Source organism: Herbaspirillum sp. 1173 (genome assembly GCF_031455335.1).
In the GTDB taxonomy this organism is placed as follows: Bacteria; Pseudomonadota; Gammaproteobacteria; order Burkholderiales; family Burkholderiaceae_D; genus Herbaspirillum; species Herbaspirillum huttiense.
Map to the genome: position 1 here is coordinate 225,847 of NZ_JAVDSP010000005.1, position 56,798 is coordinate 282,644.

The 56,798-nt window shown below is 64.3% G+C and carries 52 protein-coding genes and 1 pseudogene (2 of these 53 only partly in view); 19 read left to right on the forward strand and 34 right to left on the reverse strand.

Annotated elements, in window-relative coordinates:
- Window positions 1-527, reverse strand: the 5' end (the start) of a protein-coding gene (locus tag J2X56_RS17780; RefSeq protein ID WP_310161353.1) for an MFS transporter. The gene continues 730 nt to the left of window position 1, outside the view; only the first 527 of its 1,257 coding nucleotides appear in the window; its start codon is at window positions 525-527; its stop codon lies beyond the left edge, outside the window.
- Window positions 528-975: 448 nt separating this feature from the next.
- Here J2X56_RS17780 and J2X56_RS17785 point away from each other — a divergent pair, with 448 nt between their 5' ends.
- Window positions 976-1,698 (forward strand): FadR/GntR family transcriptional regulator, encoded by a 723-nt coding sequence (locus tag J2X56_RS17785; RefSeq protein WP_310161356.1) that lies wholly within the window; start codon window positions 976-978, stop codon window positions 1,696-1,698.
- 64 nt (window positions 1,699-1,762) lie between these two features.
- Here J2X56_RS17785 and J2X56_RS17790 read toward each other — a convergent pair whose 3' ends face one another.
- The 5 genes and pseudogenes from J2X56_RS17790 to J2X56_RS17810 all read right to left on the reverse strand — a co-directional run bounded on the left by J2X56_RS17790 (window position 1,763) and on the right by J2X56_RS17810 (window position 5,981).
- The gene (locus tag J2X56_RS17790; protein ID WP_310161358.1) at window positions 1,763-2,566 is read right to left on the reverse strand and encodes a transporter substrate-binding domain-containing protein; all 804 of its coding nucleotides are present in this window, start codon (window positions 2,564-2,566) and stop codon (window positions 1,763-1,765) included.
- A gap of 51 nt (window positions 2,567-2,617) precedes the next feature.
- Window positions 2,618-3,412 carry an amino acid ABC transporter ATP-binding protein gene (locus J2X56_RS17795; RefSeq protein WP_204726806.1) on the reverse strand — a complete coding sequence of 265 codons (795 nt, stop codon included), beginning with the start codon at window positions 3,410-3,412 and terminating at the stop codon, window positions 2,618-2,620.
- A complete protein-coding gene (locus tag J2X56_RS17800) occupies window positions 3,396-4,049 on the reverse strand; it encodes an amino acid ABC transporter permease (protein WP_310161585.1) in 654 nt (217 codons plus the stop codon). Before J2X56_RS17800 ends, J2X56_RS17795 begins: the two co-directional genes overlap by 17 nt.
- A 128-nt stretch (window positions 4,050-4,177) precedes the next feature.
- A pseudogene (locus J2X56_RS17805) lies at window positions 4,178-4,879 on the reverse strand (amino acid ABC transporter permease); the annotation flags it as partial.
- A 247-nt stretch (window positions 4,880-5,126) separates the two neighbouring features.
- Window positions 5,127-5,981 carry an NAD(P)-dependent oxidoreductase gene (locus tag J2X56_RS17810; protein WP_121041165.1) on the reverse strand — a complete coding sequence of 285 codons (855 nt, stop codon included), beginning with the start codon at window positions 5,979-5,981 and terminating at the stop codon, window positions 5,127-5,129.
- 217 nt (window positions 5,982-6,198) lie between these two features.
- Here J2X56_RS17810 and J2X56_RS17815 point away from each other — a divergent pair, with 217 nt between their 5' ends.
- Window positions 6,199-6,378, forward strand: a complete 180-nt coding sequence (locus J2X56_RS17815; RefSeq protein ID WP_310161362.1) for a hypothetical protein — start codon at window positions 6,199-6,201, stop codon at window positions 6,376-6,378.
- Window positions 6,379-6,393: 15 nt separating this feature from the next.
- On the opposite strand, the gene J2X56_RS17820 is transcribed toward J2X56_RS17815, so the two are convergent.
- The 3 genes from J2X56_RS17820 to J2X56_RS17830 are packed head-to-tail and all read right to left on the reverse strand — an operon-like array spanning window position 6,394 to window position 12,352.
- A complete protein-coding gene (locus tag J2X56_RS17820; protein WP_310161364.1) occupies window positions 6,394-7,896 on the reverse strand; it encodes an efflux transporter outer membrane subunit in 1,503 nt (500 codons plus the stop codon).
- Window positions 7,896-11,051, reverse strand: coding sequence for an efflux RND transporter permease subunit (locus J2X56_RS17825; RefSeq protein ID WP_121041169.1), 3,156 nt, complete (start codon window positions 11,049-11,051; stop codon window positions 7,896-7,898). The genes J2X56_RS17820 and J2X56_RS17825 overlap by 1 nt, the downstream gene beginning before the upstream one ends.
- Window positions 11,052-11,062: 11 nt before the next feature.
- Complete coding sequence (locus J2X56_RS17830; protein ID WP_310161368.1) at window positions 11,063-12,352, reverse strand: efflux RND transporter periplasmic adaptor subunit; 1,290 nt, start codon at window positions 12,350-12,352, stop codon at window positions 11,063-11,065.
- Between the two features lie 223 nt (window positions 12,353-12,575).
- On the opposite strand from J2X56_RS17830, the gene J2X56_RS17835 reads away from it, so the two are divergent.
- On the forward strand, window positions 12,576-14,030 hold the full coding sequence (locus J2X56_RS17835; RefSeq protein WP_204726801.1) for an ATP-binding protein: 1,455 nt from the start codon (window positions 12,576-12,578) through the stop codon (window positions 14,028-14,030).
- Entirely contained in the window at window positions 14,027-14,770 is a 744-nt protein-coding gene (locus J2X56_RS17840; protein ID WP_121041173.1) for a response regulator, read from the forward strand. The genes J2X56_RS17835 and J2X56_RS17840 overlap by 4 nt, the downstream gene beginning before the upstream one ends.
- A 127-nt stretch (window positions 14,771-14,897) precedes the next feature.
- Here the strand turns inward: J2X56_RS17840 and J2X56_RS17845 are convergent, their stop codons facing one another.
- The 4 genes from J2X56_RS17845 to J2X56_RS17860 all read right to left on the reverse strand — a co-directional run bounded on the left by J2X56_RS17845 (window position 14,898) and on the right by J2X56_RS17860 (window position 22,518).
- On the reverse strand, window positions 14,898-16,448 hold the full coding sequence (locus tag J2X56_RS17845) for a methyl-accepting chemotaxis protein (RefSeq protein ID WP_310161372.1): 1,551 nt from the start codon (window positions 16,446-16,448) through the stop codon (window positions 14,898-14,900).
- Window positions 16,449-16,627: 179 nt separating this feature from the next.
- Window positions 16,628-18,106, reverse strand: coding sequence for an efflux transporter outer membrane subunit (locus tag J2X56_RS17850; RefSeq protein ID WP_209569514.1), 1,479 nt, complete (start codon window positions 18,104-18,106; stop codon window positions 16,628-16,630).
- Window positions 18,103-19,326: an efflux RND transporter periplasmic adaptor subunit gene (locus J2X56_RS17855; protein ID WP_310161375.1), complete on the reverse strand. Its 1,224-nt coding sequence runs from the start codon at window positions 19,324-19,326 to the stop codon at window positions 18,103-18,105. The genes J2X56_RS17850 and J2X56_RS17855 overlap by 4 nt, the downstream gene beginning before the upstream one ends.
- Window positions 19,327-19,329: 3 nt before the next feature.
- Window positions 19,330-22,518, reverse strand: coding sequence for an efflux RND transporter permease subunit (locus tag J2X56_RS17860; RefSeq protein WP_310161378.1), 3,189 nt, complete (start codon window positions 22,516-22,518; stop codon window positions 19,330-19,332).
- A gap of 410 nt (window positions 22,519-22,928) precedes the next feature.
- Here J2X56_RS17860 and J2X56_RS17865 point away from each other — a divergent pair, with 410 nt between their 5' ends.
- Window positions 22,929-23,807 carry an oxygenase MpaB family protein gene (locus J2X56_RS17865; RefSeq protein WP_310161588.1) on the forward strand — a complete coding sequence of 293 codons (879 nt, stop codon included), beginning with the start codon at window positions 22,929-22,931 and terminating at the stop codon, window positions 23,805-23,807.
- A gap of 7 nt (window positions 23,808-23,814) precedes the next feature.
- Here J2X56_RS17865 and J2X56_RS17870 read toward each other — a convergent pair whose 3' ends face one another.
- The 5 genes from J2X56_RS17870 to J2X56_RS17890 form a co-directional block, all read right to left on the reverse strand.
- The gene (locus tag J2X56_RS17870; RefSeq protein ID WP_310161381.1) at window positions 23,815-24,717 is read right to left on the reverse strand and encodes a hypothetical protein; all 903 of its coding nucleotides are present in this window, start codon (window positions 24,715-24,717) and stop codon (window positions 23,815-23,817) included.
- The gene (locus tag J2X56_RS17875) at window positions 24,714-25,643 is read right to left on the reverse strand and encodes a hypothetical protein (protein WP_310161384.1); all 930 of its coding nucleotides are present in this window, start codon (window positions 25,641-25,643) and stop codon (window positions 24,714-24,716) included. Before J2X56_RS17875 ends, J2X56_RS17870 begins: the two co-directional genes overlap by 4 nt.
- A 64-nt stretch (window positions 25,644-25,707) precedes the next feature.
- Entirely contained in the window at window positions 25,708-26,085 is a 378-nt protein-coding gene (locus tag J2X56_RS17880; protein ID WP_199725052.1) for a cytochrome c family protein, read from the reverse strand.
- A gap of 31 nt (window positions 26,086-26,116) precedes the next feature.
- A complete protein-coding gene (locus tag J2X56_RS17885) occupies window positions 26,117-26,908 on the reverse strand; it encodes a DUF2145 domain-containing protein (RefSeq protein WP_134134171.1) in 792 nt (263 codons plus the stop codon).
- Window positions 26,909-26,929: 21 nt separating this feature from the next.
- Entirely contained in the window at window positions 26,930-27,340 is a 411-nt protein-coding gene (locus tag J2X56_RS17890) for a hypothetical protein (RefSeq protein WP_134134172.1), read from the reverse strand.
- 205 nt (window positions 27,341-27,545) lie between these two features.
- Between J2X56_RS17890 and J2X56_RS17895 the strand changes: the two genes are divergently transcribed.
- Complete coding sequence (locus tag J2X56_RS17895) at window positions 27,546-28,289, forward strand: helix-turn-helix transcriptional regulator (protein WP_121041189.1); 744 nt, start codon at window positions 27,546-27,548, stop codon at window positions 28,287-28,289.
- A gap of 5 nt (window positions 28,290-28,294) precedes the next feature.
- Here J2X56_RS17895 and J2X56_RS17900 read toward each other — a convergent pair whose 3' ends face one another.
- From J2X56_RS17900 to J2X56_RS17915, 4 genes are all read right to left on the reverse strand, one after another.
- Entirely contained in the window at window positions 28,295-29,524 is a 1,230-nt protein-coding gene (locus J2X56_RS17900) for an MFS transporter (protein ID WP_134134173.1), read from the reverse strand.
- Entirely contained in the window at window positions 29,521-29,868 is a 348-nt protein-coding gene (locus J2X56_RS17905; RefSeq protein ID WP_034335429.1) for a DMT family protein, read from the reverse strand. Before J2X56_RS17905 ends, J2X56_RS17900 begins: the two co-directional genes overlap by 4 nt.
- A gap of 78 nt (window positions 29,869-29,946) precedes the next feature.
- Window positions 29,947-30,681, reverse strand: coding sequence for a hypothetical protein (locus J2X56_RS17910; protein WP_121041193.1), 735 nt, complete (start codon window positions 30,679-30,681; stop codon window positions 29,947-29,949).
- 159 nt (window positions 30,682-30,840) lie between these two features.
- Entirely contained in the window at window positions 30,841-31,740 is a 900-nt protein-coding gene (locus J2X56_RS17915; RefSeq protein WP_121041195.1) for a LysR family transcriptional regulator, read from the reverse strand.
- An 89-nt stretch (window positions 31,741-31,829) separates the two neighbouring features.
- Here J2X56_RS17915 and speG point away from each other — a divergent pair, with 89 nt between their 5' ends.
- Together speG and J2X56_RS17925 are read left to right on the forward strand one after the other, a co-directional pair.
- Entirely contained in the window at window positions 31,830-32,420 is a 591-nt protein-coding gene (gene speG, locus J2X56_RS17920; RefSeq protein WP_204726792.1) for a spermidine N1-acetyltransferase, read from the forward strand.
- Between the two features lie 68 nt (window positions 32,421-32,488).
- The gene (locus J2X56_RS17925; protein WP_121041199.1) at window positions 32,489-32,821 is read left to right on the forward strand and encodes a multidrug efflux SMR transporter; all 333 of its coding nucleotides are present in this window, start codon (window positions 32,489-32,491) and stop codon (window positions 32,819-32,821) included.
- 16 nt (window positions 32,822-32,837) lie between these two features.
- Here the strand turns inward: J2X56_RS17925 and J2X56_RS17930 are convergent, their stop codons facing one another.
- The gene (locus tag J2X56_RS17930) at window positions 32,838-33,779 is read right to left on the reverse strand and encodes a GlxA family transcriptional regulator (RefSeq protein ID WP_039783025.1); all 942 of its coding nucleotides are present in this window, start codon (window positions 33,777-33,779) and stop codon (window positions 32,838-32,840) included.
- Window positions 33,780-33,888: 109 nt separating this feature from the next.
- Between J2X56_RS17930 and J2X56_RS17935 the strand changes: the two genes are divergently transcribed.
- From J2X56_RS17935 to J2X56_RS17945, 3 genes are all read left to right on the forward strand, one after another.
- On the forward strand, window positions 33,889-34,707 hold the full coding sequence (locus J2X56_RS17935; RefSeq protein ID WP_310161397.1) for an SDR family oxidoreductase: 819 nt from the start codon (window positions 33,889-33,891) through the stop codon (window positions 34,705-34,707).
- Between the two features lie 116 nt (window positions 34,708-34,823).
- Complete coding sequence (locus J2X56_RS17940; protein ID WP_134134176.1) at window positions 34,824-35,582, forward strand: SDR family oxidoreductase; 759 nt, start codon at window positions 34,824-34,826, stop codon at window positions 35,580-35,582.
- A 58-nt stretch (window positions 35,583-35,640) separates the two neighbouring features.
- Window positions 35,641-36,858 carry an MFS transporter gene (locus tag J2X56_RS17945; protein WP_121041205.1) on the forward strand — a complete coding sequence of 406 codons (1,218 nt, stop codon included), beginning with the start codon at window positions 35,641-35,643 and terminating at the stop codon, window positions 36,856-36,858.
- Here the strand turns inward: J2X56_RS17945 and J2X56_RS17950 are convergent.
- A complete protein-coding gene (locus J2X56_RS17950) occupies window positions 36,855-38,204 on the reverse strand; it encodes a sigma-54 dependent transcriptional regulator (RefSeq protein WP_310161403.1) in 1,350 nt (449 codons plus the stop codon). The genes J2X56_RS17945 and J2X56_RS17950 overlap by 4 nt on opposite strands.
- Entirely contained in the window at window positions 38,189-39,631 is a 1,443-nt protein-coding gene (locus J2X56_RS17955; RefSeq protein ID WP_310161405.1) for an ATP-binding protein, read from the reverse strand. Before J2X56_RS17955 ends, J2X56_RS17950 begins: the two co-directional genes overlap by 16 nt.
- Window positions 39,632-39,738: 107 nt before the next feature.
- Here J2X56_RS17955 and J2X56_RS17960 point away from each other — a divergent pair, with 107 nt between their 5' ends.
- On the forward strand, window positions 39,739-41,253 hold the full coding sequence (locus tag J2X56_RS17960) for a diguanylate cyclase (RefSeq protein WP_310161408.1): 1,515 nt from the start codon (window positions 39,739-39,741) through the stop codon (window positions 41,251-41,253).
- Window positions 41,254-41,353: 100 nt separating this feature from the next.
- Here J2X56_RS17960 and J2X56_RS17965 read toward each other — a convergent pair whose 3' ends face one another.
- Both J2X56_RS17965 and J2X56_RS17970 read right to left on the reverse strand, forming a co-directional pair.
- A complete protein-coding gene (locus J2X56_RS17965; protein ID WP_034340601.1) occupies window positions 41,354-42,004 on the reverse strand; it encodes a 3-oxoacid CoA-transferase subunit B in 651 nt (216 codons plus the stop codon).
- Window positions 42,005-42,017: 13 nt separating this feature from the next.
- Window positions 42,018-42,713 (reverse strand): CoA transferase subunit A, encoded by a 696-nt coding sequence (locus tag J2X56_RS17970; protein WP_013236556.1) that lies wholly within the window; start codon window positions 42,711-42,713, stop codon window positions 42,018-42,020.
- A 269-nt stretch (window positions 42,714-42,982) separates the two neighbouring features.
- Here J2X56_RS17970 and J2X56_RS17975 point away from each other — a divergent pair, with 269 nt between their 5' ends.
- Window positions 42,983-43,543, forward strand: coding sequence for a PAS and helix-turn-helix domain-containing protein (locus J2X56_RS17975; RefSeq protein ID WP_034340603.1), 561 nt, complete (start codon window positions 42,983-42,985; stop codon window positions 43,541-43,543).
- A gap of 10 nt (window positions 43,544-43,553) precedes the next feature.
- On the opposite strand, the gene J2X56_RS17980 is transcribed toward J2X56_RS17975, so the two are convergent.
- Window positions 43,554-44,492 (reverse strand): LysR family transcriptional regulator, encoded by a 939-nt coding sequence (locus J2X56_RS17980; protein ID WP_039783005.1) that lies wholly within the window; start codon window positions 44,490-44,492, stop codon window positions 43,554-43,556.
- Between the two features lie 125 nt (window positions 44,493-44,617).
- Here J2X56_RS17980 and J2X56_RS17985 point away from each other — a divergent pair, with 125 nt between their 5' ends.
- From J2X56_RS17985 to J2X56_RS18000, 4 genes are all read left to right on the forward strand, one after another.
- On the forward strand, window positions 44,618-45,514 hold the full coding sequence (locus J2X56_RS17985; RefSeq protein ID WP_121041209.1) for an MBL fold metallo-hydrolase: 897 nt from the start codon (window positions 44,618-44,620) through the stop codon (window positions 45,512-45,514).
- A gap of 58 nt (window positions 45,515-45,572) precedes the next feature.
- Window positions 45,573-46,184, forward strand: a complete 612-nt coding sequence (locus J2X56_RS17990; protein WP_134134181.1) for an NAD(P)-dependent oxidoreductase — start codon at window positions 45,573-45,575, stop codon at window positions 46,182-46,184.
- Between the two features lie 76 nt (window positions 46,185-46,260).
- Window positions 46,261-46,992: a DsbA family protein gene (locus J2X56_RS17995; protein WP_134134182.1), complete on the forward strand. Its 732-nt coding sequence runs from the start codon at window positions 46,261-46,263 to the stop codon at window positions 46,990-46,992.
- 490 nt (window positions 46,993-47,482) lie between these two features.
- On the forward strand, window positions 47,483-49,051 hold the full coding sequence (locus J2X56_RS18000; RefSeq protein ID WP_134134184.1) for a methyl-accepting chemotaxis protein: 1,569 nt from the start codon (window positions 47,483-47,485) through the stop codon (window positions 49,049-49,051).
- A gap of 72 nt (window positions 49,052-49,123) precedes the next feature.
- On the opposite strand, the gene J2X56_RS18005 is transcribed toward J2X56_RS18000, so the two are convergent.
- The 5 genes from J2X56_RS18005 to J2X56_RS18025 all read right to left on the reverse strand — a co-directional run bounded on the left by J2X56_RS18005 (window position 49,124) and on the right by J2X56_RS18025 (window position 53,358).
- Complete coding sequence (locus J2X56_RS18005; protein WP_134134185.1) at window positions 49,124-49,669, reverse strand: hypothetical protein; 546 nt, start codon at window positions 49,667-49,669, stop codon at window positions 49,124-49,126.
- A 20-nt stretch (window positions 49,670-49,689) separates the two neighbouring features.
- Complete coding sequence (locus J2X56_RS18010) at window positions 49,690-50,337, reverse strand: HAD family phosphatase (protein ID WP_204726781.1); 648 nt, start codon at window positions 50,335-50,337, stop codon at window positions 49,690-49,692.
- 35 nt (window positions 50,338-50,372) lie between these two features.
- Window positions 50,373-50,789 (reverse strand): hypothetical protein, encoded by a 417-nt coding sequence (locus J2X56_RS18015; protein WP_310161418.1) that lies wholly within the window; start codon window positions 50,787-50,789, stop codon window positions 50,373-50,375.
- Between the two features lie 112 nt (window positions 50,790-50,901).
- Complete coding sequence (locus J2X56_RS18020; RefSeq protein WP_310161420.1) at window positions 50,902-52,422, reverse strand: GNAT family N-acetyltransferase; 1,521 nt, start codon at window positions 52,420-52,422, stop codon at window positions 50,902-50,904.
- Window positions 52,423-53,358: a LysR family transcriptional regulator gene (locus tag J2X56_RS18025; protein WP_199725053.1), complete on the reverse strand. Its 936-nt coding sequence runs from the start codon at window positions 53,356-53,358 to the stop codon at window positions 52,423-52,425.
- Window positions 53,359-53,451: 93 nt separating this feature from the next.
- Between J2X56_RS18025 and J2X56_RS18030 the strand changes: the two genes are divergently transcribed.
- Entirely contained in the window at window positions 53,452-54,384 is a 933-nt protein-coding gene (locus J2X56_RS18030) for a DMT family transporter (protein ID WP_209569541.1), read from the forward strand.
- Between the two features lie 6 nt (window positions 54,385-54,390).
- Here J2X56_RS18030 and J2X56_RS18035 read toward each other — a convergent pair whose 3' ends face one another.
- A complete protein-coding gene (locus J2X56_RS18035; RefSeq protein WP_121041224.1) occupies window positions 54,391-55,809 on the reverse strand; it encodes a PLP-dependent aminotransferase family protein in 1,419 nt (472 codons plus the stop codon).
- A 336-nt stretch (window positions 55,810-56,145) separates the two neighbouring features.
- On the opposite strand from J2X56_RS18035, the gene J2X56_RS18040 reads away from it, so the two are divergent.
- On the forward strand, window positions 56,146-56,798 hold the beginning of the coding sequence (locus tag J2X56_RS18040) for an aspartate aminotransferase family protein (protein WP_121041226.1). Its footprint extends 676 nt past the window's final position; 653 of the gene's 1,329 nt are visible here — the first part of the coding sequence; it begins with the start codon at window positions 56,146-56,148; the stop codon falls past the right edge of the window.

Below are 56,798 nucleotides of genomic sequence, written 5' to 3' on the forward strand. Positions count from 1 at the left end.
AACACGCCCAGCACGCCCACCACCACGAAGGACATCTTCCAGCCGCCGTGCAGGATGGTCCACACCACCAGGGGCGGTGCGCACAGCGCGCCAATCGAGGAACCGATATTGAACCAGCCGATGGCCACCGACCGTTCCTTGGCCGGGAACCACTCGGTGGAAGCCTTCACGCCACCGGGAATGCCGGCCGCTTCAGTCATGCCCAGCAGCGCGCGGAAGAAGGCCAGGCTCTGCCAGCCGGTCGCCAGTGCAGCCGCCGCGCACACCAGCGACCAGGCCAGGGCGAAGATGCCGAAGCCGATCTTGGTGCCCACCGCGTCGAGAACGTAGCCGGCCACCGGCTGCATGACCGCATAGCAGATCTGCCACGCCACCACGATGTAGGAGTACTGCTGGGTACTCATGTCCAGCTCTTTCATCATGGTCGGGGCGGCCACCGACAGCGTGTTGCGGGCCAGGTAATTGACGATCAGGGCCAGGGTGACCAGCGTCACCATGTACCAGCGGATTCCTCTTACGTACTTCATGGCGTCTCCAAAATGGATAGTTCTTCAAAGGGCAGGCAATGCGCGGCCCGTCGCCCCAGGGTCTGGTTGTGCGCCCGCTCTCGCGGTGGATGGCGCACAGCCGTCATCCCCCGGCGGCACAGGGCCGCCTGGGCTCAGGCAGATCGGGAATGCATGCCTGTCTCCAGATGAAGTTTTCTTATCTTTTTTATCATTTTATTTATACGATGTCGTATAAGTTGAGCTGCGATTAGTCGGACTAATTCTTCATGCAGGTGGACAACTCTAATGATCGCGGCTCCGGAAGTCAACCGAATTAAATGCAGATTCCTTCATGGAAACGGCTTTGCAGGCCGATTTCAGGGGGATGAGGTGAATCTTCCCGCGCGCCGGGCAGCCCAGGCTTGCGCCCCGGCGCAGAACCCTTCATAGTGACCGCAGACGAACTTCCCGGCAGCAGTCATCGTACATGTCAGCATTCCACCCGCCCTCCCCCGATTCTTCACATCGCGGCCAACTCAGCCGGTCCGAACACATCTGCAAGCAGATCATCGCGTCCATCCTGCGCGGGGAACTGGGCGAGAACCGCAAGCTGCCCACCGAAGTGGAACTGGCGCAGCGCTACGAGGCTTCCCGCACGACGGTACGGGAAGCGCTCTCGCGCCTGCGTTCGGAAGGTATCGTGGTCTCGCGCCGGGGCTCGGGCAACTATGTGCAGCGGCTGCCGGTCCTGCAAAGCAGCGCGCCGGCGCAGATTGCCAGCATTCCTGACGTGGAGCGCTATTACGCGTTTCGCGCGTGTGTGGAAGTGGGTGCGGCAGGCATTGCGGCCACGGCCCGCGAGGACGAGGACATCGCCCTGATGCGCCATTGCCTGCAAGCGCTGCGGCGCGCGCAGCTGCAAGGCCAGACCGGCGTGGAGGAAGATCTGGCGCTGCACATGGCCATTGCCCGGGCCACCCGCAATCCCTTCTTCATCTCCACCATCGAACATGCGCTGGGCCCGATCCGCCAGTGCATGGAACTGGCGCAGAACCTGGGTTCACCGCAGGAGAGCGAGCGCATCCAGGTCATCGACGAGGAACATCAGGCCATCATCGATGCCATCGCCCAAGGCTCGGCGCAAGACGCCGAGGCGGCCATGCGTGCCCACATCGGGCATGCGCGCCAGCGCATTTTCGAAGGCCGCTGAACGCTGCGCATGACGCAACAACGCCGGGCCATGCTGCACCCGGCGTGGCTGGAACAGATACGGCTTATGCGGGATTCTGCACGGCAGCCGGCAGATCGCGGCCGTGATGTTTCTTGTAGATGGCATTGAGCTTGCCATTCTTCTGGTTGGTCTTGACCCAGTTGTCGATCCATTCCTTCAGGCGTGGCTGGTTCTTGTTGATGGCGATGCCCAGGTCAAAGGCCTTCTGTTCAAATTTCATTTCCAGATTCTTGCCCGTCGCCTTCTTCTGCATCTCCTGCAGGTTGGAAGGCGTGCTGGAAAAGACTTCCACCTGGCCGGTGACCATCGAGGTGATGAGGGTGGCGTCATCCTCGTAGCGCATGATCTCCGCGCCCTTGGCGTTCTGCGTGGTCAGCGTATCGTTGGGCGTGGCGCGGGTGACGCCGATGCGCTTGCCGTTGAGGTCGGCATAATCCTTGATGGCCATGCTTTTGGGCGCGCCAATGATGAGGCTGATGACCGCATAGGGCGTGGAAAAATCGATGACCTTCAGGCGCTCCGGCGTGATCGACAGCGAGCCCACCACGATATCGGCGCGATTGGATTGCAGGGTCGGCACCCGCGCGGCATTGGCCACCTGGATCAGGTCGAGCTGCACGCCCAGGTCCTGCGCCAGCAGGCGCGCGGCATCGACGTCGGAGCCGGCCGGCTGCAGCTTGTCGTCGCTGTAGCCGAACAGCGGCGTGCTGGACGTGGTGGCGATGCGGATCTTGCCGGCCTTCTTGATATCGTCGAGCTGGTCGGCGTGCGCGGCATGGGTAGCGAGGCCCAGGATCAGGGCCGCAATGGCCGGGCGTGCAAGGTGGCGTAATGGGCTTAGTTTCATTTTGTGTCTCCGTTATTTTATGAATGGTCAGGTCAGGCAACAGCGTTTGCGCTACAGGTCGGCAGCCAGGAAGGCTTGCAGTTCGGGGGTGTGCGGATGGTCCAGCATGTCGCCGGGACCGACTTCCCACACTCTGCCCTGGTGCATGTAGATGATGCGGTCGGCCACCCGCTTGGCGAAGTTCATCTCGTGCGTCACCAGCAGCATGGTCATGCCATTGGCGGCCAGGTCTTCCATCACGCGCAGTACTTCGCCGGTCAGTTGCGGGTCCAGTGCCGAGGTCACTTCATCGAACAGCATCACCTTGGGCGACATCGCCAGCGAGCGCGCAATGGCCACGCGCTGCTGCTGGCCGCCCGAGAGCTGCTCGGGATAGGCATTGGCCTTTTCATCGAGCCCCACCTGCGCCAGCGCGGCCAGGGCCACGCGGCGCGCCTCGGCCTTGTCCTGCTGCTTGACGTGGCGCAGCGCCAGCATGACGTTTTCCAGCACGTTGAGATGCGGGAACAGGTTGTAGCTCTGGAACACGATGCCCACCTCGCGCCGCAGCTGGTGCAGGTCGACCTGCGGATCATCGACACGGATGCCGGCCACTTCGATGCTGCCGGAGTCAATGGTCTCCAGCCGGTCGATACAGCGCAGCGCGGTGGACTTGCCGGAACCGGAGGCGCCGATGATGGCGATCATCTCGCCGCGCGCGACTTCAAAGGACACGCCTTTCAAGACCTGGTTGTCACCGAAACTCTTGTAGACCTGGTCCAGCCGGACGATGACCGGCTGCGCTTCCTGGGACGCCGCCACGGCGCGCAGATGCGGTGCGGATTCGGGTTTAGCGATGGCTGACATTGAGCTTTCTCTCCATGGATGCGCTCCAGCGCGATAAGGGATAGCAGAGCAGGAAGTAGAAGGACCCCACCAGCAGGAACACCAGGAAGGGCTGGAAGATGGAGTTGTTGATGATCTGACCGGCCCGCGTCAGTTCGACGAAACCGATGACCGACGCCAGCGAGGTCATCTTGATCAGCTGCACCAGGAAGCCGATGGTCGGCGGCAGCGACAGCCGCGTGGCCTGCGGGATGATGACCAGGCGCAGCGTCTGCCAGCGTGTCAGCGAAAGGCACTCCGATGCTTCCCACTGCGGGCGCGGCATGGCCTCCACGCAACCGCGCCAGATGTCGCCCAGATACGCGCTGGCATAGATCATCATCGCCAGCCCCGCTGCCACCAGTGCCGGCAGCACCAGCCCATACACCGACAAGCCGAAATAGACGATGAAGAGCAGGATCAGCAAGGGTATGCCCTGCACGCATTCGATGAAGAGGATGGCAGGCCGCCGCAGCCAGGCGCGTGGCGAGATGCGCGCCAGCATCACCAGGAATCCGCCGATGCCACCGAGCACGAAAGCCAGTAGCGACAAGACCAGTGTCCAGCCGATCGACTGCACCATGAACAAGAAATAAGTCCAGCTGAAGTTGCCCATGATGATGTGCTCCCTTCGATGCGCAGCGCGGCTGCGGTGTTGACCGCCACCGGCCGCGAGGCAGCATGTACATACGGCACATGGGCCAGCGGTGCCATCGCTGCCGGATCGCTGGCGGGCAAGCGCGACACCGGACTGCGCCTGCCCTGTGCAGCCGCGCGGCGCAAGGTGCGGCGGCGTTTGAAAATAGTTTCACCGATGGAATAAGCCACCAGCTTGACCAGCACGGCCAGCACCAGGTACAGGGCAGCCACCACGAGATAGGTTTCCAGTGAACGGAAGGTATCGGACTGCACGGTATTGGCGATGGCCGTCAACTCCTCGGCGGAAATCTGCGAGGCCATCGCCGAGGCCTGCATCATCAGCAGGAACTGGCTGGTCAGCGCCGGATAGACGCGCTCGATGGCCGGCTGCAGCATCACGTGCCAGCGGATGCGCCAGACCGACAGGCCCAGGCATTCGGCGGCTTCGATCTGTCCGCGCGGCACCGAATCAATGCCGGCGCGAATGATCTCGGCGGCATAGGCGGCGATGTTGATGATCATGGCCAGCACCGCTGCCGCGAAGGTCGGCATGCGGATACCAAGACTGGCCAGGCCGAAATAGAGCAGGAAGATCTGCACCAGGAACGGGGTATTGCGCACCACCTCGATGTAGCCGCTGCAGGTGCGGGCCACAACGCGATTGGGGCTATTCTTGGCGAAGGCGACGAAGATGCCGATGGCCACGCCGACGATGACGGCCAGCGTCGTCATCTTCAGCGTCAGCCAGGCACCGTGCAGGAACACGGGCCAGTAGGGCGCCAGTGGCGTGAAGTCGAGAGAGAAGTTCATGGGCTGCCGGGTCCGTCAAGGTTTCAGGGAACCGGACATCGGTGCGGCGCGGGCGCGATCCTGCTGCGTGCGAGCGGCCCGGTGTGCCGGGTGCTGCCTTGCTGCGATTCAGGTCAAGCTGTTGCGTGCGGTGCTGCCATGCCGCGCGCTGAAGAATGGCGTGGCGCGCGGAAAATGCAATGAACTGCGGCGATGAACTACGACGGAATGCCGCGATGAAACGAGAAAACGCTGTGGATAAATTAAGTTAGTTCGCCAACGGATCAAAGGGTCCGGCAGCCGTAAAGGCGCCACCTTGCAGGGTCGCCACCGGATCATCGGCGGCCGGCTGCGGTTGCGCTTCCACCTTGGCGCGGAAGATTTCCGAACTGTCCTTGGGCGCATAACCCAGGTGCGCGGCGTGGCGGTTGTCCCACCATGTCTTGGCGTTGGCCGACATGCCGTAGACGATGGTGTGACCCACGCCAGGGATGAACAGCGCACGGCGCAGCAGTTGCTCGAAATCGTCCATGCTCATCCAGCTGGCCAGCATGCGGCGGTTGGTCGCTTCCGGGAAGATCGATCCGATGCGGATGCTCACCGTCTCCACGCCATAGCGGTCGAAGTAGAACTGCGCCATGTCTTCGCCATACGACTTGGACAAGCCGTAGTAGCCATCGGGACGCTTCATGTCGTGCGCATCGATGCGCTCATCCTGGCCATAGAAACCGGTGACGTGGTTGGAGCTGGCGAAGATGACACGCTTGACGCCATGGCGGCGCGCGGCCTCGTAGATGTGGAAGACGCCCTTGATGTTGGCTTCCAGGATCTCTTCGAAGGGACGCTCCACCGACACGCCACCGAGGTGGATGATGGCCTCGCAGCCTGCCACCATGGCATCGACCGCGGCGCGGTCGGCCAGGTCGCAGCCCAGCACTTCTTCATGCGCCGCCGCGGGACCCGCGGCCTCCATGGCCGCAGCCAGATCCGCTACCCGCACACGCTCGGCGAAGGATGCCAGGCGGCCACGCAATTGCCGGCCCACGCCACCGGCCGCGCCGGTCAGCAGGAGTCGGGAAAAACGGGCGGTCTGCCACGCATCACGGTCGGTGTCTGCGCTCATGCGGGCTGTCTCCTGATGGTTGCTCATCGTTGTTGTTGTCGGATCGGTGCTGCATTCAAAGGCGGTGATCTCGCCGATAGCCCTGCGCCTTCATCGGGTCGGCAGAGCTTGTACGTTGTCGTATCACTTGGCGGATTATTCCCGCCGGTGTACGGCTTGTCAACCAGATTAAGGGGCAAGTGATGGCTTCAGATATGAAGCTTCACGCAGGAAGCACTTGCAGCAAAATATCGCCAACACACATTCATTTCACGATAAAAATACCGCAATTCACATCAACATCCACAATGGTGCGGGCAGTTCAGCGCCGACCAGCGGGATGCTGACGTGGCGGCCGATGATGATGATCCGCTGCTGCGCCGACATCATGCCGGCGCAGCAGCGGATCGGGCGCTGACGGCCGTCAGCTCGATCACGACGGACTGCGCTGCACAGCTGCCACAGGCTGCGCAGTGTCCTCATTCCAGCCCCCGCCCAGGACCTTGTAGAGCGTAATGCGATTGCTCTGCTCGGTCAGTCGCAGCGAGATCAGCGTCTGCTGTGCGGAGTACAGCGTACGCTGCGCTACCAGCGTGGTGAGATAGCTGTCGATGCCATTCTTGTAGCGTGCCTCGGACAAGCGGAAGGCCTTCTCGCTGGCCGCCGTGGCCCGACCCTGTGCGTCCAGCCGCTGGTCCAGCGTGGCGCGCACGGCCAGTGCGTCGGCCACTTCACGGAAGGCGGTCTGGATCGCCTTCTCGTAATTCGCCACATCGATGTCGCGTGTGATTTTGGCCGAGTCCAGGCTGGCACGCAGGCTGCCCGCATTGAAGATGGGCAGGTTGATCGACGGCACGAAACTCCAGCTGCCACTGCCGGCCTTGAACAAGCCGCCCAGCGTGCGGCTGGCCGTACCGCCATCAGCGGTGAGCGAAATGCTGGGGAAGAAGGCCGCGCGCGCTGCTCCGATGTCGGCATTGGCGGACTTCAGGGTATGCTCCGCCGCCAGCACATCCGGGCGACGCAGCAATACTTGCGACGGCAAGCCGGCAGGCGTGGCAGGCAATACGCTGGCGGTATCCGGCAAGCCGGTGGGCAGCAGCGCCGCATCGATATCGGCTCCGACCAGCAGGCGCAGGGCGTTGATATCCTGCGCGACCTGGCTGGTGTAGCTGGCCACATCGGCACGTGCCGCTTGCACCGTGGCTTCCTGGCTGGCCAGGTCGACCCCGGAGACGGTGCCGATATCATGGCTGCGCTGGCTCAGTTCGAAGGTGCGCGACTGGCTGGCATAGGTGTCCTGCGCCAGCTTCAACAGCTCGCGGTCGGAGGCCAGCGTGAGCCACGCCGTGGCCACTTCGGCCACCAGGCTGATGTGCGTGCTGCGACGGGTCTCGACCTGATACTGATAGGTCTCCAGCGCCGCATCCGAGAGATTCTTCAGGCGACCGAAGAAATCGAGTTCATAAGCACTGATCCCCACCGTGACACTCTGCTGCCGCGACACCGTGGCGCGGCCGCTGGTGGACAACTCAGACGGCGTGCGACTGGCAGTACTGGTGCCGGTGGCGGAGATGGCCGGATAGCGATCGGCATCGGTGATGCGATATTGCGCACGCGCCTTCTCGATGTTCAACGCCGCCACCCGCAGGTCACGATTGTTCTCCAGCGCAGCGGCAATCACCTGCTGCAGGCGCGGATCGAGGAAGAATTCGCGCCAGCCGAGCTGGTCCGCATCGATCTCGCCAGCGGCCTTGCCAGCGCTGGCGCCGACCGGCTTGCCGTCGACCTGCTGGGTCCAGCTGGCCGGCACCGGTGCGGCCGGCTGCGCGTAATCGGGCGCGAGATTGGCGCAGCCCGCCAACGCTGCCGTGAGCGCCAGCACCATGGCCGTGCGGGACCGGAGAATGGATTTTTGTTGTGCGGGCCGGGTCATCACACGCCCTCCTTTTGTGTCGCGTGATCGTCATCCTGGCGCGGCTTCTTCGCCGCGCGGCGATCCAGCCAGGTGCCGATCAGGTAGTAGAACAAGGGCACGAAGAAGATGCCCAGCAAAGTGGCCGAGAGCATGCCGCCCAGCACGCCCGTGCCGATGGCGCGGCGGCTGGCCGAGCCGGCGCCGCTGGCCACGGCCAGCGGCAGCACGCCGAACATGAAGGCCAGCGAGGTCATCAGGATCGGACGCAGGCGCAGCTGCACCGCTTCCAGCGTGGCATCCCGCAGGCTCTTGCCGGACTCGTGCAATTGCTTGGCGAATTCCACGATCAGGATCGCGTTCTTGGCCGACAGGCCCACCGTGGTCAATAGCCCCACCTGGAAATACACGTCGTTGGACATCCCGAAAATCCCCGTCAGCAGCACGGTCCCGACGATGCCCAGCGGCACCGCCAGGATCACCGCGAAGGGTACCGACCAGCTCTCATACAAGGCCGCCAGGCAGAGGAACACGAAGAGGATGGAAATCGCATACAGCATCGGTGCCTGGTTGCCCGAGAGCCGCTCCTGATAGGACGAACCGGTCCATTCGAAACCGATGCCGGCCGGCAGTTGCGCCACCAGTTTTTCCACTTCGGCCATGGCCGTGCCCGAGCTCACGCCCGCGGCCGGTTCACCGACGATCTCGAAGGACGACACGCCGTTGTAGCGTTCCAGCAGGGAAGGTCCATAGGTCCACTTGCTGCTCATGAAGGCCGAGAACGGCACCATCTGGCTGGCTGAGTTGCGCACATACCAGCGGTTCAGGTCTTCGGCCTGCATGCGGAAGGCGGAATCGCCCTGCACATAGACCTTCTTGACGCGCCCGTTGCTGAGGAAGTCATTCACGTAGGTGCCGCCCATGGCAGTGGCCAATGTCGAGTTGATGTCGGAGGTCGCAATCGACAATGCATCTGCCTTGCGGTCATCGATGGCCACACGCAATTGCGGCGTGTCATCGAGGCCGGTGGTCCGCACATTGGCCAGCAGCGCATTGCCGCGCGCCAGTTGCAGGAACTGGTCCCGCGCCTTCAACAGCGCATCGTGGCCCACGCCGCCCACATCCTTCAATTCCAGGTCGAAGCCGGAACTCTGTCCAAGGCCGCGCACCGCCGGCGGATTCATCAGGAACACGCGCGCCCCGCGAATCTTGGACAAGTCCGCGTTGGCCAGGCGCACCAGCTCGGAAGCCGACTGCCCGGCACCGGTACGCTGGTCCCACTCCTTCAAGCGGATGAAGGCACGCGCACCGTTCTGGCTGTTGCCGCCCACGCCTGCACCGACGATGGCCAGCACCGAATCGACCGACTCGGGCTTGTTCATGAAGTATTCCTGCACGGTCTTCACGACGGTTGCGGTCTGCTCGGCGGTCGCGCCCGTGGGCAACTGGATCTGGGCCATCAGCACGCCCTGGTCTTCTTCCGGCAGGAAGGACGTGGGCAGGCGCATGAACAGCACCGCCATCGCCACGGCGATCAGCGCATACATCAGCAGACCGCGCTTGCCGCGCTTGAGCAGGCCGCCGACACCGCCCTGGTAGCGGGTGGCGTTGCGGTCAAAGGTGCGGTTGAACCAGGTAAAGAATTTTCCTTGCTGCACGTGGCCACTCGCATGCGGCTTGAGCAGCGTGGCGCACAGGGCCGGCGTCAGGGTCAGCGCCACCATCACCGACAAGGCCATGGCCGAGACGATGGTGATGGAGAACTGGCGATAGATCACGCCGGTCGATCCGCCAAAGAAGGCCATCGGGATGAACACCGCCGACAGCACCATGGCGATACCGACCAGCGCACCGGTGATTTCCTGCATGGACTTGCGGGTGGCCTCCTTGGGACTGAGCTTTTCTTCGCTCATCAGGCGCTCGACGTTTTCCACCACCACGATGGCATCGTCCACCAGCAAGCCGATGGCCAGCACCATCCCGAACATGGTCAGGGTGTTGATGGAATAGCCGAACATGGCCAGGATGCCGAAGGTCCCCAGCAGCACCACCGGCACCGTGATGGCCGGAATGAAGGTAGCGCGGATATTCTGCAGGAACAGATACATGATCAGCACCACCAGCACGATGGCTTCGATCAGGGTCTTGACCACTTCTTCCAGCGACACGCGCACGAAAGGCGTGGTGTCGTAGGCGATATTGGTCTTGAGCTTCATGGAGGCCGGGAAGTAAGGCTCCAGCTCGGCCATCTTCTTCTTGACCGCGTCCGCCGTGGCCAGCGCATTGGCGCCGGTGGCCAGCTGGATCGCCAGCGCCGAAGACGGTTTTCCGTTCTGCTGCGAGGCCACCTGGTAGCTCTCGCCACCCAGCTCCACGCGGGCCACGTCAGATAGTTTCACCACTGAACCATCGGCGGAAGACTTGACGATGATGTTGCGGAATTCATCCGGCGTAGTCAGCTTGCTGCGCGCCGTGATGGTGGCGTTGATCTGCTGACCCGGTTGCGCCGGCAGTGCGCCGATCTCGCCGGCCGACACTTCGGTGTTCTGCGCTTCGAGCGCACTGGTGACGTCGGATGGCATGAGCGCGTACTTCTGCAGCTTGGCCGGATCGATCCAGATGCGCATCGCGTAATTGGTGCCGAAGGCAGTCACGTCGCCCACGCCTTCCACGCGGCTGATCTGGTCGGTGAGCGTGCTGCTGATGAAGTCGCCGATGTCGATGCTGGTGATGCGCGGATCATCCGAGGTCAGCGACAGCACCATCAGGATATCGGTGGAGGCCTTGGTAACGGTCACGCCATTGTTCTGCACCGCCTGCGGCAGGCGCGCCGTGACCTGCTGCAGCTTGTTCTGCACCTGCATCTGGGCCACGTCCGGATTGGTCCCGGCGGTGAAGGTCAGCGCCACCGTGGCGCTGCCGGCCGAACTGGAGCTGGCCGACATGTATTGCAGGTTGTCCAGGCCCTTCATTTGCTGTTCGATGACCTGGGTCACCGAATCTTCCAGGGTCTTGGCCGAGGCACCGGTATAGGTGGCCTTGATGTTGACCTTGGGCGGCGCGATGTCCGGGTACTGCTCCAGCGACAGCGAGCGGATCGACATCATCCCGCCCAGCATGATGATGATGGCGATGACCCACGCGAAGATGGGCCGGTCGATAAAGAAACGTGCCATGTGCGCCTCGCTTACTTCGACTGGACGCTGGTGGCCGGGGCAGCGGAATCGCCGGCCTTGTCGGCGTCACCGCCCAGCGAGGGATCGGCGGCGGCCGCGGCGGCTTCACGCGCCAGGTCCTTCTGCAGGCTGTCGGTGATGTCGATGGCGCGCGGGGTGTCGCCGGTGCGCACTTTCTGCAAGCCATCGACGATGAGCTTGTCGCCTTGCTGCAACCCCTTGCTGACCCACCAGTTGTTGCCCACGGCGCGTGCCACGGTCACCAGGCGCTGCTGGACCTTGCCGTCGGCCCCCAGCACCAGGGCCGTCGCCGCACCGGTCTGGTCGCGGCTGACGGCTTTCTGCGGCACCAGTAGCGCATGGTCATCCACACCTTCTTCCAGCACCGCACGCACATAGGCGCCGGGCAGCAGCACGCCATCCGGATTCGGGACCACCGCGCGCAGCGTGATCATGCCGGTGCCGGTATCGACCGACAGGCCCGTGAATTCGAGCTTGCCGGTGCGCTCATAGGTGGAGCCGTCTTCCAGCAGGATCTTGACCTGGGCGGCATTGTCGCCACTCTTCTTGATCTGGCCGCTGGCCAGTTCGCGGCGCAGGCGCAGCAGGTCCACGGTGGATTGCGTCACGTCGACGTAGATCGGGTCGATCTGTTGCACCGTGGTCAGTGCGGTGGTCTGGCTGGCCGTCACCAGCGCGCCGGGAGTGACGCTGGATTTCTCGATGCGGCCCGAGATGGGCGACAGGATCTTCGTGTATTGCAGGTTGATGGCTGCGGTCTGCACGGCGGCCTTCTGCACTTCCACGTCGGCCTGGTTCTGGCGCAGCGTGCTCTGGGCGTCGTCGTTGTCCTGCTTGGAGACGGCGTCGATCTTGTTCAGCTCGGCATAACGGTCGGCCTTCAGCTTGGAGGAGGCCAGCGTGGCCTGTGCCTTCAGCAGGGAAGCCTTGGCGCTGTCATAGGCCGCCTGGTAGCTGGCCGGATCGATCTGGTACAGCGGCTGGCCGGCCTTGACGTTGCTGCCTTCCTTGAACAGGCGCTTCTGGATGATGCCGCCCACCTGCGGACGGATGTCGGCCGCCAGATAGGCCGTGGTACGGCCGGGCAACTCGGTGGTCAGCGCCTGGCGCTGGGCCTTGACGACCACATAGCCGACTTCGGATTGGGCCGCAGGCTTGGGCTGGTCGCCGGATTTGGAGCAGGCGCCAAGGACGGCCACCAGCATCAGCGACAGCACAAGGCGGGCTGCGGTGGAGGAACTGCGCCCCGGGCGGCGCGGGAGTGAGAGGTTTTCGTGCATGATCGGGTGGCTTTCTGCCCGTCCGCCAGCCGCCATGGGCGCGGGTTCCGGGCGCAATGAGCTATCGGACCTGCGATTATGGAAAATAAATGTGAGGGAAAAATGAGCAAGCGCGACGGCATGTCCGTCCTGCAACATCGCGCATGACATTGGCAACTCGTGCGCCACCGCCGGCCGGGTTCTTGATAAGCTCTGGCCTGATTCCACCGACCGCCTGCATCCCATGTCCATCGCCCACTCGATCGCCGAGCTGACCGACCGCTTCTTCTATCGCGCCAACATTCGCCTCAAGCTCTTCTATGCGATGCTGGCCCTGATCGTGGCGGTGATTGCGGCCATCAATGGCGCGGGGCATTACATCTTCAACCGCGACTTCCTCGGCTATCTCAACGAGCAGGCCCAGCAGCGCATGGAAGACATGGTGCCGCGCCTGGAACAGGCTTATCGCGAGCACGGCAATTGGGAATTCCTGCGCGACAATCCGCGCGCCTGGTTCGAATTGATGAAGCCGGCCATCGTCGAACACAGCGGTGCGGTCCGTACTTCCGGCCCGACCTTCACCCCCTCCGACCTGACCGGCGCGACCCTGCGTTTCTCGCTGCTCGATGCGCGCCGCCAATTGGTGATCGGCTATCCGGATGTCGGTCCCGATGCGCGCCTGAGCCCGCTGATGCAGGATGATGTGATCGTCGGCTGGGTGGCGCAGACGCCCTTCGAGAGCGTGATCGGCTCCATCGACCTGCGGTTCCAGCAAAGCCAGTTCCTGGCGCAGATCATCATTGCGGTGGTGGCCGTGATGCTGGCCGCCTTCCTGGTGGTGCGCATCTCGGGGGTGCTGACGCGTCCGTTGACGCGTGTAGCGCGTGCCACGCACCGCCTGGCGGGCGGCGATTATGCGATCCGGGTGGAAGTGGAATCGGGCGACGAAGTGGGCATGCTGGCACAGGACTTCAACCAGCTGGCGATGACGCTGGAGCGCAACGAGAAACTGCGGCGCGAATTCATGGCGGATGTCTCGCATGAATTGCGGACCCCCTTGGGCATCCTCAACGGCCAATTGGAAGCCCTGGAAGATGGCGTACTGCAGCCCGACGCGCAGACGCTACGCTCGCTCAAGAGCGAGGTGGAACATCTCAACAAGCTGGTCGGCGATCTCTACGATCTGTCACTGGCCGATGCCGGTGCCCTTACCTATCGCCGCACCGACATCGACCTGGCACCGCTGCTGCGCGACAGTGCGGCGATCTACGCCGAGCGTTTCAGCCAGCGCGGCATGACGCTGACCTGCAGTCTGCCCGCCAACATGCCGGTGCATGCCGATGCGGCGCGCCTGCAGCAGCTGTTGAACAACCTGTTCGAAAACAGTCTGCGCTATACCGACAGCGGCGGCCGTCTGCAGGTGCATGCGCAACTGCTGCATCAGCACTGGCACCTGGTCTTCGATGACAGCGAACCGGGCGTGCCTCCTGACGTCATGGCGCGCCTGTTCGAGCGCTTTTTCCGGGTCGAGGCCTCGCGCAACCGCGCCAGCGGCGGTGCCGGGCTGGGGCTGGCGATCTGCCGCCGCATCGTCGATGCGCATCAGGGGACCATCGGTGCCACCGCCTCACCCCTGGGCGGACTGCGGGTCTCGGTGGTGTTGCCGGCCCGCGCAGAAGATGAGGAAGACCGCGCATGAACGAATCCACGGACGATTTCCGTTTCGCGCCGCCCGAGCGGGCCGACATCCTCATCGTCGAGGATGAACCGAAGCTGGCTGAACTGCTGCAGAAATACCTGGCGGTGGCCGGCTATACCTCGCGCCATGTGGCACGCGGGGATGCGGCGCTGGATGCAGTCCGCGCACAGCGGCCGGACCTGATCCTGCTGGACATCATGTTGCCGGGGATGGATGGGTGGGAAATCTGCCGCCAGTTGCGTACCTTCTCGGACGTGCCGGTACTGATGCTGACGGCGCGCGCCGAGGAAGAAGACCGCCTGCGCGGACTGGAGCTGGGGGCCGATGACTACATCGGCAAGACCCCGTTTTCGCCACGCGAGATCGTGGCGCGGGTCAAGTCCATGCTCAGGCGCAATGCCTCGGTGCAGCGTTCAGTGCCAGCGGACACACAGCCGCAGAGCAGCTCGCCGCTGGTCATCGACGAGACCCGCCATCAAGCCAGCGTACGTGGCGAGCCGCTCAACCTGACGCCGCTGGAACTGCGCCTGCTCAAGACGTTCGCGGCCGCGCCGGGCCAGGTGTTTTCGCGGGAACAGCTGCTCAACCACCTGCACGATGACGACCGTTCTGTCACCGATCGCGCCATCGATACCCACATCAAGAACTTGCGCCGCAAGCTCGAACCCTGCTTCCCCGGACACAATGCCATCCAGGCGGTGTATGGCGTGGGTTATTGCTTCGCGTTGCCACCGGAATGAAAGACATCCTTCCATTCATTCCAGATTGGAATGAATGGAATATGTGGCATATATCGCATATATGGATGGCGTAACCGCGAATTACGTTTGGCAGAACCTGCTTGAAACACGCCCCGCCGAACCAGCCTCAACGCTGGATCTTGAACACACTCACCACCTGTGACAAGCGCCCCGCCTGATCCTGCAAGGACTGCGCGGCGGCGGCGGCTTCTTCGACCAGCGCCGCATTCTGCTGGGTCACTTCATCCATCTGGGTGATGGCGCGATTGATCTCCTCGATGCCGGTGCTCTGCTCGCTGCTGGCTGCGCTGATCTCGGCCACGACATCGGTGACGCGCTTGACGCTGGCCACCACCTCGCTCATGGTGGCACCCGCGCGTTCGACCAGCTGGCTGCCTGCACCGACCTTCTGCACCGAGTCGTCGATGAGCTGCTTGATCTCCTTGGCGGCAGAAGCCGAACGCTGTGCCAGCGAACGCACTTCGGAAGCCACCACCGCAAAGCCGCGTCCCTGCTCACCGGCACGCGCCGCTTCCACGGCCGCATTCAAGGCGAGAATGTTGGTCTGGAAGGCGATGCCGTCAATCACCGTGATGATGTCGGCAATACGGTTCGAGCTTTCGGTGATGCCTTCCATGGTCTGCACCACCTGGCCCACCACTTCGCCGCCCTGGCTGGCCACGTCGGAGGCCGATGCAGCGAGCTGGTTGGCCTGGCGGGCATTGTCGGCGTTCTGCTTGACGGTGGCCGTCAGTTCTTCCATGGCCGAGGCGGTTTCTTCCAGTGAACCAGCCTGCTCTTCGGTGCGCGAGGACAGGTCGAGGTTGCCGGTCGCGATTTCCTGCGAGGCCGTGGTGATGGCATCGGTGCCGTAGCGCACTTCGCTGACGATCTTGTTCAGGCTGTCGTTCATGGCGCGCAAGGAATGCATCAGCATGCCGGTTTCATCCTTGCTGTCGGAACGGATGTCCACCGTCAGGTCGCCCTGCGCCACGCGCTCGGCCACGCTCACCGCCTCATTGAGCGGACGCGAGACCGCACGTGCCACCGCCAGCGCCAGCCCGAAAGCGATCACCACGATGGCGGCCAGCAGGCCGATGATCCAGGCGCGTGCCGAGTTGAAGACATCGCTGGCGGTCTGGTCCGAACGCATGCTGCCGGCGTCGTTGATCTTGATGATCTCGTCCATGCTTTCCAGCATGCTGCGGAAGGTCTTGTTGGAATCGCCCTTGAAGATCGCGCGCGCTTCCTCTTCCTTGCCGGCACCGGAAATCTCGGCGAGCTTCTTGTCGATCTCCAGATAGGTGGCGAAGCTCTTGGAGAACTTCTCGTAGGCGAGCTTTTCTTCCGCTTCCGAAATCTGGACTTCGTAGGTGGCACGCTGTTTGGCCAGGATATCCAGGCGCGACTTGATGGCCTTGAGCGCATCTTCACGCTCGGCGGGGGTGGCCGCCGTGATCATCTGCAATTCGGAAATGCGCATGCGCGGCAGTGAAGCCTGGATCGACTGCGCCGCCTTGATCGTGGGCAGCCAGTTGGTGGCCATGTCGGTGGAGGCCTGGTTCACCGCCTTCAATTCGCGGATCGCGAAGATGCCCAGGATGACCGTCAGGATGATGACGGCCGCAAAGGAAAGAATGAGCTTCTTGGCGATCTTCAGATTATTGAACCAGTTCATGTCTGCCTCGTTGTTTCGCTTGTGATGGATTTCACCAGCGATTCTAGGCAGCTCAGGAAGCGGCCATAACGCTGATTACACGGGCGTTTACGGGGCAATTGCCCGCTTCCTTCCTGAAGCTGACAAGCGCGACAGGAAGTGTGCCAACTATCGTGCAAACTGGTCAGGCCACCTGATCACTACTTCTCCGCAGACGATAATGTTTTCGATTGCACAAGAGGCGTTTCCTCGCGGCGGACATGCCAGTCTCCACCCAGGGCCTTGATCAGGAACACCGACACCAGCAGCCGCTGTCCCATCAACTGCGCCGCCTGGCGCTCGCTGTTGAGCAGGGCCTGCTGGGCGGTGATGACATCGAGATAAGGCGTGGCACCGCCCTCGTAACGGCTGGTGGCGATGTCCAGCACGCGGCGGGCACTGGCAATGGCCGATTGCGATTGCCGCCAGGCGCGGTCCAGTGAAGCGATACCGGTGATGCCATCTTCCACTTCCTGCATCGCGGTCAGCACGGTGCGGCGATAGGTCGCCACGGTGGCGTTGTAGCCGGCCTGGGTGAAGTCCACCCCCGCGCGCAAGCGGCCGGCATCGAACAAACTTTGCGAGGCCGACACCCCCAGTGACCACAGCACGCTGGGTGCGTTGAAGAGCGTGGCCCAGTTGCGGCTGTCCACGCCATAACCGGGCTGCAGCATGAAGCTGGGATAGAAGGCTGCGCTGGCCACGCCGATCTGCGCATTGGCGGCGGCCATGGAACGTTCGGCGGCGGCCACATCGGGGCGGCGCTCCAGCACGTCCGACGGGATTCCCAGCGGAATCTCCGGCAGCGCGATGGGCGCCAGCGAAGGAGGCAGGCTGAAGGCCGGTGCCGGGGTGCCGGTCAGCGTGGCGATGGCGTGCTCGTATTGCGCCCGCTGCCGGCCCAGCAGATCCACCTGGGTCAGCGTGTTGTCCAGCAGGGCTTGCTGCTGGGCCACGTCCAGCCCCGAGGTGGCGCCCAGGTCGTGGCGCGCGGTGGCCAGTTCCAGCGCCTTGCGCTGCAGTTCGATGGCACGCCGGACCACGTCCAGCTCGATGTCCAGCTCGCGCAGGTTGAAGTAATTGCTGGCCAGTTCTGCCGTCAGCAGCAGGCGGGTGTTTTCCAGATCCGCCGCCGATTGCTGGGCCGAAGCCGTGGCCGCTTCCACCGAACGGCGCACGCGCCCGAAGAAATCGAGTTCGTAACTGACATTCAAACCCAGCGCGAAATCGTTTTGTACGGTCGCGAAGTTGGGCGAGTTGTAGTTGGTCAGCGGCCGGTTGGCCGAGATGCGGGCGCGCGCCGCACGCGTATTGATGCCGACCTGCGGGGCTTGCGCCGCGCCTGCCACATCCAGCTGCGCACGCGCCTGCGCCAGCCGCGCCGTGGCGATGGCCAGCGTCTGGTTGCCGGCCAGGGCCTGCTGCTGCAGGGCGTTGAGTTGCGCATCATTGAAGCGCTCCCACCAGGGCCCGCGCGGGGCGGCGTCCTGCGGCTGCATGGCGCGCCACGGCGCTTCCGGGGTCCAGGCGGCGGGCATGTCGACCTGCGGCCGCACGTAGTCGGGACCGCTGGCGCAGGCGGCCAGCAACACGGCGGCGGCCAAGGCGATAGCGATGCTGTGGCGGCGCGGCAGGCTCATGAGGCGGCCTTCTTGTCGGCGGCCTTGTCCTTGGGCTGCTCCAGTGTGGGCTCGACCTGATCACCTTCAGCCAGCGAATCGGAAGGATTGAGGATCAGCTTTTCATCGCCCTTCAAGCCCTCCAGCACTTCCACCGTCAGACCGAAATTGCGGCCCAGCCTGACCTTCTTCAGGCGCACCTTGTTCTGTTCATCCACCGCCGCCACCAGCGAGCCATCCCGCCGGAACATCAGCGTATCGGCCGCGACCAGCAGCGAGCCGCTGGGCTTCAACGGCAGCTCCACCTGCACGAAGGCACCGGGCAGCAGCGCGTTGTCGGCATTGGAGAGCGTGACTTCGATCTGCATCGAGCGCGTGGCCGCATCGATGGACCCGGCCGTGCGAGCCACCTTGCCCTCGAACTTGCGCCCCCGCAGTTCGGACTGGGTCACCGTCACCTGCTGGCCCGGCTTGACCAGGTTGGCATAGGCCTGCGGCACGTTGACGTAGACCCGCAGCGGATCGGTCTGCGACAGCACGAACAGCGCGCGGCCCGCGCCCGGGTCGATCAGGTCGCCCACATCCACGTTGCGGCGCGTGATGATGCCCGAGAACGGCGCCACGATGCGCTTGAAACCCTCGACCTGACGCAGCCGCTCGACGTTGGCGTCGGCCGCTGCCAGGTTGGAGCTGGCCTGGGCAAAGGCACTGCGGCGTTCATCGAGTTCCTGCTGGGAGACGGCGTCCTTCTTGCGCAGGGCTTCCCAGCGCGCCATCGAACTCCGGGCCAGCTCCATGCTGGAGGCGGCCTGCTGGCGCGCGGCCAGCGCTTGCGACAGTTGCTGGTCGATTTCCGGGGTATCGAGTTCAGCCAGCAGTTCGCCCTTCTTCACTTCCGATCCGATGTCCTTGGTCCAGCGCTTGAGATAGCCGCCCGAACGGGCCGAGATGGGCGACTGCACGAAGCCCTGCAGGCTGCCCGGCAAGGCCAGCGTCTGGCCCTCGGCGCTGCTGCGGGCCGGTGCCACCCGCACGAAGATCTTGGCGCGTTCAGCGGTGCCGGCCTCCAGTGCACGGGCGTTGGCGGCGCGGCTCACGAGGGTGCGCGCAGCACCGGCGGCCAGCAATACCAGCACCACGACCAGCACCAGCCGGGCGCGCTTCATCATCTGCTGGCGCTGTTGCGGCTCGCCCTCGCCGAGAGGGTGGATGCCGAGTTCGGAATGACGGTCATGCGACATGGTTCAAGACTCCTGATGCGCGGGTCCGCCCGCCAGATGGCGTCGCCTTTCGGCGCGGCGGGCCAGCCGCTGATGCACACCGGCGAATACCACCGGTACGAAGAACAAGGTCGATACGGTGGCCAGCAGCAGGCCCCCGATCACGGCGCGCCCCAGCGGCGCGTTCTGCTCGGCGCCCTCGCCCAGGCCCAGGGCCATGGGGATCATGCCGATGATCATCGCCAGCGCAGTCATGAGCACCGGACGGATACGGGTGGAGCCCGCTTCCAGGGCGGAGGCCAGCGGGGTCGCGCCCTCCTCGCGGCGCTGCCGGGCAAAGGCGACGATGAGGATACTGTTGGCGGTGGCTACCCCCATGGTCATGATGGCACCGGTCAAGGCCGGCACCGACAACGTGGTGCCGGTGAGGAAGAGCATCCACGCAATCCCCGCCAGTGCAGCCGGCAAGGCGGCGATGATGATGGCCGCATCGATCCACGACTGGAAGTTCACCACCACCAGCAGGTAGACCAGCACGATGGCCATGGCCAGACCCACGCCCAGGCCGATGAAGGAGGACTGCATGGTCTCCACCTGGCCACGGATGGCCACCTGGCTGCCGCGCGCCAGCTTGGGCTTGATCTCCTCCACCAGCTTGGCAACCTTGCCGGCCACGCTGGCCAGGTCGGTGCCCTGCACGCTCACATAGACATCGATGGCCGGCGAGATGTTGTAGCGCGAGGCCACCGCCATCTGGCGTCCCGCATGCACGTCGACCAGGTTGCCCAGCAGCTGCGGCGGCGTGGCGGCATTGGCACCGGCACCGACCGGGATGTTGAGCAGGGCATCGAGCGAATCGACCTGGTATTGCGGCGACTGCACCGCGATGCTGTAGACCACGCCATTGTTGGGATTGAGCCAGAAGGCCGGCTGTGTCTGCGAGCTGCCGGACAAGGCAATCAGCAGGTTCTGTCCGACGTTGGCCGCAGACAGGCCGAACTGCTGCAGGCGCGTGCGATCCATGCGCAGGTCCAGCGAGGGGCCATCGAGGCGCTGGTGCACGTGGGCATCGACCGCGCCCGGAATCTGGCGGATCTGCTTGGTCAGTTCGGCGGCCAGGCGCGCGTTGGCTTCCATGTTGGGGCCGGTGAACTGCACGTCGATGGCGGCTGGCAGGCCGAAGTTGAGGATCTGGGTGACGATGTCGGCCGGCTGGAAGAAGAATTCGATACCCGGGAAGCGGCGCGGCAACTGCTCGCGCAGCAGCGACACCAGTTCCTCGGTAGGACGATGGCCTTCCTTCAAGGCCATCAGGATCTCGCCATCCAGCGTGCCGATGGTGCCGGCATTGCTGTAGGAGAGGTTGATGCCGGAGTTGGGCACGCCCAGGTTGTCGAGGATGGTCTCCAGTTCCGAGGCCGGAATCAGTGAGCGGATGACGCGCTCGACTTCATCGGCCGCGCGCGCCGTTTCCTCGATGCGGGTACCGGTCGGCATGCGCATGTGCAGGCGGATCTGGCCGCCGTCCACGTTGGGGAAGAAGTCGCGCCCGAGGAAGGGATAGAGCAGGCAGGACAGCAGGCAGAACCCCAAAAAGCCCAGCGCGAAACGGCGCCGGTGCGCCAGCAGCGAAGACAGTACCAGCGTATAGCCATGGCGCACGCGCTCGAAGCGGTTGTCGAAGGCGCGATAGAGCCGCTGCAGCAGGCTCTGCTTGGCGCTGTCGACCTGGCCGTGACTGCCCATGAGCAGCATCACCAGGGTCGGCACCAGGGTGCGCGAGAGCAGGTAGGAAGCGGCCATGGCGAACACCACCGCTTCGGCCAGCGGCACGAACAGGAAACGCGCCACGCCCGAGAGGAAGAACATCGGCACGAACACGATGCAGATGCACAGCGTCGCCACGAAAGCCGGCACGCCGATCTCGCCGGCCCCGACGATGATGGCGTCATGCAGCGGTTTGCCCAGGTGCAGGTGGCGTTCGATGTTCTCGATGGTGACGATGGCCTGGTCCACCAGGATGCCCACCGACAGCGCCAGGCCGCCCAGGGTCATGAGGTTGAGCGTCTCGCCCAGCGCGGCCAGCATCAGGATGGCCGCCATGATGGACAGCGGAATGGTCAGCCCGATGATGAGCGTGCTGCGCCAGTTGCCCAGGAAAAGCAGCACCATGGCGGCCGTCAGCCCGGCGGCGATGAGCGCCTCGCTGATGACGCCGGTCACCGCCGCCTTGACGAACAGCGACTGGTCGAACAGCGGCGTGATCTTGATGTCTTCCGGCAGGGTCTGGGCAGCGGTGGGCAGGAGCTTGCGCAGGTTGTCGACGATGTCCAGGGTAGAGGCCCCGCCATTCTTGAGGATGGACAGCAGCACGCCGCGCGCGCCATCCTGGCGCACCACGTTGGTCTGCGGCGAGAAGCCGTCGCGCACGTTGGCCACGTCCTTGAGGTAGATCGTGGCCCCGTTGGCGGTGCGCACCGGCAGTTCATTCAAGCCGGCTACCGCTTCCGGCGAGCCGTTGAGCTTGACCGAATATTCGGTGCCCCCGAACTTGGCCGTACCGGAGGGCAGGATCAGGTTCTGGGTGTTGATGGCGTTGACCACGTCGATGGGCGAGAGGCCGCGCGACTGCAGCGCGGGCGTATCGAGGTCGACCGAGATCAGGCGCGTCTTGCCGCCATAGGGAAACGGTACGGCCACGCCGGGAATGGTGATGAGCTGCGGGCGCAGCGTCTGCACGGCGGTATCGAAGACGGTTTGCTCGGGCAGCGTGGGCGAGGACAGCGCCAGTTGCATCACCGGGATGCTGGAAGCCGAATACTTGATCACCAGCGGCGGCGTGATGCCCGGCGGCAGCTGGCGCAACTGCGACTGCACCGAGGCCACCACCTGGGCGATGGCGGTCTGGATGTTGGCCTTGGGCTGGAAGAACACCTTGATCACGGCCACCCCGGCCAGGGATTGCGACTCGATGTGTTCGATGTCGCTCACCACCGTGGTCAGGCCGCGCTCGTTCTGGGCGGCGATGCGCTGGCCCATCTCCTGGGCCGACAGGCCGTTGTAGTTCCAGATGACGGAGACCACCGGGATATTGATCTCGGGGAAGATGTCGGTGGCCATGTTCTTCAGCGTCAACGGCGTGGCCAGCACGATGAGCAAGGCCATCACGATGAAGGTGTACGGGCGGCGCAAGGCCAGCGCGACCATGTTCATGAACTGCGATCCCTGTGAAACGGGCAGGCCGGACCAGGCGCGCTGTGGCTCACCCATGCCCGCAGCCGGCATCCCGTGCGATGCCTGCCGTCCTCTCCCGCGATGCTGTATTTCGTCTTGCGCGGCGTGGCGTGCTTCCCCGGTGCCCCGATCGCGTTCCCTGAATTGCGCCGTTCTGCTCCCTGTCCTGCGGCCCCGATGTTGTTCTTCTGGGACCGTACGGCGTGGCTATTGTAACGGCCTCGCAGGCCGCGTGCAGAGGGCGTTGCGACAAATCGCTTTCTGACAGAAATGTCAGCGAAACGCTTCTCGCGGGCTGCAAACTGAACCGGAAAAATGTCCACATGACGGCCCCGGCAGGAATACTGTCGCTATGGCACACTGCCCTTCCCTTCCGCTTTTTCTGCATCATGGAATTCCTGCGCCAGCGCATCGAAGCCAATGTACTCGCGATCAGCCGTGGCCCCGGCAGTGCCGATTTCCTGCAGCCCCCGGGCGACCCCGGCCTGTTCGGACCGGACTCGGCGGCGTGGCAGGTCCATAGCGATTTCACCGCCATGCTCACCGGCGGCGTCGCGGCACTCCTGCTGCAGATGCTGCATCCCCTGCCGCTGGCAGGCGTCTGGGACCACTCCAACTTCCAGGCCGACATGCTGGGCCGCCTGCGCCGCACCGCCCAGTTCGTGGCCGGTACCACCTTCGGCAGCCGGGCGGACGCCGAGCGGCTGATCGCCCGCGTCAAACAGATTCATCTTGGCGTCACCGGCGTGGCACCCGACGGCCGCCCTTATGCAGCCAGCGATCCGGACCTGCTCACCTGGGTCCACGTGGCCGAGGTGCATTGCTTCCTGCAAGGGTACCTGCGCTATCGCCGCCCGGATTTTCCGGCGGCGCGCCAGGATCAGTATTTCGATGAAATCGCCTGCGTGGCTGAAGCGCTTGGCGCACGCGAGGTGCCGCGTTCACGGGCGGCCATCGCCGATTACATCGCGCGCATGCGCCCGCAATTGCGTTGCGACGATCGCACCCGCGCCACCTTGCAGCTGGTCTTGAATGCGCCTGCTCCCAATGCGGTAGCGCAACCGTGGACACGACTGATGATGCGCGGTGGGTTGGACCTGCTGCCGCCGTGGGCACAGGAGATGCTGGGCGTGACGCCACGCGGACCGCTACGGCGCGAACTGCTGCGGCGCTCGGTATTGCTGGCAGCGCAGCCGATCCGCTGGGCCATGCGCAATGGCTCCATCCACCTGGCACGCCGGCGCATGGGCTTGCCGCCACAGCCTTGACGATCGCTCAGGAAAACAGACCCAGGCTGTCATCGGTGGCGATGGCCACGGCACCGGCCGCCGCTGCTACCGGTGCCAGATCGGTGGCATCGCGCTGACTGCGGCTGCCTGATGCTTCGCTGCGGCCTTCGGGGCCACTGGTGTCGCCGCTGCCATCGCGGCCGTTGTCCCAATCTCCGCTGGCACCGCCGCCATCGAACTGGCCCTGGAAGGCATCCGGATCGGAATTGCGCTCACTGACGTCGCGGAACAGACTCACGCCCTGGCTGGACGTGGTGAAGCTGAACAGTGCGGCATTGTCTTCGTCATCGCGGCGCTGCGCGCGGCGTCGTGTCACCGGCTGTACCGCCGGCAGTTGTGCCAGCAACGCGCGCAGCTGGAGCCAGCGCGCTTGCTCCAGGCCGCTGCCGCTGTGCAGCGATTGCCGGATCAGCCGCACCAGCGCCACCAGCGCACGGGACGCGGTCAGCAATGCGCGCCGCTCCTGATCCAGGCGATCCAGCTCGGCGCGCAAGGCGGCAAGCTGCCCATGGCGCTGGCGGTCGATGTGGCGGGTCAGGCGCACACGCATCAGGGCCAGCGCCTCGCGATAGGCGGGACCGGCCAGCCACGCCATCCAGCCGAACCACATGCAGCGGCGCTGATGGCGGGCGAAGCTGTCGAGGATGAGTGCATCGACGAAATCGGGCACTTCCCGCTGCAGGCGCGCCAGCGTGGAGCGCGAGATGGCGGGCAGCAATTGTTTTTCCACCAGCCGGATGCGATAGCGGCGGCGCTGGCGATCGGCGATCTCGATATCGCGCCGGATCTTCTTCAGACGCGGACTGAGTGCGCTGTCAGCCTGTTCGAGAAGCGGCAGGGCTGCGCGCAATTCGGCACGCTGGGCGTCGGTCAAGGGAGGGATGCTCATGCGGCCAGCTCCTCGCCGTCTTCGTGACGGCTGGCAAAGTAACGCGCGAAATAATCGCGCAGGCCCGGCTTGTCCATCGTCGCGGCCCATTCCAGCGGCTGGCCGGGATGGATGGCGAGGTCGTTCCAGGGGTCGTAGCCGAGGTCGGTGATGTCGTGCATGCGCAGGAAATAGCGGCGATTGATGGCATCGCCATGCCACAGGTGGCGGATGTGGCCGGGTACCACGCCCAGGCTGCCGCGCACCTCTGCGTGGAAACGCGCGCTCCATGCGCGCAGATGTGACAGCTGGCGCGGCTCATGCTTGAGCGCATTGCGGATGCAGAAGTTGCAATCGTTGAAGATGGCATGCGCCATGAAGTGATCGGCGCTGCCGGAGATCGCACATTCATAGAGGCCGACGCGGTCGAAGATGTCGCGATGCATGGCCCAGCCATAACCGGTGTGGCCGTGCAGGTCGTAGCGTCCGGCATTGAGCGTGGCGGGATCCCTGGCCATCACGCTGGCGAAGGAATGGCAGAGGTCCGGCGTGGCCCCGGGCTGACCGTGACGATCCAGCCGTGTGCAGGTCTCGAACACCTGCACCACCCGATGCCGTTGCAGTGCCTGTACCAGATCGGCCGGCCAGCGCGGATTGTCGAACAGGATGTCGCAATCGATCCAGGCGACGAAGCGGCAGCTTGCAGGTAGCCAGGAAGCGCCGAGATTGAGCAGTCTTTCCTTTTGCCACAGCAGGGTTTCGGAGCGGATCTGGATCACGTCCAGGCTGGGTGGCAAGTCGAAGGGCGCATCGCCGAAGGCACATTCCACGGTCAGGCAGGGGACGCCGGCCTCCCGCATGCCCTGCATGAACAGGCCGTAATTGCGCCGCCGGCTGGCATAGCCGACCGGATTGAAATAGGTGGTGATGACGAACAGCTCGGACATGGCGCGGCGCTCTTGTTGTCGTTATGGCTGATAGACGCTGATGCGTCAGCCGCCTAGACCGCGCTTATTGCTGGAAAGTTCGCAGATAGGCCAGGATGTCGTCGATCTGCTTGTCGCTGCCGATGCCCCAGAAGCGCATCTTGTTGCCGGGGACGACATCGCTGGGCGCCTTGAGGAAGGCGCGCAATTTGTCTTCGGTCCAGATGAAGCCGGCCGAGGCCATTGCCGGAGAATACTTGAAATCGGTGGTGGAACCGGCCTTGCGCCCGATCACATTGGACAGCTGCGGACCGAAGCCGGCGCGCGCCGAGGGGCCTACCGCATGACAGCTGGCGCATTTGGCGAAGGCGGCGCGGCCCGCCGCGACATCTCCCGCCCCCAGTGCGGACAACGGAGCAACAGCAATGACAAGGGCGAATGCCAGGCAATGATTCGGGCGCATGGGTCGTTCCGGCCAACGCCGGCATCAGGAATTACTGGATCACGAAATGGCTGGCTTCGAGACCGGCTTTCTGCAGGAAAGCCAGCAGCGAATCCGCCGTAGTGGTCTCGATTCTATCGCTGAAGCGCAAGGCGTTGGGATGATCGTCAAAAGCGATGTTGGCCTTGAACATGCGTCCGCCCAGGCGCGTCATCGGTCCCAGGTTCAGGGTGTCCGGCACGTAGCCCTTGAACTTCAGCCAGGCCTGCGCCTGCTCGCGCGTGGTGATCTGCGGCTCCAGCGCCATGGCGAGCATTTCGTTGACCCACTGGTTGGACTGCTGGTAGCGCGTCGCCCAGGGATAAGCCAGCATGTTGTACTGCGCTTCATGCAGGCGCGTGACCTGCGGGCGCACCAGGATCGCACGCAGGCGCTGTTGCACCTCCGGCTGCGGCACGGCCACATAGGCCTCCAGCAGGAAGGGAGAATCCATGAAGAACTGCCCCAGCCCCTGTTCATAGAGATTGCTCACGGCCGTTCCGCATTCGTTGAGCTTGTGGACCACAACCCACTGCTGGCCATCGCGATAGGCAAACGCCAGGTGCGAATAGCGTTGCCGGTACTTGCTCAGGTCTTGCCCGACACGGCCGATGATGACCACGTCTGCACCGCTGGCATTGAGCCGCGCGACGGTGCGCACGGCCATGTCCAGCTGGGCTTGCACGGCGGTGGCATCTGGGATGGCCGGTTCGCAGGACTGCCCGGCGTGCGCCGCCAGCGGTGCTGCGACGGCCAGGACCAGACCGGCAAGCAGGCATTTGATACGAAGTTGAAACAAAGCCATGGCGATCTCCCCTTGTGCCGGTCAGGACAGTTTCTCGCTCTTGAGCAGCGCCCGGCCCAGCGCATTGGGAATGATCGCCAGCACCTTGCCGGAGGCCACCAGCAGCGTGCCGGACGCAGAGGTCACGAACGTGACCGATTCACCGACGCCGACCGAGGCCGCGCCGCTGACATTGGCACCGACCGTGACCGAACCACGGATGCCCTCGCCCACTTTTTCCAGCACATAGACCGTACCATCGGCGGAGGCTTCCACGCCCTTGACCACGTAGCGTCCGCCTTCGGAAATGAAGGCGGCAGGCAGCATCACCGAGACCACCACCGACACGGTGGACGCATCGCTGTTGCGCGACTGGGCATGTACGGGGGCGCTCAGGAGGGCGGCGATCAAGACGCAGGAAAGCGTGAGGCGATGCAGCAGCGGGCTGTTCATGATGGACTCCTTGTTCTTTGACTGATGAGGGATGTGTGAATGACGGCTTGCTGGTCCGCCTTGGCGGGTCAGCGGGACGCACTGTAGCAATGCCCCTGCAGAACGTGGATCACCTCATCAGAAAGCGCAGTTCCTGTCGCATCCGGTATCGAAATACAATACCGGCCAAACATCGCGCGCCGCGCGCATCACAAGGAGGAAGGACATGGCCCAGGCCGAATCGCTGGTCAATGCATTGAAGAATCTGCTCAAGGCGCGCGGCATCACCTATGCGCAGCTGGCCAAGGGACTGGGCCTGAGCGAGGCCAGCGTCAAACGCATCTTCGCCGAGCGCAGCTTCACATTGGAGCGGCTGGATCAGGTCTGCACGCTGCTGGGCATCCAGATCAGCGACCTGGCGCGCATGGTGGTGGCCGAGCAGCCGGTGCCCTCGCGCCTGACCGAAGAACAGGAAAAGAAACTGGTGGCCGATCCCAGGCTGCTGCTGGTGGCCGTGCATGCCCTGCACCAGTGGACGCTGGAAGACATCCTCGCCAGCTTCGCCATGAGCAAGGCCGAATGCATCCGCCTGCTGACGCGGCTGGACAAGCTGGGCATCCTCGACCTGCTGCCCAACAACCGCATTCGCGTGCGCGTCGCGCCGGATTTCACGTGGCTGCCGGGCGGACCGATCCAGCAGTATTTCCGCGCGCAGTTGCGCAATGATTTCTTCAACTCCCATTTCGACAAGCCGGGCGAGAAGATGATCATGGTCAGCGGGACGCTCTCCGAGGAAAGCAATGCCACCGTGCAACGCGCCATGAACCGGCTGTCCTCCGACTTCCTCAGCGCGCATCAACAGGACCTGTCGCTGCCGCTGGAACGGCGTCATGGTACGGCGCTGATCGTGGCCCTGCGGCCGTGGACACCGGCGCAATTCCGCGACCTGCGCCGTGAGGAAGGCGAATAAGTCGATTACTTCGCCACCGCCACCGGCCGGCCGCCCGGCGCATGATCGCGCCGCTCGGCCAGCACAGCCCACACCACCAGTGCCAGCAAGGCGATCCCGGTCAGGGCCGCAAAGGCCGCGCCATAACCGTAATGCTTGGCCACCACGCCGGCCAATGCCGGGCTCATGGCTGCACCGATGGACTGGATGGTCGTCACCGCACCCAGGCCGATGTTGATGTGGCCGCTACCCTGCAGGATGCGCGCCACCGAGCCCGGCAGGGCCACGCCCAGCAGACCCGCGCCGACGCCATCGAGCATCTGCACCGGCAACAGCGCCCAGGCCGAATCCCAGACCCCGGCCACCAGGCCGCGCACCGGCAACGCCAGCAGTGCCACGGTAATGAGCAGCCAGTAGCCCTTGCGGTCGGCGAAGCGGCCCGCAAAGAGCGCCGTTGGAATCATCACCAGTTGCGCCACGATCACGGTCAGCGCCGTATAGAGCGCCGGATCGGCATGGCCGCGCGAGACCACCGACTGGCTCAGCAAGGGCAGCATGGCCGCATTGCCCAGGTGGAACAGCATCATCGCCAGCGCCAGCAGCATCAGCGGGCGCGACCCGGCCAGCACGCGCCAGGTGGACACCTGCGGCTGGCCGGTGGCACGTTCGGGGTCGAGGCCACGGGCGACATCATGGTCGATGTCCTCGGGACGGATGCGCGAGAGGCACACCAGCGACGCCATCGCCATCACCGCCATCAGCACGAACACCGCCGGCAAGCCCCAGAAGTAGCCGAGTGCACCGGCCAGCGCCGCCGAGAAGACATTGCCGCCGTGGTTCCAGGCCTCATTCTTTCCCAGCTGCGAAGGCAGGCCCTGCTGGCCGACGATGCCCAGCGTCAGGCCGGCAATGGCCGGTCCGATGATGGCGCCGACGATGCCGGTGCCGACCTGCGACACCGCCGTGATCGTGAAGCTGGGCGAGACCAGCAACAACAGCGAGCCCGCCACCACCAGCACCGAGCCGATGCCGACCACCAGTCGCTTGGCGCGCACCGCATCGGTCAGCGCCCCGGCGGGCGTGGTGGCCAGCATGCCGGCAATGCCGCCCAGCGTCATGACATAGCCGATGTCGTCCGCGGCCCAGCCGTGACCCATCAGGAACACACCGAGGAAAGGACCGAGCCCGTCGCGCACATCGGCCAGGAAGAAGTTCAGCCTGGAGAGCCAGGCGATCGAGCCCGCTTTGGTGTTCATCCGATGGGCCCCTTGAAGATGAAGAAGGCACCCAGGCAGATGCAGCCGAAGCCGACCAGGTGATTGATGGTGAACTGCTCACCCAGGTACAGCACCGAGAAGATCGAGAACACCACCAGCGTGATGACCTCCTGCATGGTCTTCAGTTCGGCGGCGTTGTAGACCGAGTGGCCGATGCGGTTGGCAGGCACCGCGAAACAGTATTCGGCCAGGGCGATGCCCCAGCTGACCAGGATCACCAGGTACAGCGGCCGGTTCTCGAACTTGAGGTGGCCGTACCAGGCAAAGGTCATGAAGACGTTGGAGATGATCAGGAAAACAATGGGAAGGATTTTTGGCGACATGGTTCTTATTCTTTATCAGGTGGATGAAATGACACGCGGAGAATCGGGCAGACCGCCGGCCTGCCCTGCCGCAACCCCTTATCGGACGCGGCTGTACAGCGGTTGCAGGGAATCCGCGCTGGCCCCGACATCAATGGCCTCGATGGCGGTACCGAAACTGTTGCGGGTCCCCAAGCCATTGGCAGCAAACGGCGCGCCAGGTTCCAGCGGCGTGCGCAGACTGTCGGGGGCAAAGCGCACGATGCTGCCGTCATCCAGGATGACGCCATTGGCTTCGCCACGCGGGCCGGTCAGGACCATGGCGATCTTGCCGCGCACCGAGAGCTGGCGCAGTTGCGCAGCGCGCAGATGAGGCGGCAGCGGCGGGTTGGCATCGAAGGCCGGCGGGCGGTCGATCACGGTCTGGCCATTGGCCAGATTGACGATGGCATCGGCCTTGATCACGCCGGCCGCTTCAGCCTGGCCGAAGATGCGTACCGACTGGCCCGGCTTGACCGCGTTCTGCAGCGTCTGCGACAGGTGCGGCGGGAACTTGATCACGGTGCGCTCGCCCACCATCAGGCCATCGACTTCGCCATAGGGATTGATCAGGAAGCGGCTTACGCGGCCTTCGGTGATGGGAGCCTGGGCGGTCATGGCGGCGTCATAGGTGGCGGGCGGGACCGGGGGTGCCATCGGGCCGGCGACCGGCGCGGCACCCGGCGGAGGCGGAGCAGGCGGCAAGGCCTGGGCTTGCGCCGCCATCATCGAACCCAACAGGGCCAGGGCCGAGAGCGCGGCCAGCGAACGGGGGAGGAAGGTGGAACGGTTCATGACAACTCCTTTGAGGTGAGAGGGGTACACCCTCTTTTGCAAACCCCGTGCCTGCCACGAATCCCTTTTAAATCAATGACTTGCGAACTTCCCCTCAGGCACATGTGTCCGTTCCCGTGACACCTTGGCGTCCGCTGCCGGACACTGTCCGCGCCGCCATCACATGTCTTCGCCCAGCACCGCCTGTCCCTGGCTGCTCAACAACTGGCCGAAGCGCTCGCCTATCCATTGCGCGGTACTCCCCAGCGGGCGGCCCGGCAGCCACAGCATCTGCACCGACAGCAGCGGCAGGGCCAGCGCCGGACAGCGCAGCGGCACCAGTGCCTTGGCATGATCGAAATATTCGGCGACGTTGACCGGCAGGATGGCCCAGCCCAGGTTGTCGGCCACCATCTCGGCGATGCTGTAGTGATTGTCGGAGCGCCACAGCTTGGGGCTATAGACCGGTTCTTCGACGCCATCGGCCTGCAGGATCAGTTGCCGGTATTGCGCCAGGTCGGTCTTGCGCAGGCGTTCGCGTGCGGCCAGCGGATGGCGCGGCGAGACGAAGATGCCTTGCGCCACCGAGCCGATGTGGCGCTGGTCGAAGCCGCTGGCCACGCGTCCCCGGTCGAAGTGAAAGCCGATGTCGGCGCGGCGCTGCTGCACGGCTGCCACCACTTCGGCCGGGGTGCCATCGAGCAAGGTCAGTTCCAGCGCCGGCGCGCGCGCCGACAATTCCCGCAGCAGCACGCGCAGGGCGGCATAGGGCAAGGCCTCGTCCAGCACCATGGTCAGGCTGGCTTCATCGCCCAGCGAAAAGGACCGGGCCCGTTCGTCCAGCGCATCGGCCTGGCGCAGCACCTCGCGCGCTTCCTGCAGCATGGCCGCGCCGACCTCGGTGAGGCCGGCCTTGTGGGCCGAACGGTCAAAGAGCGTGACGCCGAGATCGACTTCCAGCAGCGCGATGGCCGTACTGACGGCTGATTGGGCCCGGCCCAGGTGGCGTGCGGCGGCGCTGATGGAGCCCTGTTCGGCTGCAGCGACGAACTGGCGCAGTTGATCGAGATTCCATTGCATGTGGCACTCCATCTGAATTATCGATAGATATTATCTTTGTCGATCTGCCCTGACGGTGGATCATACTGGTTTTCCCACAAGGAGATTCCATGCAGAAATCACATGACCTCACCCGGACCGTGCGCCTGCGTCCGCTGGAGCGCGAAGACCTGCGCTTCGTCCATCACCTGAACAACAATGCGACGGTGATGCGCTACTGGTTCGAAGAACCTTATGAAACCTTCGCCGAACTCTCGGCCCTGTTCGAGGCGCACATCCACGAGCAGAACGAGCGCCGCTTCATCGTCGATGCCGATGGCGACAGCAGCGGCCTGGTGGAACTGGTGGAAATCAACACCGTCCACCGCAGTGCCGAATTCCAGATCATCATCGCGCCCGCCTCCCAGGGGCGCGGGCTGGCGGTGCAAGCCACGCGGCTCGCGCTGGACTATGGCTTTTCAGTGCTGAACCTGCACAAGATCTACCTCATCGTCGACCGCGAAAACGAGAAGGCCGTGCATGTCTACGCCAAGGCCGGCTTCCGGCAGGAGGGTGTGCTGAAGGAGGAATTCTTCATGAACGGCCAGTACCGCGACGTGATCCGCATGGGCATCTTCCAGCGCGATCACCTGGCCCGCATGCAGGCCGAACCGGCGCAGGAACACGCCGCACCCGCCACCGTGGAGACGGCGGTGCATTGAACCGCGCTCACGGAACGCACTGAACGCTCTGATTGCGTCGAATTGATTTATCCACAGGAGAATCCAGCATGTCCGCTTACCTGACCCTGGCGGTGGCCATCGTGGCCGAGGTGATTGCCACCACCGCCCTCAAATCCTCACAGGGATTCACACGACTGTTGCCGGGCATCATCGTGGTGCTGGGCTATGGGGTGTCCTTCTATTGCCTGTCGCTGACCCTGCGCACCATGCCGACCAGCGTGGCCTATGCCATCTGGTCGGGCGTGGGGCTGGTGCTCATCACGCTGGCCGCCTGGCTGATCCATCAGCAGCGGCTGGACTGGCCGGCCGTGGCCGGCATCGCGCTCATCGTCGCCGGCGTGATGGTGATCAACCTGTTCTCGTCCAGCGCGGCGCACTAGCGCACCTCAGCACATATCAAGCGCGCACTTCGCGCCGCATCGATTGCGGTGCCACCCCAAAGCCACGCAGGAAGACTTCGCGCATGTGGCGGCGATCCCGGAAACCGGTCTCGCGCGCCACCACCTCCAGCGGATGGCGGCTTTGCTCGATCATCAGCCGCGCCGCTTCCAGCCGCAGGCCCTCGATGGCCTTGGCCGGGGATTGCCCGGTCTCGGCCGTGAACACGCGGGTGAACTGGCGCGCACTCAGGTTGGCCTGCTCGGCCAGTTCCTCCACCGTCAGCGCGCGCTTGAGATGGCGGCGCGCATAGTTCAGCGCATCCTGGATGCGATCCGTCTTGGGGGCCAGCGCCAGCATTTCCGAATGCTGCGACTGGCCACCGGCGCGATGCTGGTGCATTACCAGCTTGTGCGCCACGCTGCGCGCCACTTCCTCGCCCAGGTCCTTGCCGACCATGGCCAGCGCCAGGTCCAGCCCGGCAGTCATGCCGGCCGAGGTCCACAGCGGGCCATCGACGATGTAGATGCGATCGTCTTCGATCTGGATGTCGGGAAAGCGCGCACGCATCGCCGCAGCAAACGCCCAGTGCGTGGTGGCGCGGCGGCGTGCCAGCAGCCCCGACTCGGCCAGTACGAAACCGCCGGTACAGATGCCGGCGATGCGCCTGGCCTTCTTTGCCGCCCGTTGCAGGAAGGCGCGCTCCTCCTGGCTCGCCGGCGACTCAAGCGGATTGCCCACCCCGCACACCACCCAGGTATCGATGGTGGCCGTGGCAGCCGCCCTGGTGGTGCTCACGCGCATGCCCAGGGACGACGTGATCTCGCCACCCGCGACCGAATAGTTGTGCATGCGGTAGAAGTCGTGGCCCACGACCTTGTTGGCATATTCAAAGACCGACTGGGTGGCCAGGCCCATGACCTGGAAACCTTCGGTGAGCAGGTAGCCGATGTGGTGCATGTCCGGACTCCGTGATGATGTCTCAAAACACTACCATATACGTCATTCAGGAAGTCCGCAAGCGGCCTAAGATGCACTCCATCGACAACCCACACCGAAGGAGAACAGCATGAACCAGCCGCACACCCAAGTCCGTCGTGGTACCGCCCTCGTCACCGGTGCCTCATCCGGCATCGGTGCCATCTACGCCGACCGTCTGGCCCGCCTGGGCTACGACCTGATCCTGGTGGCCCGCAACCGCGACCGCCTCAATACCCTGGCCGCGCGCATCACCACCGAAACCGCCCGTAACGTCGAAGTGCTGGAAGCCGATCTTGGCCAGGCTGCATCGCTGGCCCAGGTGGAAGAAAAGCTGCGCAGCGATGCCAGCATCACCCTGCTGGTCAACAACGCCGGCATCGGCACCCACACACCGCTGCTGCAAAGCAAGGTCGAGCACATGACCGACATGATTGCGCTCAACGTCACTGCACCGACCCGCCTGACCTATGCCGCCGTGCCCGGTTTCGTGGCCCGTGGCCGGGGCGCGGTGATCAACATCTCCTCCATCGTGGCCGTGGCGCCGGAAGTGCTCAATGGCGTCTATGGCGGCAGCAAGGCCTTCGTGCTGGCCTTCTCGCAATCGCTGCATCATGAACTGGCTGCCCAGGGCGTGCAGGTCCAGGCCGTGCTGCCGGGTGCCACCGCCACCGAGTTCTGGGCCATCGGCGGCCTGCCGGTGGAACACCTGGACCCGGCCATCGTGATGTCGGCCGAGCAGATGGTGGATGCGGCGCTGGTCGGCTTCCAGCGCGGCGAGCTGGTCACCATCCCCTCGCTGCATGACGAAACGGCCTGGACCCGTTTCGACAGCGCACGCCAGCAGATGGCGACCCAGCTCTCTGCCAATACCCCGGCACCGCGCTACACCGGTAGCGATCTCCACTGAGCGGCCCGCACGGCCCCCGGTTCCTGTCTTTTTTGCCCTGATATGAAGCTTGCCGCCACGGCCCCCTGCGGGCGGGTGTGGGCGGCCTCACTCTACTGACCTAGTGAAGGAAAATCATGAAACTCACCGACAACACCCTCTTCATCACCGGTGGCACCTCCGGCATTGGCCGCGCACTGGCCGAAGCCTTCCACCGGTTGGGCAACCAGGTCATCATCGGCGGCCGCCGCAAGGCCCTGCTCGATGAAGTGACCGCCGCCAATCCCGGCATGCAGGCCATCGAGTTCGACGTCTCCAGCCTGGCCAGCATCGAGTCCGCCGCCGCCACGCTCAAGGCGCGCTTCCCCACGCTGAACGTGCTGATCAACAATGCCGGCATCATGCCCTTCGACGACGCCGGCGGCACCATCGACGACCAGGTCAGCCGCAGCATCCTCGACACCAACCTGCTCGGCCCGATCCGCCTGACGTCGGCCCTGATCGACCTGCTCAAGGCCCAGCCGCGCGCCACCATCATCCACAACACCTCGGTGCTGGCCTATGTACCGCTGGCGGTGACCGCCGTCTATTCGGCCAGCAAGGCGGCGCTGCATTCGTATGCGATGTCGCAGCGCTTCATGCTGCGCGACACCTCGGTGCGGGTGCAGGAGATCGCCCCGCCCTGGGTCGATACAGACCTGGTCAAGAAGAGCGGCGACCCGCGCGCCATGCCGCTGGAAGCCTTCATCGCCGAAACCATGGCCAAGCTGGCCGGCGATGAGGAAGAGATCATCGTCGAGTCCGTCAAGCCGCTGCGTGACAACCCCGGTGCCAATGAACACGCGCTGGTCAACGGCTTCAATGCGGCGCTGATCGCCAATCCGATTCCGGTCTGATCGTCTTGCGGTGCGCTGTCATGCAGCGCACCGCACCGTAGCCATCGTCGAGGACAGCATGACATCCACTCCCCTGGAGCCTGCGCCGGCTCCCTCTGCATCGCCTTCGCCGTCGGGCTCGCTGCTCACGGCGGGCTTCCTGGCCCTGGGCACCTTCGCCATCGGCACCGAAGGCTTCATGATCGCGCCCCTGCTGCCGCGCATGGCGGCCGATTTCGGCATGAGCGTGTCGACCGTGGCCAGCCTGGTGATCGTCTTCACGCTGGTGCTGGCGATCAGTTCACCCATCGCCACCGTCCTGTCGGCGCACATCAACCGCCGCCGCGTGCTGATGGGTGCAATGGGCGTCTTCACGGCGGCCAATCTGGTGGCGGCCTTCTCCAGCGGCTTTGGCGGTCTGCTGGCATCGCGCCTGCTGATGGCCGTGGCCGCCGGGCTCTACACACCCAATGCCAGTGCCCTGGCCGGGGCCATCGTCAAACCCGAACAGCGCGGACGGGCGCTGGCCATCGTCAGCGGCGGCATGACCATTGCCATCGCGCTGGGACTGCCACTGGGGTCGGTAGTCGGACATGCCTTTGGCTGGCGCGCCACGTTCGGGGCCGTGGCCGTGATGGGCGCGGTGGCGGTGGCCGGCATTTGGCTGGGGGTCGGGCGCGATGCCGGCGGGCAGATGCGGGTGGCCGGGCTGCGCGAGCGGCTGGCCGTGGTCGGGCAGCCGCTGATCCGGCGTCTGCTCGGGGTGACGCTGTTCTGGTCGGTCGGCGCGTATGCGGCCTATCCCTATGTGGCACCGTATCTGGCGCACACCCTGTCCTTCGCTGATCGCGGCATCGGCCTGACGGTCAGCCTGTGGGGCGCTGCGGCCGCCGCAGGCGTGACCGTGGGCGGCCATCTCAATGATCGCTTCGGCTCGCCGCGCGTGGTCAGGCTGTCGCTGCTGCTGCTGATGCTGGCCTTCTGGAGCTTGAGTGCGGCCACGCTGCTGTCGCCCCGGGCGGCACTGATCCCGGTGCTGGTAGCGGTGGTGGTTTGGGGCTTTGCGGTATGGGCCTTCTTCCCGGCGCAGATGGCACGGCTCATCGCCTCAGGCGCAGCGGCGCAGGCACCGGTGGCCTTGTCGCTCAACACCTCGACCATGTATCTCGGCTTTTCATTGGGCAGCGCGGCGGGCGCGGGCATTCTGGCACAGGGATGGATGGCTGGCATCGGCCTGTTCGCCGGCACCTGCGCACTAGCGGGCCTGCTGCTGGAGCAGCGCCTGCACCGGACCTAAGCGACTGCGCCGCCCTGCTCTTCCAGCTTGCGATACAACTGCTGCCGCGAAATGCCCAGCCGGCGGGCGGCTTCGGCACGATTGCCGTTGGCCGCTGCCAGCGCGCGCTGCAGCATCACGCGTTCGACCTGCGCTATGGCCACGGCCAGCTCGCCGTCCCAATCGATGGCGACGTCGCTGGCATTTTCCGTGACGCTGCGGTCGGCCAGGGCGATGTCTTCCGGTTCGATGCAGGCACCATGGCTCATCACCGCCGCGCGTTCCATGGTATTGCGCAACTCGCGCACATTGCCCGGCCAGGCGTGCTGCAACAGGCGACGCGCGGCGGCAGGACTGATGCGCTTGGGGGCATCGCCGCCCTGCTGGCGCAGGAAGTGTTCGGCAATGGCGAGGATATCGCCGGGACGCTCGCGCAGCGGCGGCACCTTGATCGGCAAGACCTGCAGGCGATACCACAGATCTTCGCGGAAACGTCCTTCGCTGATTTCCTGCGGCAGGTCGCGGTGCGTGGCGGCGATCACCCGCACGTCCACCTTGACCGCCTGCTGGCCGCCGACCGGCGTCAGTTCGCGTTCCTGCAGGACACGCAGGATCTTGGCCTGGGTCGGCAGGGCCATGTCGCCGATCTCATCCAGGAACAGGGTCCCGCCATGGGCCTCCTGGAAACGTCCCAGACGCGCGGCGGTGGCCCCGCTGAACGCGCCCTTGACGTGGCCGAACAGTTCGCTCTCGATCAGCTCCGCCGGAATGGCCGCGCAATTGATGGCCACGAAGGGACGTGCGGCACGCAAGCCATTGCGATGCAGGGCACGCGCCACCAGCTCCTTGCCGGTGCCGGTCTCGCCCAGGATCAGCACGGTGGCATCGCTGGTGGCAGCGCGCCCGATCTGCTTGAAGACCTGGCGCATGGCTTCGCTGTCGCCGACCAGGGCATTGCGCTCGTCACCGGTTGCGCTCTGCGTGGCGCTGGCGTCTTCGGTTGCGGCCGGGCTCTGGCGCAGTGCGCGCTCCAGCGTTTCCACCAGGGCCGCGCGCGGCACCGGCTTGGTCAGGTGATCGAAGGCCCCCAGGCGGATGGCTTCGATGGTGTTGTCGCCGCTGGCGTAGGCGGTCAGCATGATGCAGGGGATGGCGGCGATGGCCGGGGCGCGCTGCAGGAAGACCAGGCCGTCTTCCTCGGGCATGCGCAGATCGACGATGGCGGCATCGACCGCATGCGCGGCCAGCAGGGTCAGGCCGGCAGCCGTACTGCCGGCTTCCAGGACTTCGTGGCCGAGGTCGCCGACGGTCTCGGCCAGGCTGCCGCGAAAGGCAGCATCGTCATCGACGATCAGGATGCGCGCCATGGCAACTCCATTTCAAAACGGGCACCGCGTTCGCTCGCGGCCAGGTGGATGACGCCGCCATGCGCATGCACGATCTCGCGCACCAGCACCAGGCCCAGGCCGGTGCCGCCAGTACGCTGGCTGACGAAGGGGTCGAACAGACTATCACGCAATTCCGCCGGCACGCCCGGACCATCATCGGCCACCCACAGCAGCAGCCGCCCGTCCTCGCGCAAGCGCGCACCCAATGCGATGTGGCCGCCTGCGGTGCAATGCGCCAGGGCGTTGAGCAGCAGGTTGTCCACCGCGCGCGCCATCTGCACCGGGTCCAGTGCGCTGGTGGCAAGACTGCCGCCAAAGCTGGCGGCATCGATGGCCGAGGCCAAGCGCACCTGCTGGCGCTCGGCCAGTTCGGCGTGGGCCTGGCAGCGGGCCTCGATCCAGCTGGCCAGATCGACGGCCTGGCGCTGCACCTGGAACGGTTGCGCCAGTGCCAGCAGGCTGGCCACCAGCGTATCGAGTCGCTCGGTCTGGCTGACCACCATTTCCAGGGCGCCGGTCACGCGCGTCTCGCGCACCTGGGCGGGGGCGGCCAGGGCATTCTCGGCTTTCATGCGCATGGCTCCGATGGGGTTGCGGATCTCATGGGCCATGCCGGCCGCCACCCGGCCCAGCGTGGCCAGCCGTTCGGCGTGGGCCAGCTGGCTGGCCAGGCGTTCGGACTGGCTGCGCCAGCGCGTGAGCGTGGCCCCCAGCCACACCCCGCTGATGATGACGAAGGCCAGCAGCAAGGCGCTGGCCACCAGCAACTGATTGAGCACGCTGGCGCTCATCACCGGCACGCGCTTGAGGGTCCACGCCGCCAGCGCCACCTTGCCCAGCGGCACCGGGCAGGCGGCGAACACCACCGCCTCGCGCAAGCCGGGCCGCACGTCGGTGACGGTCGTGCCGCCATCGAGGGCGCGCTGCGCAGTCGAGACGATGCGTTCCATTTCCGCTCCCGGCGGATCACGTTTGATTCCGCTACCGTCATAGGTCGGGAAGGCATAGGCCACGACGTCGCGCTGGGGATGCCAGAAACCGCCCTCCACCCCGGCCTGATCGCGCAGGGACAAGTCGATCACCGCCTGCATGATGGAGCTGCCGGGCAGGCCATCGCCATCGGCCGCCGTGCGGGACGCGCCGCTGCCGGAAGAGAGCGCATGGGCCAGGCCCGCGCTCATGGAGGCGCAGCTGACGGCGGCCTGGCCGGTGGCCTGGCTGATCTGCGAAGACGCGCCCTGGCGGCTCAGCTGCAGCAGCAGGAAGGCGAGAATGAGAGCGATCAGGGCGATGAAGGCCCACAGGATGACGAGGTCGCGCTTGATGGTGTTCTTGATGTTCAGGGAGCCTCCGGTGCGGCACAGATTCGGTTGACGACGCTCGCATTTGAACACGAAGCGGGCCACGCATTCTGCGATCAGACCGGCAGGGCTGCGCGGCGGTTCATCTTTTGTTGCAAGACAATCACGTTGCCGGCGATCAAGATGGAAGCGCTTTTTGCTTTATGCGTTAATTGCGCCTGGGGAATCGTGGGGGAACAAAAATCAAGCAGTTGAAGAAATACCTGGTCGTCGTATTGGGTATCGCCATGCTGATGGTGGTGGCCATGTGCGCCAGTACGCTTTATCAGAGCTATCGCCAGACTCGTCTTTCGGCGGTGGCCAACGCCGGCAACGTGACGCTGATCTCCCAGCGCGCCATTTCGCGCAACCTGGAGGTGCTGTCGCTGTCGCTGGATACGCTGGCCTACCGCTACCAGCATCCGCTGGGCGCACGCCGGCTGGAAGAGGCGCAGCGCTATGCCTATCTGTTCGGCAGCGCCGCCAGCGTCAGCCATATCGCAGTGATGGCCGTGATCGGCCCCAAGGGCGAGGTGCTGGCCAGTTCGCGCCGCCGCCCGGGCGAACCCGCTCCCAACTATGGCGACCGTGCCTATTTCACCGCGCACCGCGATGCGGACAATGTCGGCCTGTACGTCTCGCGGCCGATCCAGGCCAGCCTGGGCAATGAGCTGCAGGTGGTGGTGCTGTCCAAGCGCCTGTTCAATGACGATGGCAGCTTTGGCGGAGTCGTCGTCATGGCACTGGACCTGGCCTATTTCCGCGATCTGTTCGAGGGACTGTCGCTGGGTGCCGATGGCGTCATCTCGCTGTATTCGGATGATGGCGTGGCCTACATGCGGGTGCCGTACCGGGACGACGTCATCGGCCGCGATCTCAGTGGCAGTGCCAATTTTCAGCGCATCAAGAGTTCTCTCCAGCATGAGGAAGGCAGTTTCTTCGCGCGCGCCAACAGTGATGGCGTAGAGCGGCTCTATACCTTCCGGCGCATTCCCGACTCGCCGCTGATCGTCTTTGTCGGCTATTCGCAGGAGGCGATTTTCAAGAGCTGGCGCAAGACGCTCTACGCGGTGATCCTCTCGCTGTTCATCTTCACGCTGCTGCTGGCCTATCTGCTTTCGCACGTACGCCACGAGCTGCGCCGCCGCGTGAGCATCGAACGGCGGCTGGAAGAACTGGCCCTCACGGACGGCCTGACCGGCCTGCTCAACCGGCGTGCACTGGACGACGCCTTGCAGGCCACCTGGGAGCGCTGCCGGCGCAATCTCAATTCCACCTTCTCGGTGCTGTTCATCGATGTGGACTACTTCAAGCTCTACAACGACAGCTATGGCCACAAGCTGGGTGATGAGGTGCTGCGCGAAGTGGCGCAGGCCATCACCGAAAACCTGCCGCGCAATACTGACTGCGCCGGCCGCTACGGCGGCGAGGAATTCGTGGTGCTGCTGGAGCTGACCGAGGAACAGGGCGCGCTCCTGATGGCCCAGCGCCTGTGCGATGCGGTCTACAGCCGGCTGATCGTGCATGCCACCAGTCCCCTGCGCGTGGTCACCATCAGCGTGGGCGTGGCCACCCTGCAGCGCGGCCACCACCGCCGCGTGGAGGACGTGCTCAATGCCGCGGATGCCGCCCTGTACCGAGCCAAGCGGGATGGGAGAAATGCGGTGAGGGTCAGCGGGGTGGAGTGAGGCAAGCCGGACCCGGCTCAAACCAAAAAGGGCACCACTTCCATGGTGCCCTTCGTTCATCCGACGCGGCAGTGACTGCCGCCTCCGGTCTTTCAAACGATCAGACCTCGCTCACATCCAGCGGCGCTTCGGTCTTCTCGATCACTTCTTCCTTGGTCACGCCGGAAGCCAGTTCGATCAGCTTCAGGCCGCCCGGGGTCACGTCGATCACGCCCAGGTCGGTGATGATGCGGTTGACCACGCCCACGCCGGTCAGCGGCAGGTTGCAGTCGTTCAGGATCTTCTTCGAGGTGCTGCCATCCTTGGCCTTGGCCACGTGCTCCATCAGCACCACCACGCGGCCCACGCCGGCCACCAGGTCCATCGCGCCGCCCATGCCCTTGACCATCTTGCCGGGAATCATCCAGTTGGCCAGGTCGCCCTTGGCCGAGACCTGCATCGCCCCCAGGATGGCGATGTTGATCTTGCCGCCGCGAATCATGCCGAAGGAGTCCGCCGAGCTGAAGAAGGACGAACCGGGAATGGTCGTCACGGTCTGCTTGCCGGCGTTGATCAGGTCAGGGTCGACCTGGTCTTCGGTGGGGAAGGGGCCGATGCCCAGCAAGCCGTTCTCGGATTGCAGCCACACTTCGATATCGTTCGGAACGTGGTTGGCTACCAGGGTCGGCAAGCCGATACCCAGGTTCACGTAGAAGCCGTCCTGCAGTTCCTTGGCTGCGCGCGCAGCCATTTCATCTCTGGTCCATGCCATTTTGTGTGTCTCCTTATGCGCGCACGGTGCGTTGTTCGATGCGCTTCTCGGGCGTGGCATTGACCACGATGCGATGCACGAAGATGCCGGGGGTGTGGATCTGGTCCGGATCGAGCTGGCCCACTTCCACCAGTTCTTCCACTTCCACCACGGTGACCTTGCCGGCCATGGCGACGTTGGGGTTGAAGTTGCGCGCGGTCTTGTTGAAGACCAGGTTGCCGGCCTTGTCGGCCTTGTGCGCCTTCACCAGCGACACGTCGGCCACCAGCGAGCGCTCCATCACGTAGCGCTCGCCGTCGAACTCGCGCACTTCCTTGCCTTCGGCCACCAGCGTGCCCACACCGGTCTTGGTGAAGAACGCGGGGATGCCGGCGCCACCGGCGCGCAGCTTTTCGGCCAGGGTCCCTTGCGGGGTGAACTCCAGTTCCAGTTCGCCGGCCAGGTACTGGCGCTCGAACTCCTTGTTCTCGCCCACGTAGGAAGCGATCATTTTCTTGATCTGGCGGGTGGTCAGCAACTGACCCAGGCCGAAACCATCGACGCCGGCGTTGTTGGAAATGGCGGTCAGGTTCTGCACGCCCGAATCACGCAGGGCGGCGATCAACGCCTCGGGGATGCCACACAGGCCAAAGCCGCCGACCGCAATGGTCTGACCGTCCTTGACGATGTCTTTCAACGCGGTGGCCGCGTCTGGATACACTTTGTTCACGAGTCTCCTTTCGGCTCTTGTCTTGCGAGCAGGGTTGCAAGCGGGCCGGCGGACATGCCGGCTTCAACAGGGATGGGCGCAGGGGCTTCTCTTGCGCAACGTCCGCAGACGTCGCCGGGCCCCGTTCGGCTCCAAATAGCGCCAATTATCATAGGGCAGCTGAAATAGGCCATACAATACGGTAAAAATACCTGGCGCAATGCAGCATGGTACCGTCAGACAGACGGTCCCGCCAGTTGCGAGGGACCAGCCAACCATTGCAGCAACTCATGACCCAGCCACTCCCCATCGATTTCGAACAGGTTTTCATGCACGCGCCCATCGGCATGTGCGTCTCGCACAATCGCGTGATCCAGCAGGCCAACCTGGCCATGGCCGACATGTTCGGCTATGAGGTCGATGCGCTGCGCCAGACTTCCTTCCAGGAGATCTACCCCACCGCCGACGAATTCGAACGCACCGGCCTGCGCCTGGTGCCGATCCTCAACGAAAAGGGCTTTTATTCGGACGAGCGCATCATGAAGCGCTCCAACGATGAAATGTTCTGGTGCCACGTCACCGGCCATGCGCTCAACCGCGACAACCCGCACGCGGCCGGTATCTGGACCTTTGAGGATGTCAGTGCAAAACGTCCCATCGCCCCCGGCCTGACCCCGCGCGAACGCGAGATCGCCGCACTGCTGGTGGAAGGCAAGACCAGCAAGCTCATCGCCCGCCAGGTCGAACTGAGCCCGCGCACGGTGGAAATGCATCGCGCCCGCCTGATGCGCAAGTTCGCCGCTTCCACCTCCTCCGAACTGGTGCACAAGCTGCTGAGCATCACGCCCTGATCACCCTTGATCAGAACGGCAGGCCCGCAAAACGCTGCGCCAGGAAATCGAGCATCGTGCGCAAGGTCGCCGGCATGTGCTTGCGCGAGGCATAGACGCCATAGATGCCCAACTGCAAAGGCTCGTAATCGGGCAGCAATTGCACCAGCTGGCCGCTGGCTACCAGCGGCGCCACCGTATAGGCCGGCATGTGGCCGATGCCCACACCGGCCAGCACCGCCTGCAGCAACACCGTCACCTCATTGGCGCTGATCGTGCCGCCCACCGCCACGCTTTGCGTCTGCGTCTTCATCTTCGCGGCGGCAGCGCCCTTGCCCGCCCGGGCTTTTTTCTTTTTCGGATCGAACTGCCACAGGCTGCGCCCCACATAGGAATGCGTCAGGCAATTGTGCAAGGCCAGGTCTTCCACCTTGCGCGGCATGCCATGACGCGCAAGGTAATCCGGCGTGGCGCAGATGACCGAGTGGCAGACCCCCAGCGGACGCGCAATCAGATTAGGTTCCAGCCGGTTGGTCATGCGGATGGCCAGGTCGATGCGTTCTTCCACCAGGTTCACGGTGCGGTCCAGCGCCAGCAGGTCCACTGCCACCCCCGGATAGCGGCGGCCATACTCGACCACGGCCTGGATCAGCTGGGTCTGTGCAAAGGAGGTACTGGTCGTAATGCGCAGGAGCCCGCGCGGCGTTTCATCGGGCGTATCGAGAACATGGCGCATGTCCTCGGAATACTCCAGCATCTGGCGGCAGCGCGGCAGCAATTCATTGCCGGCGGGCGTGAGCGAGAGCCGCCGCGTGGTCCGATGCAGCAGGCGCGCACCGACCCAGTCTTCCAGCTCGGCCACGTAGCGCGACACCACCGGCCGCGACAAATCCAGCTGCTCGGCCGCCGCCGACAGGCTGCCGCCATCCACCACCGTCACGAAAACCTGCATGGCCATCAGGCGATCCATCGGGGCCCCTTTTTCATTTGAACGATTTCAGAAACAAACTGTGATCGATTATGCTGTTTTTCGAAATCAAAAGCGATCCTATGATGGCGGCTCCTGACACCCATCCACCTCTTTCCGGAGTCGCCATGTTTTCCACCCGTCGCCTGCTGCGTCCCCTACTGGCCATCGCTGTCACCGGCCTGCTGGCCTTCTCGGGCGCGGCCGTCCAGGCTGCCGCACCGCTCAAGCTCGACATCTACAATCCCGGCAAGGAAGCCATCTTCCCGGTCAGCTCGGTGCTGGTCACGGGTGAGCGCGAAGCGATCCTGGTCGATGCGCAATTCGGCCAGCGCGAAGCGCAGCAGGTCGTGGACAAGATCCGCGCCAGTGGCAAGAAGCTGACCACCATCTACATCAGCCACGGCGACCCGGATTACTACTTCGGCCTGGAAACCCTGCACGCCGCCTACCCGGACGCCAAGATCGTGGCCTCCGCGCCGACCGTGGAACACATCAAGGAAACGGCTGCCGGCAAGCTGGCCTACTGGGGCCCCAAGCTGGGTGACAACGCGCCCCGCGCCACCATCACGCCGGAAGTGCTCAAGGGCAAGACGCTGACGCTGGAAGGCCGCAAGCTGGAAATCGTCGGCCTGGACGGCCCGCAGCCGGATCGCAGCTTCGTCTGGATTCCCTCGCTCAAGGCCGTGGTTGGCGGCGTGGTGGTGGCCGGCAACATCCACGTATGGGTGGCCGATACGCAAAGCATGAAGTCGCGCCTGGACTGGCTCGGCACGCTGGGCCGCATCGAGAAGCTCAAGCCGGCCGTCGTCGTGCCCGGCCACTATGCCGCCGGTGCGCCGCTGGATATCGCCTCGGTGCGTTTCACCCGCGACTACCTGAAGGCCTTCGACCAGGAAGCCGCCAAGGCCGCCGATGGCAATGCCCTGATCGCCGCCATGAAGCAGCGTTATCCTGACCTGGGCGATACCAGCTCGCTGGAGCTGTCGGCCAAGGTCATCAAGGGTGAAATGAAGTGGCCCTGATCTGAACTGCATTGATCCGAAGCTGTTTGTCCTCCCTCTCCACCAGAAAGGAAACACCATGAAAATCGCACTCATCGGCGCCTCCGGCAACGTCGGCACCCGCATCGTGGACGAAGCCCTGCGCCGCGGCCACAACCTCATCGCCATTGCCCGCGACGCCGGCAAGATCGCCCAGCGTACCGGCGTGACTGCCGTCTCGGCTGACGTCAAGGACGCAGCTGCGCTGGCCACCGCCATCAAGGGTGCCGACGTCGTCATCTCCAGCGGCCGCTTCACGGCCTTCGGTGCGGACGACCTCCTGCCGGCCCTGAAGGCAGCCGGCGTCAAGCGCCTGGCCGTGGTCGGCGGTGCCGGCAGCCTGGAAATCGCACCGGGCAAGGCGCTCATCGATACCCCGGAATTCCCCGCCGAATACATGCCCGAGGCATCCGGTGGCCGTGACTTCCTCAATGCCCTGCGTGATGAGACCGAGCTGGAGTGGACCTTCCTTTCGCCCTCCGCGCTGTTCATCGCCGGCGAGCGCACCGGCCAGTTCCGCCTGGGCCAGGATGCACTGCTGGTCGGTGCCGATGGCAAGAGCTGGATCTCCTACGAGGACTACGCCGTGGCCCTGCTGGACGAGCTGGAACAGCCGAAGCACGTGCGTGCCCGTTTCACGGTAGGCTACTGACCCACTACGCTTGACGGGCCTGACGGTGCAGAAAACGTCAGGCCCTGTGCCGATTCATTCAAGAGGAAAACGCATCATGACCACCCCCGCCGCCCCGCACGACACCGTGCTTCACTACATCCACGATCCGCTGTGCGGCTGGTGCTACGGTGCCGCGCCGCTGGTGGCGGCGGCCCGCGCAGTGCTGCCGGTGCAGGCGCACGGCGGCGGCATGATGGCCGGCCGCAACCGTCGACACGTGGATGCGCAACTGCGCGATTACGTGATGCCGCACGATCAGCGCATCGCGCAGATGACCGGACAAGCATTCGGGGAACCCTACTTCAACGGTTTGCTGCGCGATACCGACGCGGTCTTCGACTCGGCTCCGCCGACTGCGGCCGTGCTGGCGGTACAGGCGCTCAAGGGCGAGGCCGCAGGACTGGACATGCTGGCAGCGATCCAGCGTGCGCATTACCAGCAAGGGCGGCGCATCTCCGACATGGCGACGCTGGTCGAACTGGCGCAGACGCTGGACATCGAGCCCGCTGCCTTCACTGGCGAAATGCAGCGGATCGAACAGGAAGAGCTGGCCAATCATATCGAGGCCAGCCGTGAACTGCTCAACTATGTAGGCGGACGCGGCTTCCCGACTTTCGTGCTGCAGCGGGGCGATACCCTGGAAGTGCTCGATACCGGGCGCTGGCTGGGCCAGCCGGAAGAGTGGGCGAGTTATCTGCGTGAAGAAACGGCCTCGTCGGGCGCGGCCGTTGCGGCGGCCGACAACGGGCTGGCGCAATGTGATCTGCAGACCGGCCGCTGCGACTGACCCGGCGTTCGTCCAGTCCCCCGACAAAACCTGCCGCACGCAAGCCTGCGCGGCAGGCACCTTCTGTCTCTCCCCGCCCCCTCCTCTGGTTGCCGATCCGCCGTGTCACGGCGCAATCGCATCCTTCTTCTGCCCCCGTCCAATCTTGTCCTGGCACACATCCCTGCTTCACGCAGCCCATCCATTGGGCGGTTTTTCTGAAGACTGCCGTTAAGTTTTCGGTGCTAATCAAACAAGCGCGTTTGCTCTACAGTGTGCGGTTTTCCCGGGGAAGGCGGCCGGCCCGCCGGGAAAAGAACAGCATCCCTTGTCTTCATCCTTAGTTCACGGCGGGCGGCGTTCCCACAGGAATCGCCCAACTCCACTGAATCAAGATCCGCACTTCCCGACGTTGCCTGTGGCATCAGAACGCCACATCGTCCACCCTTGCCTGCATGGGGTGGCGTCGGGAACGTACTACGAATAACTGCAAGTGTTCACTGGAGTGTGTATGGATTTCACCCGTCTGACGGTTTCTTCGCGCCTCAAGTTCGGCTTTGGCGGCGTGCTCGTGCTCATGCTTCTGATTGTCGGCATCTCGCTGAAAAAACTGGATGATGTGAACCAGCAACTGCTGTCCATCACCGAAGTCAACAATGTGGAGATCCTGCATCTCTCGACCATGCGTGCAGCGGCCTATGAGCAGTCGCTGGCCTCGCGCGGGATCGGACTGGCGACGACCCCGGAAGACATGAAACTCAACGCCGACAATCTGCAACGGCAGATCACCATCTATGCGCAAGCGGAAGCGGCACTGGCCAAGCTCTTTACGGAATTGCAAGAAACCACCGAGACCGAAAAGAATTCCCTCGTGGCGATCCAGAAGATGAGCAAGGAAATTCTACCGGTCGTCTCGGGCCTGATCGAGTTGGCCAAGGCGCAAAAGAGTGAAGAACTCAAGCCTATCCTGGACGGTCCGCTGGGCAAGATGCAGGCAGAACGCCGCAAGGCGCTGGCCGAGCTGTCAGCATTCGAAGACAAGCTCAACGACGATGCCAAGAACGAGGCGCTGGCCGTCTATGCGGCCGCGCGCAGGCTGTTGATCGCACTTGGTGTACTGGCCCTGGCAAGCGGCATCGTGGCTGCCGTGCTCATCACCAGAAGCGTACTGCGCCAGCTGGGTGGAGAACCAGCGGTGGCCGCTGCGCTGGCGGCACGGATCGCACAAGGCGACCTGCGCAGCGAGGTGGATGCCGACAGCCGTCTTCCCAACAGCCTGATGATGTCGATGAAGAGCATGAACACCGGCTTGCGCGAGATCGTGCGGGAAGTCCGCTCCGGCACGGATGCCATTGCAACGGCCAGCAGCCAGATCGCTGCGGGCAATCTCGACCTTTCCTCGCGCACCGAAGAGCAAGCCAGCTCGCTGGAAGAGACGGCCTCGGCGATGGAACAGCTGACGGCGACGGTGCAACAGAACGCCGACAGCGCCGGCGAAGCCAACCGGCTTGCCACCGAAGCCTCGGTGGTGGCCGCCGAGAGCGGACAGCTGGTCAAGGATGTGGTGATGACGATGGCGGCCATCGAGGACTCGTCCAAAAAAATCGTGGACATCATCAGCGTCATCGACGGCATTTCCTTCCAGACCAACATCCTTGCCCTGAATGCAGCCGTGGAAGCCGCGCGCGCGGGCGAGCAAGGTCGTGGCTTCGCGGTGGTGGCGTCGGAAGTGCGCAGCCTCGCGCAACGCAGTTCGTCGGCAGCCAAGGAGATCAAGACGCTCATCGACGACTCGGTGGACAAGGTCGCCAGCGGCAGTGCGCTGGTCAACCGGGCGGGAGAGAGCATGAGCAATGTCGTCTCCAGCGTCGACCGGGTGGTGTCGGTGATCGGGGCCATCAGCGATTCCAGCGCCGAGCAGAGCAAGGGGATCCACGAGATCAACCATGCGATCTCGCAAATGGATCAGGTCACGCAACAGAATGCGGCGCTGGTGGAACAGGCCGCAGCAGCGTCGCAGGCACTGCAGGCGCAGGCGCGGCGGCTCAGTGGTGTGGTGGAAGTGTTTGCGATTGCCTGATGGCCCCGACACCGCACCTGCGAAAAGAAATCGATCTGGCGGAAGCGTTCTTGCAGCACGCCTCCGCAGGACTCAGATGTGCGACATCGCTGCCTTGGCTGTATGGCGCAAGATGTGAACCTTGCTCTGCGCGGCCCAATGCATCGCTTTTTCCTCTATGCCCGGGGTCACGAAAAAGAAGTGGCAAGTGTGGTCCCAGCCTTCGAGGAACGCGCACTCCAGCTCCGGCGACACGACATGCCACTCACGATGTCCCAACGACTTGGCCCCGTTCGGCCTGCAGTAGTTCGTCAGCGCATCGCTTGAGTTGAAGGTGCGAAAAACGAGCCTGTCCTTTTTCCGTCCCCGCAACGCGTACGACAGCACCTCCGTCTCGGCGATCATCCTCTTGCAGAAGCTTTCCATGAGCGTATCCCTGCGCTTGCGCTCGTCGGGAGGGACCGCCTCCAGCAATTGGCAAGCTTCTTCGGGCGAGAGCCAATGGTCGAAGACTGACACCGAGATCACCTGGACTTCCGGGCCTTTCTCGTTTTCATGAACGCGCGGCAACCACGCAAAACGGGCGGCCAGTTCCTGTTGGCGATGACGAGGAACATTAAGGAGGCGACGGTGAGACATCGGTTTTCCTGAACCGCGGATCAGGCCTCGCACGGTACGCCAAGCGCACGCAATGCAGCCCGTGTACCAGTCACATCCACGTGATGAATACCCTGCCATCCCAGCGCCCGGCACCCATCGATATTCTTTTGCACATCATCAATGAAGACCAGCTCTTCGGGCTTGAGGCCCGGCAGGTGCCGTGCATAGCGCTCCAATGCGATCTGGTAGATGCGCGGCTCGGGCTTGATGCAGCGCTCCTCGCCCGAGACCACGATATCGCGGAACAGCTGCATGAAATCGTGGTGGTCGCGCGCATGCGGATAGGTTTCCGACGACCAGTTGGTGAGGCCAAATACCGGCACCTGCTGCGCATGCAGTTCGCGCAAGAGCGCTACGCCCTCCGGCAACGGGCCGCGCAGCATCTCGGTCCAGCGACCGTAGAAGGCACGGATCAGTGCTTCGTATTCGGGATGCTGCCGGACCAGATCCGCCGTCCCGTCCGCCAGCGTGCGGCCGCCGTCCTGCTGTACGTTCCAGTCGGGCGAACAGATGTGCGTGAGGAAATGGTTGCGCTGCTGCTCGTCGGCGATCAGCTGCTGATACAGGTGCTGCGGGTTCCAGTCGAAGAGCACGCCGCCGAAATCGAAGACGACGGCGCGGATGGGGCTTGGTGCAGAAAACGTCATGGTGAAAATCCTTGGCAACGGCCGGAAATGTGATGTCAAAACTCCCCTGGAACCATCAGGTCTTCGGGCAAGGGGCCCGGTACGGCAGCCAGCAATGGCTTGGGAATGAATTCCACCAAGTGCCTTTCATCAGCGGCCAGACAATCGTAAGCAAGGATGAACTGCGCCACATGCGCAAGATAATCATGCACCAGCCCGCGATAAGGTTCGCTGACTCGCTCCGGTGTGCTCCTGCCGAGTTGCTCGCACGCCCGCTGCAGGAATAAAGGAATGACGCAGTAATTCTTGCTCAGGTAGAGCGCCGTGACCTGATTCACGTGGCACACCAGCGGGTACGTCGCGCTGGACATGCGGTAGCACTGATCGGGCACAAGGCGTGGCGAATTGAGATAGTGCTGAAACTGCTTGATCGTTCGGCGAGCCTCTTTGGCTCCTTCATTCAGCGTTGGCATGGGGCTGAGTCAGCGAAAATGGATGGCCGTCATCTTATCGAAAATCACCGGCAAGGTAAGCACCGGCTTCCAAAACATCTCTCACTGCGCCTGCAGTAGTGATGAATCAGCATCAGGACAGGGAGAGTGCCCGGGCAATGAAGGCTGCTTTGGCCTGCCGATAAGCCTGCATGGGTTGTCCATCCCACTGTCTCTTGAGCTGATTGTAATCAGCTCTGAGCACCGCATCTTGCCTGAGCAGACCGAGGAAGGCATCGAACATGTCGTAAGCGCTGTCGCGGACGATCAGTTGCAGCGCAAGATCCACGGAAGACGCCACTTTGTATCCCTGGATACAGTCGTCAGATAGCTGATCGGGATTGCGGGCGAAATGCTTGTCGAGCGTGGTCCTCGCCTCCTCGAACTTGTCCGCCGTCACCTTGACGGCAAAATCCAGATCCTGCTTTCCAATCACACCTGGCACCGCCGTACTGCCGACTTCTCGCACCTCGGCATCGGGGAGCCATTCCCGAAGCCAACGCACGATGCGCACGCGTTCGCGCCGCAGGCCGCGCAGGTCCGGGGCTTGAAGACGAAAGACAGCGTCCTCTTCGGCCGTGGCCCGCTCCTCCTGCACAAGATTGAATGCTTCGTCCAAAATCTGTATCGCAGCAAACCCTTCCGCCAGCAACGGCGGCTCGAAAAGATGGAAGACGTTGGCAATCGCGTCCTCCGGTATCACTTCGTCCTTGGGGCGATTCGCGTTGCGGGCCAGCGCAGTAGCCAGGCTGACGCGCACCCATACCGCCGAGACAGGTACGCCGGCCGCCTGCGCCACACCGATCACGCGCGCACGGCGCTGCGCGGTAGCAAACGTGGCGTCGACATGAATGCACTGCTGCGGCGATGCGAGCCGTCTGCCGACCCACGTTGATTTTCCCGAGCCCTGAACGCCCATCACCATGACGAGCTCGCGGGGTGCTGCCTTGAGCGACTCTGCCAGCTCGCTGTACAGGCGCTCCCAGGCAGCGGCATTGCGTTCCATCGTGAAATGGCGCCCGGCCTCGGTCTGCAGGTAATGATCGGGATTGAAGTGGCGCCGGTCCGCCGGATTGATCAGCGAATGCAGGACATGATCCCGCCATTGGCCATCAATCTTCAGATAGTCACGCGCATGCCCTTCCTGCTGGAATCCCAGGCGCTGCAGCAGGGCCTGACTGCGCTTGTTCTCGGTGCGCGTGTTGGCCATGATGCGATGCAGGCCAAGCTGCAAAAAGACATGGCCGATGGCCTGCGACAGGGCTTCCTGCATCAGGCCCCGGCCTTGCGCTGCGTGATCGAGCGAAAAGCCGAGATGGCAGGCCTGGAAGGGGCCGCGGACGATATTGGTGAATCCGCACTCGCCCACCATGGCACCGGTCGCGTTGTCGCGCAGGACCAGGTGCAATGCGTGTCCGGCGTCCATTGCGCAGGCCATGTCGTGGATACGTTTTTCCATGCTGTCCAGGGTAAAGAAGCTGCCGGATCTTTCCGGCTCCCACGGTTTCAGGTGGAGTCTGTTGCGCACGTAGTAGGCAAGCAATTCCGGCGCATCCTGATGCGACGGTGAACTCAGGGTCAGGCGAGATGTCCGGAGCATGATCGCGGTGTCCATTCAAGCCGTCTCCTGATCCGTGGCGCGCGCCTGCAACGCCTCCACCAAATAATCAATGAGCACCCGCATCTTGGGCGCGATATGGCGCGACGCCGGAAAGAGCAAATAGGCCACGCCCTGATAGTTGCTATCGACAGTCCACTCCGGCAAAAGGCGGACGACACGCCCGGCCGCCAGGGACTCCCTGGCCACGAAGTCCGGCACACACCCCACGCCCAAGCCGGCTTCAATGGCCGCCAGACGCATTTCGCTGTGGTTGACCGCACATCGTCCAGTCACGATGATCTCTGCCGCCTGGGTGCCGGAAAGGAAACGCCAGCGATTATCGCGTTCCTCCTCCCCCAGCGTGAGGCAACTATGGCTCATCAGGTCTTCCGGGTGATGGATCGCGCCACGGCTTGCAAGATAATCCGGGCTCGCCAGCAGGCACTGGCTGACCGGCAGCAATGGCCGCGCCACCATCCCTGGCGGTGGCGTATCGGTCAGGCGGATGACCAGGTCGACACCTTCACGCAGCGGATCGACCAGCCGGTCCACCACCATCAGGTGCACATCCACGTCCGGATAGCGGGCCAGGAATTGCAGCAGCACCGGCTGCAGCAGATGGCGGGAGACGGCCTTGGGGGCGCTCATCCTGACCAGCCCCCTGGGCGTGCCGGCATGGCCTTCGGCCGCCTGCACGGTGGCGCGCGCGGCGGCCACCATCTTGCGTCCGTGCTCCAGCACGTCCAGTCCGGCCTCGGTCAGGCGCAGCTGTCGCGTGGTGCGCTGGAACAGCGCCACGCCCATCATCTTTTCCAGACGGGCCACCTGGCGGCTCACGGCCGAGGGCGTCATGCCCTGATGGCGCGCCGCTGCCGAAAAGCTGCCGGCGTCCACCACTTGCACGAACGTGACCAGCTCATGCAGTACCTCGGCCAACTCATTTGTTCTCATGCGGCACAACTCCTGTTCTTCGTTCCTGGCTAGTCAGGTCTCATCGGTCCCAAGACAATACACCAGCTCCGCCCAACGCCACGATGAGACCTCATGAACAAGACCTCCCTGCTGCACGCCCCCGCCCGTCCGCCAACCCTGCTGCGACTCAATCCTGTTGAATGGGCGCTGCTGCTGGTCGCCGTGATCTGGGGCGGCAGCTACAGCGCCGCGAAGATCGCCACGGAGCAATTGCCGGTGCTGCAGTTTCTGGTGCTGCGGTTTGGCCTGACGTTTCTCCTGCTGGCACCTGCCTTGCGCAGCATCACTTCCGTTCCCGCGTGGAAGAGATCGCTGGCGGGGGCGCTCGTGTTGGGTATGGTCCTGCTGGCCATCTTCATCTGCGAGACTGTCGGCGTCTCGTTGACGACGGCCTCCAATGCTGCCTTCCTGATCAGCCTGTGCGTCGTCTTCACACCATGGTGCGAGTGGCTGCTGCTGGGCCAGCGGCCCGAGCGTTCGGCGCTGATTGCGTGCGCACTGTCGTTTGTGGGCGCTGCCTTGCTGGCATTCCAGGATGGCATCACGCTCTCGCACCTGAGCTGGGGCGACGCGCTGATGGTGCTGGCCGCACTGCTGCGCGGCGTGATGGTGTGCCTGACACGCCGCCAGGGCCTGCGATTCGGCTTGCCCGCACTCACGCTGACGGCGGTGCAGATGGGTGTCATGACGGCGGGATCGCTGGTACTCATGGCGGTGCTGCCGGGTCAGCGCTGGATGCCCCTTCCGGCCAGCGCCTCCTTCTGGTGGGCGATGGCGTTTCTGGTCTTGCTGTGTACCATCGTGGCCTTCTTCGTACAGAACCATGCGGCCGCACGCACCAGTGCGTCACGGGTGGCCCTGCTGATGGGCAGCGAGCCGCTGTGGGGGGCGCTCATCGCGGTGGTGTGGATGAAGGAACAGATGTCCCTGCAGGGCTGGATGGGTGGCTTGCTGATCGTGGGGGCCACGGGGTGGGTGCTGCGTCCGCGTACCCATTCCACCTAGCGCAGCCTACAACCCCCGCAAAAAATCAAACAACTCCGGCACATCCGCATACCCCACATTGAAGCGGAAGCTGGTCTTGTGCGGTGCCGACAGGTGGAAGAAATCCCCCGGTGCCAGCCAGATGCCCTTCTGCCGCGCCCGGTCCGCGATCTCGCGCGCTGACAGTTCGCAGCCCTCGATGGTGGCCCAGCTGAACATGCCGCCACGCGCCGCCGTGAAGGGCGTCAGGCCCACTTCGGTGAGCTTGGCGTTCAGGGTGGACTGTGCATTGAGCAGGGTCGCATTGAGCGTCTGCACATGGCGCCGGTGATGCCCTTCGGTGAGCACGTTGTGCACCAGCCGCTCGTTGATCTCCGAATTGGTCAGCGTCAGGACCATCTTGGTATGCACGATCTGCCGCGCCAGTTCGCGCTGGCAGGCGATATAGCCCACCCGCAGCGAAGGGGCGATGGTCTTGGAATAACTGCCCACGTAGATCACCCGCTGCAGTCCATCCAGCGCAGCCAGCATGGGATCGGTGGCCTGCCCCAGTTCACGGAAGATGTCGTCCTCCACCACCCAGAAACCATAGCGCTCGGCCGTCTGCAGCACGCGCATGGCGCAGGCCGGCGTGTAGGACGTGCCGGTCGGGTTCTGCAGCACGCTGGTGGTGAAGAACATCTTGGGATGATGCTGGCGCGCCAGCGTCTCCAGCATGTCCGTGTCCACCCCGCCAGGCGTACGCGGCACGCCGATCACGTTCAAGCCCGCCAGACGCAGCATCGCAATCAGGTTGCAATAGCCGGGATCATCGATCATCACCGTATCGCCCGGCTGGGTCATGGTGCGGATGATCAGGTCCAGCGCCTGCGTGGCCCCGTGCGTGGTCAGCACCTGCTCGATGCCCAGCTCCAGCGCCCAGTGGCCGAGGAACTGCGTGATGAGCTGGCGCAGCGGGGCGTAGCCATAGGGATGGCCATAGCCGACCTGCTGTGCACCGGGCGAGCGGATGATGCGGCGCTCGGCCTGGTGCAGGCCTTCATCGTTGAGCCACTTGCCGGGCAGCCAGCCGCAGCCGGCCTTGATGGGCACGCGCTCATCGGCAAACATTTCCGAGAGCAGCCAGGCCGAGTCGATCACCGGCTCGGGCGGCACGAACACCGCACGTGCCCCGGATTGCCCGGCCCGCGCAGCCACGAAGAACCCCGCGCCGCGCCGGGCCTGCAGCATGCCGCGCGCCACCAGCTGCTCATAAGCCTCCACCACGGTGGAAGAGCCGATGTCGTGATGCTGCGCGAACTGGCGCACCGAAGGCAGGCGCTCGCCGGAGCGCAATTCGCCGGACTCGATCAGCCCGGCCAGGCCATCGGTCACCTGCTCCACCAGGCGGGCGGCTGTCTTGCGTTTCAAATCCAGTTGCAGTGGCGCGCTGGCGGGCTTGGCCATGGCGTCCTTTCTCAGAGTGTATCGGGCGGACCGGCGAGTGCATTGCTCCCGTCCACCAAAGTGTAAGCAGAAATCCTGAACTGTATTGGTCACTGTCATGCTGACTCCGAACCACCCTGATCAGGCCGAATCCCCTATAGATAAAGGGATAATCAATAACCAGGCTACGTGACCGAAGCACACGCTTCTCACCGGACGGAGCAATACAGTTTGCCCCACAGACCAATACAGTTTCCAGCGAAAATCAAAAGTGTAGCTAACAATACGGGCGCTGTCTGGCAATAATCAAGCACTCCCGATTTTTTCCAGACATTTCCCTTTTTCACGGTGCCTGCCATGTCCAGCCAAGACCAAACGCATCCCTCCGGCCTGTCGGCCTACTGGATGCCCTTCACTGCCAACCGCAACTTCAAGGCCGCGCCGCGCATGCTGGTGTCCGCCGAAGGCATGCACTACCGCGACGATGCCGGCAACAGCATCCTGGACGGCACTGCGGGCCTGTGGTGCGTGCCGCTGGGCCACGCCCATCCCAAGATCGTGTCGGCCGTGCAGAAGTCCGTGGCCACGCTGGACTACGCGCCCTCCTTCCAGCTCGGCCACCCGAGCGCCTTCGAACTGGCCGAGCGCCTCAAGGCCTATACCGGCAACCGCTTCGCCAACGTGTTCTACACCGGCTCCGGCTCGGAAGCGGTGGATACGGCCCTCAAGATCGCCCTGGCCTATCATCGCGCCAAGGGCAACGCCACTCGCACCCGCCTGATCGGCCGCGAGCGCGGCTATCACGGCGTGGGCTTCGGCGGCATGTCGGTGGGCGGCATCGGCGGCAACCGCAAGACCTTCAGCACAGCATTGCTGCCGGGCGTGGACCACCTGCCGCATACCCACAACCTGGAAAAGAACGCCTTCACCAAGGGCGAGCCGGAATACGGCGCGCACCTGGCCGATGAGCTCGAACGCCTGGTCACCCTGCACGACGCCTCCAACATCGC

Coding starts and splice junctions, on each gene's coding strand:
- J2X56_RS17785 (WP_310161356.1), top strand. CDS start 976: ATGTCAGCATTCCACCCGCCCTCCCCCGATTCTTCACATCGCGGCCAA.
- J2X56_RS17790 (WP_310161358.1), bottom strand. CDS start 2,566: ATGAAACTAAGCCCATTACGCCACCTTGCACGCCCGGCCATTGCGGCC.
- J2X56_RS17795 (WP_204726806.1), bottom strand. CDS start 3,412: ATGTCAGCCATCGCTAAACCCGAATCCGCACCGCATCTGCGCGCCGTG.
- J2X56_RS17810 (WP_121041165.1), bottom strand. CDS start 5,981: ATGAGCGCAGACACCGACCGTGATGCGTGGCAGACCGCCCGTTTTTCC.
- J2X56_RS17820 (WP_310161364.1), bottom strand. CDS start 7,896: ATGACCCGGCCCGCACAACAAAAATCCATTCTCCGGTCCCGCACGGCC.
- J2X56_RS17825 (WP_121041169.1), bottom strand. CDS start 11,051: ATGGCACGTTTCTTTATCGACCGGCCCATCTTCGCGTGGGTCATCGCC.
- J2X56_RS17830 (WP_310161368.1), bottom strand. CDS start 12,352: ATGCACGAAAACCTCTCACTCCCGCGCCGCCCGGGGCGCAGTTCCTCC.
- J2X56_RS17835 (WP_204726801.1), top strand. CDS start 12,576: ATGTCCATCGCCCACTCGATCGCCGAGCTGACCGACCGCTTCTTCTAT.
- J2X56_RS17840 (WP_121041173.1), top strand. CDS start 14,027: ATGAACGAATCCACGGACGATTTCCGTTTCGCGCCGCCCGAGCGGGCC.
- J2X56_RS17845 (WP_310161372.1), bottom strand. CDS start 16,448: ATGAACTGGTTCAATAATCTGAAGATCGCCAAGAAGCTCATTCTTTCC.
- J2X56_RS17850 (WP_209569514.1), bottom strand. CDS start 18,106: ATGAGCCTGCCGCGCCGCCACAGCATCGCTATCGCCTTGGCCGCCGCC.
- J2X56_RS17855 (WP_310161375.1), bottom strand. CDS start 19,326: ATGTCGCATGACCGTCATTCCGAACTCGGCATCCACCCTCTCGGCGAG.
- J2X56_RS17860 (WP_310161378.1), bottom strand. CDS start 22,518: ATGAACATGGTCGCGCTGGCCTTGCGCCGCCCGTACACCTTCATCGTG.
- J2X56_RS17865 (WP_310161588.1), top strand. CDS start 22,929: ATGGAATTCCTGCGCCAGCGCATCGAAGCCAATGTACTCGCGATCAGC.
- J2X56_RS17870 (WP_310161381.1), bottom strand. CDS start 24,717: ATGAGCATCCCTCCCTTGACCGACGCCCAGCGTGCCGAATTGCGCGCA.
- J2X56_RS17875 (WP_310161384.1), bottom strand. CDS start 25,643: ATGTCCGAGCTGTTCGTCATCACCACCTATTTCAATCCGGTCGGCTAT.
- J2X56_RS17880 (WP_199725052.1), bottom strand. CDS start 26,085: ATGCGCCCGAATCATTGCCTGGCATTCGCCCTTGTCATTGCTGTTGCT.
- J2X56_RS17885 (WP_134134171.1), bottom strand. CDS start 26,908: ATGGCTTTGTTTCAACTTCGTATCAAATGCCTGCTTGCCGGTCTGGTC.
- J2X56_RS17890 (WP_134134172.1), bottom strand. CDS start 27,340: ATGAACAGCCCGCTGCTGCATCGCCTCACGCTTTCCTGCGTCTTGATC.
- J2X56_RS17895 (WP_121041189.1), top strand. CDS start 27,546: ATGGCCCAGGCCGAATCGCTGGTCAATGCATTGAAGAATCTGCTCAAG.
- J2X56_RS17900 (WP_134134173.1), bottom strand. CDS start 29,524: ATGAACACCAAAGCGGGCTCGATCGCCTGGCTCTCCAGGCTGAACTTC.
- J2X56_RS17905 (WP_034335429.1), bottom strand. CDS start 29,868: ATGTCGCCAAAAATCCTTCCCATTGTTTTCCTGATCATCTCCAACGTC.
- J2X56_RS17910 (WP_121041193.1), bottom strand. CDS start 30,681: ATGAACCGTTCCACCTTCCTCCCCCGTTCGCTGGCCGCGCTCTCGGCC.
- J2X56_RS17915 (WP_121041195.1), bottom strand. CDS start 31,740: ATGCAATGGAATCTCGATCAACTGCGCCAGTTCGTCGCTGCAGCCGAA.
- speG (WP_204726792.1), top strand. CDS start 31,830: ATGCAGAAATCACATGACCTCACCCGGACCGTGCGCCTGCGTCCGCTG.
- J2X56_RS17925 (WP_121041199.1), top strand. CDS start 32,489: ATGTCCGCTTACCTGACCCTGGCGGTGGCCATCGTGGCCGAGGTGATT.
- J2X56_RS17930 (WP_039783025.1), bottom strand. CDS start 33,779: ATGCACCACATCGGCTACCTGCTCACCGAAGGTTTCCAGGTCATGGGC.
- J2X56_RS17935 (WP_310161397.1), top strand. CDS start 33,889: ATGAACCAGCCGCACACCCAAGTCCGTCGTGGTACCGCCCTCGTCACC.
- J2X56_RS17940 (WP_134134176.1), top strand. CDS start 34,824: ATGAAACTCACCGACAACACCCTCTTCATCACCGGTGGCACCTCCGGC.
- J2X56_RS17945 (WP_121041205.1), top strand. CDS start 35,641: ATGACATCCACTCCCCTGGAGCCTGCGCCGGCTCCCTCTGCATCGCCT.
- J2X56_RS17950 (WP_310161403.1), bottom strand. CDS start 38,204: ATGGCGCGCATCCTGATCGTCGATGACGATGCTGCCTTTCGCGGCAGC.
- J2X56_RS17965 (WP_034340601.1), bottom strand. CDS start 42,004: ATGGCATGGACCAGAGATGAAATGGCTGCGCGCGCAGCCAAGGAACTG.
- J2X56_RS17975 (WP_034340603.1), top strand. CDS start 42,983: ATGACCCAGCCACTCCCCATCGATTTCGAACAGGTTTTCATGCACGCG.
- J2X56_RS17980 (WP_039783005.1), bottom strand. CDS start 44,492: ATGGATCGCCTGATGGCCATGCAGGTTTTCGTGACGGTGGTGGATGGC.
- J2X56_RS17985 (WP_121041209.1), top strand. CDS start 44,618: ATGTTTTCCACCCGTCGCCTGCTGCGTCCCCTACTGGCCATCGCTGTC.
- J2X56_RS17990 (WP_134134181.1), top strand. CDS start 45,573: ATGAAAATCGCACTCATCGGCGCCTCCGGCAACGTCGGCACCCGCATC.
- J2X56_RS17995 (WP_134134182.1), top strand. CDS start 46,261: ATGACCACCCCCGCCGCCCCGCACGACACCGTGCTTCACTACATCCAC.
- J2X56_RS18000 (WP_134134184.1), top strand. CDS start 47,483: ATGGATTTCACCCGTCTGACGGTTTCTTCGCGCCTCAAGTTCGGCTTT.
- J2X56_RS18005 (WP_134134185.1), bottom strand. CDS start 49,669: ATGTCTCACCGTCGCCTCCTTAATGTTCCTCGTCATCGCCAACAGGAA.
- J2X56_RS18010 (WP_204726781.1), bottom strand. CDS start 50,337: ATGACGTTTTCTGCACCAAGCCCCATCCGCGCCGTCGTCTTCGATTTC.
- J2X56_RS18015 (WP_310161418.1), bottom strand. CDS start 50,789: ATGCCAACGCTGAATGAAGGAGCCAAAGAGGCTCGCCGAACGATCAAG.
- J2X56_RS18020 (WP_310161420.1), bottom strand. CDS start 52,422: ATGGACACCGCGATCATGCTCCGGACATCTCGCCTGACCCTGAGTTCA.
- J2X56_RS18025 (WP_199725053.1), bottom strand. CDS start 53,358: ATGAGAACAAATGAGTTGGCCGAGGTACTGCATGAGCTGGTCACGTTC.
- J2X56_RS18030 (WP_209569541.1), top strand. CDS start 53,452: ATGAACAAGACCTCCCTGCTGCACGCCCCCGCCCGTCCGCCAACCCTG.
- J2X56_RS18035 (WP_121041224.1), bottom strand. CDS start 55,809: ATGGCCAAGCCCGCCAGCGCGCCACTGCAACTGGATTTGAAACGCAAG.